General features: G+C 67.9%; 38 protein-coding genes (1 of these 38 running past the window's edge). 14 read left to right on the forward strand and 24 right to left on the reverse strand.

Translation table 11 applies throughout. The features are described from left to right. Positions 1-770: the 3' portion of an oxygenase MpaB family protein gene (locus tag BHE97_RS14030; protein WP_087624660.1), read on the forward strand. Its footprint begins 418 nt before the window's first position; only the last 770 of its 1,188 coding nucleotides appear in the window; the start codon falls outside the window, past its left edge; the stop codon is at positions 768-770. A gap of 91 nt (positions 771-861) precedes the next feature. Here BHE97_RS14030 and BHE97_RS14035 read toward each other — a convergent pair whose 3' ends face one another. The 6 genes from BHE97_RS14035 to dut all read right to left on the reverse strand — a co-directional run bounded on the left by BHE97_RS14035 (position 862) and on the right by dut (position 9,733). Continuing rightward, positions 862-3,675 (reverse strand): aconitate hydratase, encoded by a 2,814-nt coding sequence (locus BHE97_RS14035; RefSeq protein WP_087624714.1) that lies wholly within the window; start codon positions 3,673-3,675, stop codon positions 862-864. Positions 3,676-3,823: 148 nt separating this feature from the next. Then, positions 3,824-5,992, reverse strand: coding sequence for a hypothetical protein (locus tag BHE97_RS14040; RefSeq protein ID WP_087624661.1), 2,169 nt, complete (start codon positions 5,990-5,992; stop codon positions 3,824-3,826). A gap of 360 nt (positions 5,993-6,352) precedes the next feature. Continuing rightward, positions 6,353-7,561 carry a class I SAM-dependent RNA methyltransferase gene (locus BHE97_RS14045; RefSeq protein ID WP_087624662.1) on the reverse strand — a complete coding sequence of 403 codons (1,209 nt, stop codon included), beginning with the start codon at positions 7,559-7,561 and terminating at the stop codon, positions 6,353-6,355. 319 nt (positions 7,562-7,880) lie between these two features. Beyond that, the gene (locus tag BHE97_RS14055; protein ID WP_087624663.1) at positions 7,881-8,564 is read right to left on the reverse strand and encodes a DUF3159 domain-containing protein; all 684 of its coding nucleotides are present in this window, start codon (positions 8,562-8,564) and stop codon (positions 7,881-7,883) included. 36 nt (positions 8,565-8,600) lie between these two features. After that, positions 8,601-9,254 (reverse strand): DUF3710 domain-containing protein, encoded by a 654-nt coding sequence (locus tag BHE97_RS14060; RefSeq protein ID WP_087624664.1) that lies wholly within the window; start codon positions 9,252-9,254, stop codon positions 8,601-8,603. After that, a complete protein-coding gene (gene dut / locus BHE97_RS14065) occupies positions 9,254-9,733 on the reverse strand; it encodes a dUTP diphosphatase (RefSeq protein ID WP_087624665.1) in 480 nt (159 codons plus the stop codon). Before dut ends, BHE97_RS14060 begins: the two co-directional genes overlap by 1 nt. A 217-nt stretch (positions 9,734-9,950) precedes the next feature. On the opposite strand from dut, the gene BHE97_RS14070 reads away from it, so the two are divergent. Further along, on the forward strand, positions 9,951-10,406 hold the full coding sequence (locus tag BHE97_RS14070; protein ID WP_170931433.1) for a DUF3093 domain-containing protein: 456 nt from the start codon (positions 9,951-9,953) through the stop codon (positions 10,404-10,406). Positions 10,407-10,502: 96 nt separating this feature from the next. Then, on the forward strand, positions 10,503-10,862 hold the full coding sequence (locus tag BHE97_RS14075) for a DUF4235 domain-containing protein (RefSeq protein ID WP_087624667.1): 360 nt from the start codon (positions 10,503-10,505) through the stop codon (positions 10,860-10,862). Between the two features lie 250 nt (positions 10,863-11,112). On the opposite strand, the gene BHE97_RS14080 is transcribed toward BHE97_RS14075, so the two are convergent. The 3 genes from BHE97_RS14080 to BHE97_RS14090 all read right to left on the reverse strand — a co-directional run bounded on the left by BHE97_RS14080 (position 11,113) and on the right by BHE97_RS14090 (position 13,352). After that, complete coding sequence (locus BHE97_RS14080) at positions 11,113-11,412, reverse strand: DUF4193 domain-containing protein (RefSeq protein ID WP_087624668.1); 300 nt, start codon at positions 11,410-11,412, stop codon at positions 11,113-11,115. A 96-nt stretch (positions 11,413-11,508) separates the two neighbouring features. Next, positions 11,509-12,315, reverse strand: a complete 807-nt coding sequence (locus BHE97_RS14085) for an inositol monophosphatase family protein (protein ID WP_087624669.1) — start codon at positions 12,313-12,315, stop codon at positions 11,509-11,511. Further along, complete coding sequence (locus BHE97_RS14090) at positions 12,312-13,352, reverse strand: ferrochelatase (RefSeq protein ID WP_087624670.1); 1,041 nt, start codon at positions 13,350-13,352, stop codon at positions 12,312-12,314. Before BHE97_RS14090 ends, BHE97_RS14085 begins: the two co-directional genes overlap by 4 nt. 105 nt (positions 13,353-13,457) lie before the next feature. Between BHE97_RS14090 and BHE97_RS14095 the strand changes: the two genes are divergently transcribed. From BHE97_RS14095 to sepH, 3 genes are all read left to right on the forward strand, one after another. Further along, a complete protein-coding gene (locus tag BHE97_RS14095) occupies positions 13,458-14,204 on the forward strand; it encodes an ABC transporter ATP-binding protein (protein ID WP_201791447.1) in 747 nt (248 codons plus the stop codon). Then, positions 14,201-15,580, forward strand: coding sequence for an FtsX-like permease family protein (locus tag BHE97_RS14100; RefSeq protein ID WP_087624671.1), 1,380 nt, complete (start codon positions 14,201-14,203; stop codon positions 15,578-15,580). The genes BHE97_RS14095 and BHE97_RS14100 overlap by 4 nt, the downstream gene beginning before the upstream one ends. A gap of 105 nt (positions 15,581-15,685) precedes the next feature. Continuing rightward, entirely contained in the window at positions 15,686-16,603 is a 918-nt protein-coding gene (gene sepH, locus BHE97_RS14105) for a septation protein SepH (protein WP_087624672.1), read from the forward strand. Between the two features lie 58 nt (positions 16,604-16,661). Here sepH and BHE97_RS14110 read toward each other — a convergent pair whose 3' ends face one another. Genes BHE97_RS14110 through BHE97_RS14125 form a run of 4 tightly spaced genes read right to left on the reverse strand, consistent with a single transcriptional unit; the run spans position 16,662 to position 21,675 of the window. Further along, the gene (locus BHE97_RS14110; RefSeq protein ID WP_087624673.1) at positions 16,662-17,312 is read right to left on the reverse strand and encodes a thymidine kinase; all 651 of its coding nucleotides are present in this window, start codon (positions 17,310-17,312) and stop codon (positions 16,662-16,664) included. Between the two features lie 9 nt (positions 17,313-17,321). Beyond that, positions 17,322-18,407: a nucleotide pyrophosphatase/phosphodiesterase family protein gene (locus BHE97_RS14115; protein WP_087624674.1), complete on the reverse strand. Its 1,086-nt coding sequence runs from the start codon at positions 18,405-18,407 to the stop codon at positions 17,322-17,324. After that, a complete protein-coding gene (locus tag BHE97_RS14120; RefSeq protein WP_087624675.1) occupies positions 18,404-18,982 on the reverse strand; it encodes a DUF5998 family protein in 579 nt (192 codons plus the stop codon). Before BHE97_RS14120 ends, BHE97_RS14115 begins: the two co-directional genes overlap by 4 nt. Next, positions 18,979-21,675, reverse strand: a complete 2,697-nt coding sequence (locus BHE97_RS14125; protein ID WP_087624676.1) for a bifunctional GNAT family N-acetyltransferase/acetate--CoA ligase family protein — start codon at positions 21,673-21,675, stop codon at positions 18,979-18,981. Before BHE97_RS14125 ends, BHE97_RS14120 begins: the two co-directional genes overlap by 4 nt. A gap of 96 nt (positions 21,676-21,771) precedes the next feature. Between BHE97_RS14125 and BHE97_RS14130 the strand changes: the two genes are divergently transcribed. Genes BHE97_RS14130 through BHE97_RS14145 form a run of 4 tightly spaced genes read left to right on the forward strand, consistent with a single transcriptional unit; the run spans position 21,772 to position 27,190 of the window. Continuing rightward, positions 21,772-24,237 (forward strand): DNA topoisomerase IV subunit A, encoded by a 2,466-nt coding sequence (locus BHE97_RS14130; protein WP_087624677.1) that lies wholly within the window; start codon positions 21,772-21,774, stop codon positions 24,235-24,237. A gap of 4 nt (positions 24,238-24,241) precedes the next feature. Then, positions 24,242-24,943: an LppX_LprAFG lipoprotein gene (locus BHE97_RS14135; RefSeq protein ID WP_087624678.1), complete on the forward strand. Its 702-nt coding sequence runs from the start codon at positions 24,242-24,244 to the stop codon at positions 24,941-24,943. Then, a complete protein-coding gene (locus tag BHE97_RS14140) occupies positions 24,940-26,631 on the forward strand; it encodes an MFS transporter (protein WP_087624679.1) in 1,692 nt (563 codons plus the stop codon). The genes BHE97_RS14135 and BHE97_RS14140 overlap by 4 nt, the downstream gene beginning before the upstream one ends. A 55-nt stretch (positions 26,632-26,686) precedes the next feature. Beyond that, complete coding sequence (locus tag BHE97_RS14145) at positions 26,687-27,190, forward strand: carbonic anhydrase (RefSeq protein WP_087624680.1); 504 nt, start codon at positions 26,687-26,689, stop codon at positions 27,188-27,190. 205 nt (positions 27,191-27,395) lie between these two features. On the opposite strand, the gene BHE97_RS14150 is transcribed toward BHE97_RS14145, so the two are convergent. Beyond that, on the reverse strand, positions 27,396-29,489 hold the full coding sequence (locus BHE97_RS14150) for a DNA topoisomerase IV subunit B (protein ID WP_236757703.1): 2,094 nt from the start codon (positions 29,487-29,489) through the stop codon (positions 27,396-27,398). Positions 29,490-29,645: 156 nt separating this feature from the next. Here BHE97_RS14150 and BHE97_RS20735 point away from each other — a divergent pair, with 156 nt between their 5' ends. Beyond that, on the forward strand, positions 29,646-29,861 hold the full coding sequence (locus BHE97_RS20735) for a hypothetical protein (RefSeq protein WP_087624681.1): 216 nt from the start codon (positions 29,646-29,648) through the stop codon (positions 29,859-29,861). 54 nt (positions 29,862-29,915) lie between these two features. On the opposite strand, the gene BHE97_RS14160 is transcribed toward BHE97_RS20735, so the two are convergent. The 5 genes from BHE97_RS14160 to BHE97_RS14180 form a co-directional block, all read right to left on the reverse strand. Beyond that, positions 29,916-30,158, reverse strand: coding sequence for a hypothetical protein (locus tag BHE97_RS14160; protein ID WP_087624682.1), 243 nt, complete (start codon positions 30,156-30,158; stop codon positions 29,916-29,918). 23 nt (positions 30,159-30,181) lie between these two features. Continuing rightward, on the reverse strand, positions 30,182-30,385 hold the full coding sequence (locus BHE97_RS14165; RefSeq protein WP_087624683.1) for a cold-shock protein: 204 nt from the start codon (positions 30,383-30,385) through the stop codon (positions 30,182-30,184). A gap of 247 nt (positions 30,386-30,632) precedes the next feature. Continuing rightward, complete coding sequence (locus BHE97_RS14170; protein ID WP_236757699.1) at positions 30,633-31,877, reverse strand: RNA polymerase sigma factor; 1,245 nt, start codon at positions 31,875-31,877, stop codon at positions 30,633-30,635. Positions 31,878-31,997: 120 nt separating this feature from the next. After that, complete coding sequence (locus BHE97_RS14175) at positions 31,998-33,467, reverse strand: glutamate-cysteine ligase family protein (protein ID WP_087624684.1); 1,470 nt, start codon at positions 33,465-33,467, stop codon at positions 31,998-32,000. Positions 33,468-33,488: 21 nt separating this feature from the next. Continuing rightward, positions 33,489-34,472, reverse strand: coding sequence for a DUF4192 domain-containing protein (locus BHE97_RS14180; RefSeq protein WP_170931435.1), 984 nt, complete (start codon positions 34,470-34,472; stop codon positions 33,489-33,491). Positions 34,473-34,586: 114 nt separating this feature from the next. On the opposite strand from BHE97_RS14180, the gene BHE97_RS14185 reads away from it, so the two are divergent. Next, the gene (locus BHE97_RS14185; protein WP_087624686.1) at positions 34,587-35,906 is read left to right on the forward strand and encodes a DNA polymerase IV; all 1,320 of its coding nucleotides are present in this window, start codon (positions 34,587-34,589) and stop codon (positions 35,904-35,906) included. Next, positions 35,903-38,035 carry a S9 family peptidase gene (locus BHE97_RS14190; protein ID WP_087624687.1) on the forward strand — a complete coding sequence of 711 codons (2,133 nt, stop codon included), beginning with the start codon at positions 35,903-35,905 and terminating at the stop codon, positions 38,033-38,035. The genes BHE97_RS14185 and BHE97_RS14190 overlap by 4 nt, the downstream gene beginning before the upstream one ends. Before the next feature lie 51 nt (positions 38,036-38,086). Here BHE97_RS14190 and BHE97_RS14195 read toward each other — a convergent pair whose 3' ends face one another. Continuing rightward, on the reverse strand, positions 38,087-38,911 hold the full coding sequence (locus BHE97_RS14195) for a DUF4190 domain-containing protein (RefSeq protein ID WP_087624688.1): 825 nt from the start codon (positions 38,909-38,911) through the stop codon (positions 38,087-38,089). Positions 38,912-39,138: 227 nt separating this feature from the next. On the opposite strand from BHE97_RS14195, the gene BHE97_RS14200 reads away from it, so the two are divergent. After that, entirely contained in the window at positions 39,139-40,035 is an 897-nt protein-coding gene (locus tag BHE97_RS14200) for a sigma-70 family RNA polymerase sigma factor (RefSeq protein ID WP_087624717.1), read from the forward strand. Between the two features lie 138 nt (positions 40,036-40,173). Here BHE97_RS14200 and coaE read toward each other — a convergent pair whose 3' ends face one another. The 4 genes from coaE to BHE97_RS14220 form a co-directional block, all read right to left on the reverse strand. After that, positions 40,174-40,764, reverse strand: coding sequence for a dephospho-CoA kinase (gene coaE / locus BHE97_RS14205; protein WP_087624689.1), 591 nt, complete (start codon positions 40,762-40,764; stop codon positions 40,174-40,176). Continuing rightward, complete coding sequence (locus BHE97_RS14210) at positions 40,761-41,657, reverse strand: hypothetical protein (protein ID WP_087624690.1); 897 nt, start codon at positions 41,655-41,657, stop codon at positions 40,761-40,763. The genes coaE and BHE97_RS14210 overlap by 4 nt, the downstream gene beginning before the upstream one ends. Positions 41,658-41,804: 147 nt before the next feature. Continuing rightward, positions 41,805-43,286 carry a 30S ribosomal protein S1 gene (rpsA, locus tag BHE97_RS14215; protein ID WP_087624691.1) on the reverse strand — a complete coding sequence of 494 codons (1,482 nt, stop codon included), beginning with the start codon at positions 43,284-43,286 and terminating at the stop codon, positions 41,805-41,807. 195 nt (positions 43,287-43,481) lie between these two features. Continuing rightward, a complete protein-coding gene (locus tag BHE97_RS14220; RefSeq protein ID WP_087624692.1) occupies positions 43,482-44,738 on the reverse strand; it encodes a M18 family aminopeptidase in 1,257 nt (418 codons plus the stop codon). Between the last annotated feature and the right edge of the window lie 442 nt (positions 44,739-45,180).

The following is a 45,180-nucleotide window of genomic DNA, read 5'->3' on the forward strand; positions in this document are numbered from 1 at the left end:
CCACCGGCGGGCTGTCCGGCGACGGCACTCTGCGGCGTCTCGCCGAGACCCAGAAATGGACCATCTCGCTGTCGGCCCCGGGCGGGCTGCGTCCGGGAGGCGAGGCCTGGCGACTGACCGTGCACGTCCGCGTCATGCACGCCCTGGTGAATGCGTCCTTCGAACCACGCTGGGACAACGAACGCTGGGGTCTGCCGATCAATCAGACGGATCAGGCCGGCACGCTCGGCCTCTTCGACGGAGCGCTCATCATCGGCTGCCGCGCGCTCGGCGTGCGGATCAACGGGGCCGACGCGCGAGCCTTGATGCACCTGTGGAGGTGGGTGGGCCACCTGATGGGAGTCCCGGCCGATCTGCTCACCGATGACGAGTGGGAGCGTCACCGGATCAACTACCACGTGCTGCTCGCCCAGGCGGGGATCAGCGAGGCCGGGCCGAAGCTCGCTCAGGCGATCGTCGCGGCCCAGGACGACCGCGGCTACCCCGGATGGCCGCGGTCGCTCCGGCGAGTCAGGGCCAGCTACGAGCGAGAACGGCTCCTCAGCATGCTCACCACCTTCCTCGGTGTCCGGAGCATGCGCGAGCTCGGCTTGCCGATCCGGCCTCCCTGGGCCTTCGCCTATCTGATCCCGCTCAACACGATGCGGTACCACGTCCTCGGCCGCACGCGCGTCGGCTCGCGGCTGCTGGGCGCCTGGGGCGATCGGACCAGCCGTCGGATCCTCGACGCCTACTTCGGTGGTGAAGAGGAGTCGCTGGCCGAGCTGTAGTGAGCTGAGGAGCTCCCGTTGAGTGTGACGTTTGGACGGTGAAAGACCGAGATCCACCGTCCAAACGTCACACTCAGCGAGTACCCGGTGCTCAGTCGAGCAGCGAGCGGAGCACGTACGGCATGATGCCGCCGTTGCGGTAGTAGTTCGCCTCTCCAGGGGTGTCGATGCGCACGACCGCGTCGAACTCGACGGTGCCGTTCTCGCCCTCGGCTACGACCTTGACCGTGCGCGGGGTGGTCCCGTCGTTCAGCTCGGTGATACCGGAGACGCTGAAGGTCTCCTCACCGGTCAGGCCCAGCGACTCGGCATTCTCCCCCTCGGGGAACTGCAGCGGCAGGACGCCCATGCCGATGAGATTCGAGCGGTGGATGCGCTCGTAGCTCTCGGCGATGACCACCCGGACGCCCAGCAGAGCCGTGCCCTTGGCAGCCCAGTCGCGCGACGAGCCCGAGCCGTACTCCTTGCCGGCGAGCACGACGAGCGGGATCTCCTGCGCCGCATAGTTCTGCGCCGCGTCGAACACGGTCGTGACCTCGCCGCCCGCGGTGAAGTCGCGCGTGAAGCCACCCTCGGTACCCGGTGCGATCTGATTGCGCAGGCGGATATTGGCGAACGTGCCGCGGATCATGACCTCGTGATTGCCGCGCCGGGAACCGAGCGAGTTGAAGTCCCGCGGCTCGACACCGTGCTCCATCAGGTACTTGCCGGCCGGGCTGTCCTTCTTGATCGCACCGGCAGGGCTGATGTGGTCGGTGGTGACCGAGTCGCCGAGCTTCAGCAGCACCCGGGCTCCCTCGACATCGGTGACCGGCGAGGGCTCGCGCTCCATGCCGTCGAAGTACGGCGCCTTGCGGACGTAGGTCGACGCGGCGTCCCACTCGAAAGTGTCGCCCTCGGGCGTGGGCAGGTTCTGCCACCGCTCGTCACCGGCGAACACATCGGCGTACTCGGACTTGAAGGTGTCGGCGCTCATCGACGAGGCGATCACCTCCTCGACCTCCGAGGGGCTCGGCCAGATGTCCTTGAGGTAGACCTCGTTGCCATCGGTGTCGACGCCGAGCGGCTCGGTGGTGATGTCGACATCCATCGACCCTGCCAGCGCGTAGGCCACGACGAGCGGGGGCGACGCGAGGTAGTTCATCTTCACATCGGGGTTGATGCGGCCCTCGAAGTTGCGGTTGCCCGACAGCACCGAGACCACCGCGAGGTCGTTCTCGTTGACGGCCGCGCTGACCTCGGGGATCAGCGGACCGGAGTTGCCGATGCACGTGGTGCAGCCGTAACCGACCAGGTTGAATCCCAGCTTGTCCAGGTACGGCGTCAGACCGGCGCGCGCGTAGTAGTCCGAGACCACCTTGGAGCCCGGGGCCAGGGTGGTCTTGACCCACGGCTTGCGCTGCAGGCCCTTCTCGACCGCGTTCTTGGCCAACAGGGCTGCGCCGATCATGACCGACGGGTTCGAGGTGTTGGTGCAGGACGTGATCGCCGCGATCGTGACGGCACCGTGATCCAGCGTGAATGTCTGGCCGTCGATCGTCACCTCGATCGGGTTGCTGGGCCGCTTGCCGTCGGCCGGCACGCAGGAGAGGTAGTCACGGCGCGGGGTGGTGCCATGGGCCTCGGAGGCCGGCGGATCGGAGGCGGGGAAGGACTCCTCGAGAGCCTCGTCGTAGTCACCGGAGATCGTCTGCGCGTCGTTGTCGATGTAGGCGCTCAGTGCGCCCCGGAAGCCGTTCTTGGCATCGGAGAGGCTGACGCGGTCCTGGGGCCGCTTGGGACCGGCGATGGACGGCACGACATCGGCGAGGTCGAGCTCGAGGTACTCGGAGTAGCGCGGTTCGTGCTCGGGATCGTGCCACAGACCCTGGGCCTTGGCGTAGGCCTCGACGAGCGCGATCTCCTCGGGCGTGCGCCCGGTGAGCTCGAGGTACTTGGTGGTCTCCTCGTCCATCGGGAAGATGGCGACCGTGGAACCGTACTCGGGGCTCATATTGCCGATCGTGGCGCGGTTGGCCAGCGGGACCGCGCCGACGCCCGAGCCGTAGAACTCGACGAACTTGCCGACGACACCGTGCTCGCGCAGCTTCTCGGTGATGGTGAGGACGAGGTCGGTGGCGGTGGCGCCTTCGGGCAGCTCGCCGGAGAGCTTGAAGCCGACGACCCTCGGGATGAGCATGCTGATCGGCTGACCGAGCATCGCGGCCTCGGCCTCGATGCCGCCGACACCCCAGCCGACGACGCCCAGACCGTTGACCATCGTAGTGTGCGAGTCGGTGCCGACACAGGAATCGGGGTACGCGACGACCGAGCCATCGCTCTCACGGGTGAAGACGACGCGGGCCAGGTGCTCGATGTTGACCTGGTGGACGATGCCGGTGCCCGGCGGCACCACCTTGAAGTCACTGAAGGCACCCTGGCCCCAGCGCAAGAACTTGTAGCGCTCGCCGTTGCGCTCGTACTCGATCTCGACATTGCGCTCGAAGGCCTCCGGCGTGCCGAAGACATCGGCGATGACCGAGTGGTCGATGACCATCTCAGCCGGCGCGAGCGGATTGATCTTGCTGGGATCGCCGCCAAGGTCCGCCATCGCCTCGCGCATCGTGGCGAGATCGACGACACAGGGGACCCCGGTGAAGTCCTGCATGATCACGCGCGCGGGGGTGAACTGGATCTCCTTGCTCGGATCCGCCGACGGATCCCAGCCCGCGAGGGCCTTGATGTCATCGGCTGTGATGTTGGCTCCGTCCTCGGTGCGCAGCAGCGCCTCGAGGAGGATCTTGAGGCTGAACGGCAGGGAGGCGACATCGAGGCCGTCTCCCTCCACCGCGTCGAGCCGGTAGAAGTCGTAGGACGCATCACCGACTCGAAGGGTGTCCTTGGAGTGGAAACTGTCGACGCTCATGGTCTTCTCCTTCGCGTGGTCTTCATCCATCCTGCCGACCTTCCGCGCGGGCGCATCACTGAGGCCGACCTAATATCTTGACATCAAGATACCTTGCGACCACGGGGCTCTCAACGAAGGCGACCCTTACCCAGGCCGCGCACGACCGTCATCGCAATGCGCTGAGGGCACGTAGCACGGCGCGTCCCTGCCGCACCCGTGATTCCCAGGTGATGCCGATCGCCAGCAGCACGAGTCCGAGGATGCCGAAGAGGATCCAGCGCTGGACCGCCATCGCCACCGGCCACAGGTTGACGACGACCAGGACCGCGAGCACGACGGCGCCGACCACGAAGGGCGCACGCCACGAGCGCCACCATCCGATGCCGATCGCCACGACGGCCGCCGCTCCCAGCAACCAGGCCCGAAGGCTCGTCGGGTCGGCGACGGCCTGCGGCAGTGACGGCAGGAAGGCGACCGCCAGCCCGACCCCGAGCGCGGAGACCGTGCCCAGCGAGCTGTCACGCCACATGAACCAGCCGCCGATGCCCAAGGCGAGCACGGCGAGCGGCACCGTGAAGGCCTCGACCGCCCGAACATCCTGCCCGATCACCAGGAAGATCCACGCCAGTACAGCGAGGGTCGCGGCCGGGATCAGGCACCAGCGGCGGTCGGACACGTCGAAACCGGCGCCGAACAGGACGAGCGAGAGCAGGAGGAACAACAGAGCCATCCAGGTGGCGTCGTCGGCGCCGAGTCCGGTCGCCAGACCGTAGAGGGCGATCGAGGCCGCGGCCACTTCCAGGGTGAGCCGGACCGGCTGCTCCTCGACTCCCCACGTGGCGAGGGCGAAGCACACGATGGCGACCAGGACGAAGAACAGCGCCGCGATGGACCCATCGATGCGCTGCCATTCCACGAGACCGCTGCCGGAGGCCACGACCCCCAGGACGACGGCTGCGCTGCTCACGGCCACCGACGGGATCTCTCGGGTCAGCGCCGCGACGACGAGCGCAGCCAGGGCGACGATCCCGAAGGCCACGAAGACCATCTCGCTCGATGCCTCCGACGGGAACGCCATGCCCACCAGCACGATGACCGTGCCGATCTGGTCCGCGACGGGGCGCCGGACCGCCGCGCAGGCCACGACGGCCGCCGCGAGGACGCCGGCGACGACGAACCAGCCGAACGGCACACCGATAGCCGCGAGAGTGACCCCGAATCCGCAGGCGACCGCGGCCGCGAGCGCGGTGTAACGGATGACCGCCAGCAGGTCGGTGCTCCATCGCGCGCTCACGACCACGGCGATGATGACGGCCGCTGCCGCCGAGGCGTACGCGAGCACGCCCAGACCGAAGGGTTCGGGGAGCGAACCGTTCCAGGGGCCGTAGAAGCTTCGCGGCCACGCCTGCAGCCAGCCGAGACCGACGAGGCCCAGGCCGGCGACGGCCAGCACAGCGGCGGCCCACCTGCTCCCGAGTGCCCAGGTCCGGTGTCCACTCCCGAGCGAGGCGGTCAGCGCGCCGACCGCGGCCACCGTGGCGATCGCCGCCTCGGGGACGGTCGCACCGCCTACTCCAGTCGCCACGAGCAGCGTGAGGCCGAGCAGGGCCCCGCCAGCAGAGACGCTACGACCGCGCGGAGCCACGACGGCACCCGCGGCGAACACGATCGAGAGCAGGAGGAGCGGTATCCCGTGAGCCTCCAGCAGGAGCTGCCGCGGCTCCGGATGCGCGAGCGCATCGACGATCGAGGAGACCACGAGGAACGGCAGCACCACGACGAGGGGCGGAGCCACTCCCCAGCCGGCGACCGTTGCACGACCGCGCCAGGCGAGCACTGCCACGATGGCCGCAACGCCCATAGCGGCGAGACCGGCCCAGAACGGCCGCCAGCCGAGATCGAACCACAGGTAGAACAGGAGCGTGGGCACGGCGACCCAGGGGGTCAGCGCTGCTACCGCCTGCGGGACCACGAGAGACCGGCCGAATCGCGGACGGGTCACCACCACGATGACGATCGCGATGGTGGACACCACGACTGCCCAGGCGGCGACATAGAGACCGGGATCGACGGCCTCGAGGCCGAGCAGCCCTTGGGCGCGGGCCGCGAACCAATCGAGGGTCAGCAGGCCCAGCGTCACGCACCACAGCGCCTCGGCCGAACCGCGGAGGCGCCGACGCGAGAGCTCCACCGCCCCCGCCGCCGCCAGGGCGGTGGCTCCCAGCAGCACCATGGAGCGGCCAAAGAGGCCCAAGCGGTCCCAGGAGACGGTGATGAAGATCGTCGCGGCCACGAGCAGCAGCAAGGCGCCGAGGGCCAGGATGACCCCGCCCACATTCACTCCGCCGCGCCTTGTCGGCGCCGACCCGGTCGGCTGGGCCGGGAACTGCGGGAAACCGCCGTCCGCCACCGGCCCGGTCGAGATGCGAGGGGCCGCTGGTGGAGGGCCCGGTGCAGGTGCTACCGGAGACTGCGGCGCCGACGGCCGCGGCGCGGAGGTCTCCGCGCCGGGAGCCCGGGTCTCGTGACCCCGGGCGATCAGGCGATCGGCCTCCTGCAACCGCTCCCACAGCGTGGCAGCCGTGACACCACGCAGCGCGAATCCGCAGTGGGGGCATCTCGGCTGCCCTTCGATACGACCTCGGCAGGCAGGACAGGCGTGGGGATCCGCGTAGCGCACGAGGTCACCCTCTCGTCAAGGACGCACCGGTGCAAGCACAGCGACGCATTCGACATGGTGTGTCATCGGGAAGAGCGCGAACGCGCGCAGTGCGACCAGCTCGTACCCGAGGCGCCCGAAGGACGCCAGGTCCCGGGCCAGCGCGGCCGGGTCACAGGCCACGTAGACGATGCGCCGCGGTCCGAGGCCGGCGATCGGCGCGACCGCGGCCTTGGCCCCCGCACGCGGCGGATCGAGGACGACGACATCAGCGGCGATGCCCAGCCGCCGGGCCGCGAGCGCCTTCTCGACCGAGGCCCGCATCGTCGTCACGTTCGTCCGTCCGGCGAGATTCTCCCGGGCATCCTCGTGGCCCCCACGGGCACCCTCGACGCTGACCACCTCGCCCGTCGGGCCAGCGGCATCGGCCAGGAAGGCCGAGAACAGCCCTGCCCCGGCATAGAGGTCGAGGATCCTATCGCCGGCGCGGACATCCGCTCCGGCCATCACGGCATCCACGAGGGTTGCAGCGGCGCGCGGATGTACCTGCCAGAAGCCGGACCCGCTGACGCGGAAGGACCGCTCCCCCACGAACTCCGTGACGGATCCATCGCCACCACGCACTCGGCCGTCGACGCCCACGATGCCGTCAAGGGGGCCTAGACCCTCGGGAACCACATCATCGGTGACCACCACACGCTCTCCAGCCGACGAGACCACGGCCTCGACCGGCCCCTGACCCCAACGGACCGAGGGGACCTCCGGCGCGTCCGGATGGGCGATCAGGCATCGATCGACGGGCACCACCTCATGGCTGCGGTGCCGCCGCAGGCCGGCACGGCCCTCGTCGTCCACCGCGTAGCTCACCCGGGTACGCCAGCCGAGGTCATCAGGAGACACGGCCTCGACCTCCACCGCGCGATCGATACCCGCGAGTCGCTGAAGCTGCTCGCGGACCACGGAACCGAGGAGGCGCCGCTGTCCGGCCGGCGAGACATGCTGGAAATCGCATCCGCCACAGGTGCCCGCGTATCGGCAGGGCGGTGTCACACGATCCTCCGCGGCCTCCAGTATCTCCACGGCGTCGGCCCGTAGGAACCGTTTGGACCGCTCGGTGATCTCGATGCGCGCACGCTCCCCTGGTAGCGCATGCCGCACGAACACGACCTGACCGTCGAGCCGGGCGACGCAATGGCCACCATGTGCCACCGGCCCGATGTCCACGATCGGGCGCTCGGAACTCACCGAGGACCCCCGAAGCCTGGACGCAGGTCACCGGCAGCCGCTGCATCATCATGGGGAGTTCGGTCATGGGCCGAGGTGAGCTGGTAGGGAACGCTGACGGCGAGGACTCCGGGCATGAACAACAGTCTGCTCTTCAGACGCAAGGCGGTCTGATTGTGCAATAGCTGCTCCCACCACCGGCCGGCGACGTATTCGGGGCCCGTTTCAGGGCACCGGCGATGCTCACCGAGCGAGCGTATGCCTGTGCCGGAGGTGCGCCACCGACGTGGGCGATGATGTGGATCACATCTGAGCACCGGTGCGTGGAGGCGAGCGACGCTCAGGCCGAGGTGCCGTCGAGCGGCGTCCTATTACGGCTCAGCATCCACCCCATCGCGACGAGCGATGCGACCTGCAGGGGCCATCCCATCGCGATCTTCGCGGTGCCCAGCAGGGCGATCTGGTCGGCAAGATATAGGGGGTACTGGACCACGACACGCAGCACACAGGGCGCGACGAACAGCCACGTCATCTGGGTGCACAGTCTCCGCATACCGCGATCGGAACGCCAACCGGTGACATCCCCCACCACCGCGCCGACGAGGAATCCCACCGCCGGCCAGCCGATGAGGATCGTGAAGACGAAGATCACCGCGTAGGCACCGTTGTAGAGGATGCCCGGAAGGAAGACGTCACGGGCCTCCCCGGAACGCGACGCGAACAGCGCAGCGATCGCGATCCCCACCAAGGCGTTGAAGACGAACTGCGGATTGGACCGCTGCATGACACGGACGACCAGCAGCACCACCGCGACAGCGGCGCTCAGGATCAGGCTCTGGCGCAGTTCGTCGGTGACCAGGAAGCTCACCGTGAACACGATGGTGGGGATCGCGCTCTCCACGACTCCACGCCCACCGCCGAATGCCTCGGACAGCCGGCGACGGACGAGTTGCTCGACCGTGGTGATATCCGCACGACCCGTGTCGGCCTCCTCGTCGGCCGGTGATCCGTTCTGCTCAGCCATGGTGTCCCGTCACCCGTGCGCGCACGGTGCTCCTCACTAGCCGGCGTCGTCCGACGGCGGCTGCCCCTGGGGAGCGGCTCCGGGCGGCAGCTTCAACGGCAGGGGCTCCCGCACCATGCGCGGCTCGTCGCCCCGGACGACGATGACATCGCGCAGGATCTCCAGCAACGGCTCCGCAGCGGCCTCGTCTCCGGCTGCCGCACCCAGCAGAGTGGCGCGCAGCAGCCAACGGGGCCCCTCGACCGCGAGAATGCGCGAGTCCTGCGTGCCAGTGCGCCCGTCCTGAGTCTGCACCTGCACACGGAACCGCAGCTCATCGCCGAAGGGACCGTCGGTCTCCTTCCACTCGCCGTCTCGGCGGTCGACCTCGCGCTTGAGGTCCTGGAGCACGTCGCTCCATTCGCCACCGGAGCGGGACGCGGCGAAGATCCGCAGCTCCATGGCCGAGTTCGCCCCTTCGAGCACCACGAGCACCGAGGAGAGGGCGCCGTTCTCCTGGGGAAGCTGCAGACCCACTCCGTCGCGTCCCTTGATGCGCAGCGAACCGAGATCGACATAACCGGGGGCCTCGGGGTCCCGCTCGGAGGAGTCCCACGGCCCACCGGCACGTGGTCCCAGCTTCACGGGGTCGAACTCCGGCGCCTCCGGCATCTCCTGCTCGGGCGTCTGATTCTTGCGTCGGCCGAACATCAGTCTTCCTCTCCTACTTTCGGAGCCTGCGCCAATGAGGCGTGGCCACCCGATGAACCGTAGCCCCCTTCGCCCCGGTCCGACAGCGGGAGTGCCGAAGTTTCCGTGAATCGGACCTGCTCCACCCGCTGGATGACCAACTGGGCGATGCGATCGCCACGCGAGATGTGCACGGTGTCCCGCGGGTCCCCGTTCACGAGCAACACCGCGATCTCTCCACGATAACCGGCGTCGATCGTGCCGGGTGCATTGACGATGGAGAGCCCGTGGCGCAGAGCCAGTCCGGAGCGCGGGTGCACGAAGCCCGCGTAACCCGCCGGCAGCGCGAGCGCCACCCCAGTGGGCACGAGGACCCGCTCCCCCGGTGCGATCACGGCATCGACGCGGGCCACCAGGTCCGCTCCCGCGTCGAGATCGTGCGCATAGGACGGTACGGGCAGATCGGGGTCGAGCCGGCGCAGCAGCACCTCGGTCGTCATGAGGTCCGACCTTACCCAAGGCCGTGTCTGGTGATCTACGGCCGTTGCGAGCGGCGTATCCACGGGATGCCTCACCAGGCGCCGGAGCGACGCCATACGGGACATTGTCTTGCGAGCGACGGCAACGTGGTGAGGCGCCCGTGGGACGTCGCGCAGTAGGCCGGGGATCACCAGACGCGGCCTAAGGCCGTTGACGGCCATCAGGCACAGTAGTGATGTGCCACCCCCGACGACCGTCCACCGTGAACGTCTCACCGTCACCGCCCCCTGGTGGGTCGCCGTCGGGATCTTCGCGGTGATCATGGGCTGGCTGCTCTGGGTCGCGGCGACTCCCGTCATCGCCCTGGTGACAGCGGTCGGCACGCTCGTCGTCGCCGGTGCACTGGTCGCGTTCTACGGTTCGGTGAAGATCGAGGCCGACTCGGACGGGCTGCGCGCGGGACGCGCCTTCTTGGACGCCGCCCATATCGGCACGGTCGAGCCCCTGGACGCGGCCGCGTGGCGCCGGGCTGTCGGCCCCGAGGGGGACGTGCGCGCCTTCACCTTGTTGCGACCCTATGTGCGCACCGGCGTCCGGGTCACGGTCGACGATCCGGACGATCCGACGCCCTTCTGGCTGGTGTCGACCAGATTCCCCGGCTCCGTAGCGCGGGCGCTGCACGGGATTCCCTGACCCGAGCCGTTGCACGCGACCACGCCCTCGACACCCCTGGTCGGGCGGTCTGCGTCACAATGGTTCGGACATAACGAGCACGACGGAAGGGCACCGGTGGGCAAGCGCAAGAAGCAGCAGCGAGACGCCGCGACGACGAGTGTCGACGAGGCGAAGGCCCAACGCCGGCTCGGCCGTGGCACCTGGAAGGTGATGGACGCCGGCGCCACGATGGTGGGCGCCGTCCTCGCTCCCCGGGTCTCCAATGCCGCCTGGCGCGCGGTCACCGGACGCAAGCCTCCGTCGAGCTCTCGCCATCCCGAGCTCAGCACGGCTGAGGCCATCGCCTGGGCGGCAATCGGCGGAGCCGTGATCCAGATCGTCCGAACCGTCGTCCGACGGGGTGTGGCGACCTACTGGGTCAAGTCCACCGGGGATCTCCCCCCAGGCATGAAACACCTCGACCGGGACTCCTGAGCTCGTGTCAGCTCACGCACCCGGGACGAATGGTGATGCGTTGAGGCCGCTATAGCGACCCCAATGCATCGAGCTTCGAGCGGGTGTAGACCGACGATGACGCGTCCGGGCTGCTAGGACGACCGTGATGCATCGACATCGGTCCGCACCGCCGCGTCCTCCGCGGCGTCGCCGGCGCGGCGCCCGAACGAGACGAGGCCCGGACCCCCCGATGGGGTCCGGGCCTCGGTCGTATCGAGGACGGGCTGGATCAGTCCGCGCAGTCGCGGCAGATCGGCTGGCCATTCTTCTCGGTGGCCAGCTGGCTGCGGTGATGCACCAGGAAGCAGGACATGCAGGTGAACTCGTCCGACTGCTTCGGGACGACCTGCACCGCCAGTTCCTCGTGCGAGAGATCCGCTCCCGGCAATTCGAAGGATTCGGCCGCTTCGACCTCGTCCTCGTCGACCTTGCCGGAGTTCTGCTCGTGCCGACGCGCCTTCAGCTCCTCGATGCTGTCCTCTGACTGCTCTTCCTCAGTCTTGCGAGGTGCGTCGTAATCGGTGGCCATCTACTCTCCGTCCCGTGCGTGTCAACCGGCGCGATTCTGCCACATCCATCCAAGCGCGGCTGATCGAGATCGTGCTGTGGCGCCGAAAGACACGATCTACAGACCACAAGTGCGGACGAGTTCGGAATATTCCTCCCAGATATCGGGGCGCGCCACCATCGTCAGACGCTTGCCGGCGGGGCCTTCGAGGCCGCCCACGACGAGCCCGGCCTCCGCGGCGATCAGACCTCCCGCCGCCAGGTCCCACGGGTTGAGTCCCTGCTCCGCATAGGCATCCAGCTCCCCCGCCGCGACGGCGACCAGATCCAGCGCCGCCGATCCGATCCGCCGTATATCGCGTATTCGGGGCAGCAGCCGCGCGATCGCGGCGGCCTGTCGCTCTCGCGTCGGCGCGTCGTAGGCGAAGCCCGTCCCCACGAGCATCTGCGACAGCGGTGCCGAGGGCGGACCGTGAAGGGTCTCGCGCTCGTCGCCTCGCCAGCGCCACGCGCCGCCACCGGCGACGGCCCCGTACTCGCTGCCGGTGGCGATGTTCACCACATAGCCGACCGTGGCCGTAGGGTGCGTGGCATCGGTCCGCGCCGCGATGGAGACCGCGTAGGCGGGGATTCCATAGACGAAGTTCACGGTGCCGTCGATGGGGTCGACGATCCATTCGACACCGCTCGTACCGATCACGTCCTCGCCCTCCTCGCCGACGAAGCCATCGTCCGGCCTCGCCGAGAGGATCCGATCGCGGATGAGCCGCTCACTCGCGCGATCGATCTCGGTGACCGCGTCCGTGGGGCTGGACTTGGTGGCGACGACGCCGACACGGCCGGCTGGCCGGAGCCGTCGCACGAGCTCGGCGGCTTCGAGGCCGACCTCGCGGCCCAGTGCGAGGAGCTCGTTACGTTCCGTCATGCGAGGACCGGCAGCTCGGCACGGGCATTGAGACAGCATCCCACCGGGCAGCGATCGGGCCAGGGACCGTCCTGACCGCAGGCCGGCCTGTCCGGCTCCTCGCCGCGCTCGGCCGCCGCACGCTCGAGCACGAGCTCGCGGACCAGCGCGACGAAGCTCGGGTGGACCCCGGGGGTCGGCACCCGGACGAAGCCGAGTCCGAGGTCCTCGGCCGTCTGCGCCGCCTCGGTGTCGAGATCGTAGATGACCTCCATGTGATCGGAGATGAAGCCGATCGGCACGACCGCCACCGATGCCACTCCCTGGCCGGCCAGGTCGGCCAGATGGTCGTTGATGTCCGGCTCCAGCCACGGAGTGTGCGGGGAGCCGGACCGGGAGCAGAAGGCCAGACTCGTCGAGACCCCATCGAGCTCCGCGGCGATGAGTCCGGCGACCTGGCGGTGCTGGTGCAGATACGCGCCGACACCGGCACCTCCGCTGGCCTCGTTCATCGCATCGGGGATCGAGTGGGTGACGAAGACGACGTGCGTACCGGCGGGCATGTCGGCGAGCGCGGACCGCGTCTCCTCCACGAAGGGACCGACGAATCCCGGATGGTTGTAGTAGTGCCGGAGCTTGGCCAGCTCGAGCGGCAGGCCCTCTTGGGCTTCATAGAGGTTCTCGCGGTACTGGCGACATCCGGAGTACGACGAGTAGGCGCTCGTCACGAAACACACCGCGCGTCGTACGCCATCGGCCGCCATCCGCTCGGTCGTCTCGCGCAGATACGGATCCCAGTTGCGATTGCCCCAGTACACGGGCAGATCGATACCGTGCTCCGCGAGATCGGCCTCGACCGCTGCGATCAGCGCGCGATTCTGGTCGTTGATGGGGGACTTGCCACCAAAGCCGAAGTAGTGCTCACCGACCTCGACCAGCCGGTCGCGCGGGATGCCCCGCCCACGGGTCACATTCTCCAGGAACGGCACCACATCATCGGGTTTCTCCGGGCCGCCGAAGGAGACGAGAAGCAGGGCATCGAAGGGGCGAGCATCCATGTCAGCGATTCTCCCATCTGCTCGGTCGCGACCTTCCCCCGCACGACCGATACCGTCTCCGCCGACGGGATGACCCAGGCAGCGATCAGATCACCCTCAGAGCCGATGGATCCACGGCTCGAGGAGACGAGACTGCTGACCATGGACACCCACGACTCCCCCGCCCCCGTGCTCGTGGCCACGGACGTGACCAAGGCCTACGAATCGACAATCGCCCTCGCCGGCGCGTCCCTCTCGGTGAGCGCCGGCGAGTCTCTCGCCATCATGGGTGCCTCGGGCTCGGGCAAGACGACATTGCTGCACTGTCTGGCCGCCGTGATCCCACCGGACTCCGGCTCGATCCGCATGAGCGTTCCGGGCGCGCAACCGGTCGAGCTGGCCGGCTTGGACGAGGAGGCGCGATCGCAGCTGCGACGCACCCGCTGCGGATTCGTCTTCCAGGAAGGTCTGCTGCTGCCCGAGCTCTCCGCACTCGAGAATGTCGCGCTGCCGCTCATGCTGACCGGCCATCCTCGTCCCGAGGCGGAGCGCGCGGCGGCACCCTGGCTCCGCTCCCTCGGTCTCGCGGGTATGGAGGATCGCCGGATCGGCCAGCTGAGCGGTGGTCAGGCCCAGCGGGTGGCCATCGCCCGCGCACAGGTGACGGGAGCGCCGGTCGTCTTCGCCGACGAGCCCACCGGCGCACTCGACTCCGCGACCTCCTCCGATGTGATGGACGCACTGCTCTATGCCACGTCGGGCCAGGGTCGCAGCCTCGTCCTCGTCACGCACGACGCCGCCGTCGCGGCCCGATGTGATCGCACGCTGCACATGCGCGACGGGCGGATCGTGCGCGAGAAGGTCGCCCGATGAGCGGCTCGTCCTCGGGTCCACGCCGGGTACTCGGGCTGGTCGGACTGCTGACCCGGCCGAGCCGTCAGGGTCGCGCCGCGATCCTCCTGCCGTCGGTGGCCTTCACGGTCACCACCGCGATCTTGTTGACGGTCGTCTCCGGCACGTTGATGTTCATGCGCGACGACCGTCCCGGTGACGATTTCGCCCCGGGATACATGGTGCTGAGTCTCGCGGCATTACTCTTCCTCGCCGTCCCGACGGTCTCCCTCGGAGCCTCGGCGGCCCGGCTCTCGGCCCGCCGCCGCGACGACCGGCTGGCCACTCTGCGTCTCCTGGGCGCGAGCACGCGCGAGGTGAGTGCGTTCACCGTCATCGAGGCGACGATGATCGCCGCGGCCGGGAACCTCGCCGGGATCGTGCTCTTCGGCGTCCTCCTTCCGCTCGTGGCACAACTGCGGTTCTTCGGTGAGCGCATCGGTGTGGCGGCCCTGTGGCCTGGTTGGCCGGTGCTGGTGCTCGTTCCCTGCGCGGTGACCGTGCTCGCCGGGCTGAGCGCTGTGCTCGGCCTGCGGCGGGTGCGGCTGACGCCGCTCGGGGTGCGTCAGCGCACCGACCCGCAACGCCGCAGCCTGCGGCGCACCGCCACCGGGATCGCCGTCCTGGCGGCCCTCGTGCTCGTCCTGTCCCAGATCGGCATGTTCACCGCGGTCCTCGGGACGGCCGTGGTCATCACCATCGTGCTCGGCACGTTCGGGGCCGGCCTGGCCGTGCTCAATCTGGTCGGCCCACCTGTCATCGCCGCCCGCGGACGTGCCCTCGCCCGCAAGGCATCCACTCCCGCGCGGTTCCTCGCAGGCCGTCAGCTCGCCGACCATCCCGCCCCCGTCTGGCGGCGGGTGTCCGGACTGGCGATGATCTCCTTCGTCGCGGTCATCGGCGGCGTGGGCCTCGCCATGGCCGGGCAGCTCGATGAGAACGATGCCATGGCCGATCAGGTGATCTTCGCCGCCGATATGCGTACCGGCGTCCTGCTGACCCTCGCCATCGCCTTCGTGATGCTCTCGTGCTCCGTGGCCGTCACACAGGCCGCGGCGGTGTTGGACGACGCCGAGCTGATCATCGCACTCGACCGACTCGGGATGCCGGTGAGCACCTGGGAGCGGGCGCGCCGGACCACGGTGCTGCTGCCGATGCGGTGGGCCGCGCTCGGTGGAGCGGCCGGCGGATTCCTGCTCGGTCTCCCCCTGATGGGAGCGGCCGTGGTTCTGACGCCGACGGCCTTCCTGGTCGTGGCCGTGACCTTCGCGGCCGGATTCGCCCTCGTGCGACTGGCGCTCACGTCGACCCGCCCGGTCGTCACAGTGGTGCGTCGTGCCCCCGATCGGGTGTTCTGACCCGCATGCGCGGGAACCGCGGACCGACACACCTTCGGGCCTCCCCGGTCGCACCACGTGGCGACACTACGATGGCGGAAGTCGATAAGTGTCGGAGGCCCTAGCATGCGAGATCTCGCCCTCGTGGGCACTAGCGAGGATGGCCGCTACCTCGTCGCTCGCGATCCCGCATCCGGCGCACGTTTCCGCCTGCGGGTCGACGGCCGCCTCGCCGGCATGATCGACCGCGTGACCAGTGCCGGTCAGCGTTCCTCCGGCCAGTTGGAGATCCCGATGGAGAGTTCCCTCAGCCCGCGCGACATCCAGGCCCGCATCCGTCGCGGCGAGAGCATCGAGCAGGTCGCCGAGGCGGCGGGCACGTCGGTGGACCAGATCCGTGGCTTCGCAACCCCGGTCATCGCCGAGCGCGAGCACATGGTCGACCAGGCGCGTGCCACCTCGGTGCGCCGCAAACATGTCAGTGGCACCCCCGTCGCCCTCGGAGCGCTCGTCGACGGTGCCCTGTTGGAGCGTTCGGTCACCCCCGAGGACGTGGAGTGGGACGCCTGGCGGCGTGAGGATGGCCGTTGGACGGTCCAGCTGGTTCTGCCCGATGCGACCTCGGCGAGGTTCTGCTTCGATCACAAGAGCCGTTACGTGCTAGCCGATGACGAGACCGCACGCGATCTCGTGGGCGATCTGGCTTCCGAGGACTCCCTCGATATGGCGATCGCCGATGCGGTCCGCTCGACCGCCGATGTCGCCGAGTCGGCGGCTGACCGCGAGGACACCGAGCAGATCATCGACGACCACGCTCCCGTGCACTCGCTCAAGGAGGCGCGGGACCGACGCGCGATGGAGCAGCTGTCGCTCGACGACTCGCCCTCCGCCCCGCCGGCCACGCAGGAATCCGAGGACGCCGAGGAGTCGGGCTCGCACGACGAGCACGTCGCCGTCCCCGACACGCCCGCACCGCGCAAGAAGAACTCTCGTCGCAGCGTCCCCAGCTGGGACGAGATCATGTTCGGCGGCAAGCGCGACTGAAGCTGAGGCACGCTCGGCCCCAGCGGTAGATCAGCAACCTTTCCACGCTCGATAGCGTTCAGGTGAACGGCAGGACGTCCGGCGACAATGCCCCCGCGTGAGCCCGGGCAGCGGTCATGCGGCGTCGATGGTGGCGACGGCAGAGCACCTCGTAGCCGACCACCGCAGGCTCGGACTCCGGCTCCACGTCTCCGACGACGATCACCTCACCCTCCGTGACCATCTCGCCGTTCTCCGTGCGCGCATTGTGGGTCGCCCGCGCACCGCACCAGCACAGCGCCTCCACCTGGAGAGTCAGGACCCGGTCGGCGAGTTCGACCAGTCGTCGTGATCCATCGAACAGCATGGTGCGGAAGTCGGTGAGGATGCCGAAACAGAAGACATCGAGATCCAGTTCATCGGCGATCTTGGCGAGCTCGTCGATCTGCCAGGGTGCGTAGAACTGCGCTTCGTCGCAGACCAGGTAGTCGATCGGAGCGCCCTGGGTCAGCGCATCGACGACGTAGTGCCAGAAGTGCAGGTCGTCCGTGACCTCGACCGCGTCCGCTGACAGCCCCAGCCGGCTGGACAGGGTCGCCTCGCCGGCGCGATCGTGCGACGTGAAGATGACGCCCCGCCGCCCCCGGGCCCGGTGATTGTGATCGACCTGGAGCGCCAGCGTGCTCTTGCCGGAGTCCATCGTGCCGCAGTAGAAGACCAGTTCCGCCATCGCGATGCCTCAGTTCGCCACCAGGACGGGGATGCGGGTCTCGGCCGGGGTGATCGATCCGTGGAATCCGCGGAGACCGAGCTCGACCCGGAAATGCCGCGTGGAGAAGACGGCGAAGTCTCCCAGCGAGGCGACGACGACATCGCCGAATCGTCCCCGGACGGCGGGGTCGAGCGGACCGAACCATCGTTCGGCCGCCGCCTCGCGTTCGAGCACGACGGCCCGCTCACCCAAGCGATCCGCCCAGCGCGCCGCGACCTCGGACTCCACGCCGGTACTCGTGTAGAGATGCCGGAACCGGGCCTCCCCGGCGAACAACTGGACGCCGTCGAGCAGCTCGGGATGCTCCTCGACGTCGAAGCGGTCCTCAGTCGGCAGATCGATCATGCCGTGATCGGCCGTCACCACCAGTGTCACGTCCGCGGGCAGCGCATCCCTCAGCTCGGCCGCCTCGCGGTCGATCGTGGTGAGCAGATCGCGCCACTCCCGCGAATCGACGCCGTGGCCGTGCCCCGCATGGTCCAAGCGTCCTTCGTAGGCGTAGACGAGAGTGCGCCGCGGTCCCTGGCTGGCCTCCAGGATCGCCTCCAGGCGCTCCCAGGGGCGGTCGGCTCCCACGAAGGGCACGCCACGCTGACTGCACATCGTGAGCCCACTGTCGGCGAAACGGGATTCGTTCACGACGGTGACGGCGACGCCGTCGTCCTGCAGGCGGGCGGGCACCGTGCGATGCGGCTGCCACAGGAGAGGATCGACCTCGGCATTCCAGCTGAGGGTGTTCAGCACCTGTCGGGTGCCCGGCACCCGGCAGGAGTATCCCGCCATCCCGTGGACACCGGGACGCAGGCCCGTGCCGAGGGATGTCAGGCTGACGGAGGTCGTCGAGGGGATCGACGACGAGACGCCCTCGACCGACGGGAGGCGCGACAGCCACGGCGCCAGTTCGGCATGATCGCGCAACGGGATCTCACCCATGCCGTCGACCACGAGCACGACATAGCCGCGAGCCGGGGGCAATCCGATCGTCGTGGGGAACCCCTCGGCGCCGAGCGCCGTGCCCACCGAGCCGAGAAGATCGTGGATGCCCGCGCTCATCGTCCCGCCGGTGCCACGTGGGTCGTGGCCGCCGACAGCTGCCGCGCGAACTCGAGCAGCTGCTCGACGGCGGCGCCCCCGTCGGCGGCGCTGCTCAGTCGCAGGGTGAAGTCATCGCCGGTGACGCTCCCGGAGTAGCCGTGGTCGGCTTCGCAGCTGGGATCATCGCAGCGTGCGGGTTCCAGCTCCACCCGGGAGATCGCCCCCCAGGAGATCGTCATCACCGCCTCCTCGAGCTGCTGGCTGTGCGCGGCCACCATCCGGGTGACCAGCACCGAGCGGACCCGGGACAGTGCGACTGCCTCGGCCGTCGTCGACGTGTAGGGACGCGGCAGCAGATCGTCCCCCGGATGCTCGTCCGTGTGCGCCACGATCACGCGGCTGGGGGTCAGCACGAGGACGGTCATGTGCCGACGGATCTCCTCGCGGTCGAAGGTCGGCTCGTGGTGCACCACGAATGCATGCGTCTGCTCCCCCGCCACGGCATCACGGATACCCGCAGCGACGATCTCGGGGTAGTAACCCGCCCGCGAGATCTCGGCGAAAAGGTCATCGGATCGGTCCAGAGAACTCACCGCGTCAGCGTATCGTTCGATGTCACGGGCCTGCTCAGGCGACGCACATACCACTCACCGCGCCGGTCGCTCGAAGGCACCACCTTGACGCGCGCGCTGAGCGCCACGAAGCCGTTGGGCGTCGCCGACACCGGCTCCAGATCCAGCTCGGCGACCTCCGGGAGGTCGTCCTTGAGGGCTGCGATACGCAAGATGACATCTCGTAGCCCGTCGACGTCCACCGCCGGGGACCCTCGGTAGCCGAAGAGCATGGGGGCGGCGCGGACGCCGCGCACCATCTGCTCGGCATCGACATCGGTGAGCGGGGGAATGCCGTAGGTGCGGTCGTCGAGCAGTTCGCTGGGTGCCCCGGCCAGGCCGAAGGACACGAGCGGACCGAACAGCGGGTCCTCGACGGCTTTGAAGGACACCGGTACGCCCTCGGGGGCCGAGCGCTGGACGAAGAAGGTCGACTCATCGTCGACCCCGGCCCAGGTGGTCAAGCTGTCCCACGCCTCGGCCATGTCCTCGGCATCGTGGATCCCGCGCCACACGTGCGCGAGATCGGGCCGGGCGCGCAGGTGCTCGCTCCCGGCCTTGAGCACGACATCCCAGCCGAGATTCTCACCGGCCGCGACGGCCTCCTCCCGGGTGTGGACGATGATCCACGTCCACAGGTCGATTCCGTAGCACGACAGGAGGAAGTGGACCTGCTCGGTCGACAGCACCGCTCCGCGCGGGGCCATTTCCAGGACACTGCGGATCAGCGCCCGTGCGTCACCGGTCCGGTACTGCCCCGAATCGTGGTACTCGCCGTGATCGCGTGAGGCCCACTCGGCATAGTTCACGGCTCGCGCCAGGGCTCGGACCGCGGCCTCGGGCGAGGCATAGGAGGGCACCGATCCGCGTCCGGCGGACCCGCCCTGGACATCCGGGACGCGCAGCAGCACGGGAATGCCCTTGCTGGCGAGGAAGGTCGAGACGATCGGCTTGTCGGACTGCTCGCCGATCGCGGCCAGCACATTGGCGACGTCCTCTCCCCCGGTGTTGATGGGGGGTGTGTAGACGACCACGAGTGCGTCGACGTCGGTGCGAGCGAGGGCGGCCTCCAGCGCGATCTCGAATTCCTCGGCGCCGGCTCTGGCCCCCAGTGGAATCGGCGGTGCGACCTGCATCCCCTGCGCCTTGGCGGCATCGGAGACGATCAGCGCGACGGCATCGGAGTTGCCGACGACGGCGATCCGATTGCCACGCGGCAACGGCTGGTGGGCCAGCAGCTGCGCCACGTCGAACATCTCGTCGAGCGTGTCGACCTGGATGACGCCGGCCTGGCCGAACATGGCATCGACGGCCTTCTGCGGAGCTGAGGTGCGCTTGACGCGGTGCCCGACCGGGACACCCTGTGTCGAACGTCCGGACTTGACCGCCACGACGGGCTTGCGCTCACTCACCCGGCGCGCGAGCCGGGAGAACTTTCGCGGATTGCCGATGGACTCCAGGTAGAGCAGGACGACCTCGGTGGCATCGTCATTGGACCAGTACTGCAGCAGGTCATTGCCCGAGACATCCGCACGGTTGCCCGCGGACACGAAGGTCGATAGGCCGAGCCCGCGCCGCGACACCGTCTCCAGGATGGCCGTACCCAGCGCACCGGACTGGCAGAAGAAGCCGACCCGCCCTTGCGGCGGCATCGTCGGGGCCAGCGAAGCATTGAGCTGGACGCGGGGCACCGTGTTGATGATGCCAAGACAGTTCGGTCCGATGAGGCGCATGCCGTGTGAGCGACAGAGATGAAGCAACTCCTCCTGGCGCTCGCGTCCCTCGGGTCCGGCCTCCGCGAAGCCCGCCGAGATGACGATGAGTCCGTGCACGCCCTTCGCGGCACAGTCGAGAACGACGTCATTGACCGACTCGGCCGGCACCGCCACGATGGCGATCTCCACCTCACCGGGGATGTCCTGCACCGACGGATACGCCGGGAGTCCCGAGACGGCCTCGGCCTGGGAGTTAACGGCGTACACCGCCCCGCCGAAGTCGCCCAGCACCAGGTTGCGGACGATCATCTGGCCGATCGATGACTGCCGCCGGCTCGCTCCGACGACGGCGATGCTGCTCGCATCGAAGATCCGATGGATCGAGGCCGCTTCGGCACGCTGCTCGCGAGCACGCATGACCCCCAGCGCGGACTGGGTCGGATCGATGCGGAAACGCAGCTGCTGGACCCCGTCCTCCAACTGCCCGGAGACCGTGTAGCCCATCTCGCGGAAGACCTGCATCATCCGGATGTTCTCGGGGAGCACCTCAGCGGTGAACTCCGTGATGCCGCGCTCACGGCCGGCCTGGGCGAGATGCTCGAGCAGGAGCTGGCCGACACCACGACCCTGATGCGCGTCCTCGACGAGGAAGGCGACCTCCGCCTCGGTCGGACTGGTGGCGTCGTAACGGCCGACTGCGATGATGTCGTCCTGCTGTGTCACCACGAAGGCGACACGCTTGACGTGGTCGACCTCGGTGAAGCGCTTGACATCACGCTCCGACAACCGCGGATAGGGGGCGAAGAAGCGGAAGTACTTGGACTCCGCCGAGACCCGTGCGTAGAAGGCCACGAAGGCCTCCGCGTCCTCGGGGACGATCGGACGGATCTGCGCCACCCGGCCGTCCTTCAGCAGGACATCGGCCTCCCAGGACTCGACAGGGTGCAGCTTGCTGGTCACACGGTCCAACGTACCGTCTCGGTCGGCGTGGCGGTGCGAGCCTCGCCTGCCCGGCGAGCGACAATGGGATGTCGATCGCCCACGAGGAGAGGATGCATGGCCGCCCGCAAAGCCACCCCCGCGCCCGCGGAGGATTTCGAGGAACACATCGTCGACACGAATGTGAGCGACGAGATGCGGTCCAGCTTCCTGGAGTACGCGTACTCGGTCATCTACGCGCGGGCGCTGCCCGACGCGCGCGACGGACTCAAGCCCGTCCAGCGCCGCATCCTCTACACGATGCACGACATGGGCCTGCGCCATGACCGCGGCCACGTCAAGAGTGCTCGCCCCGTCGGAGACGTCATGGGCCGCTTCCACCCGCACGGTGACAGCGCCATCTACGACGCGCTCGTCCGCATGGTGCAGCCGTGGTCGATGCGCCTGCCGCTCCTCGATGGGCACGGCAATTTCGGCTCGGCCGATGATCCGCCCGCCGCGATGCGCTACACCGAGTGCCGGATGGACCTGCCGGCCGAGGCGATGACCGCCTCGATCGAGGAGGACACGGTCGACTTCCGGCCGAACTACGACGGCCGCGAGCTCGAGCCGGCGGTGCTGCCGGCCGCCTTCCCCAATCTGCTCGTCAACGGCGCTGCGGGCATCGCGGTAGGCATGGCGACCAATATCGCCCCGCACAATCTCGTGGAGGTCGTGCAAGCGCTACGGCACCTCATCGATCACCCGGACGCCTCCCTCGACGATCTCATGCGCTTCGTGCCCGGTCCCGATCTGCCGACCGGCGGCAAGATCGTCGGGCTCGACGGCGTCCGCGACGCCTACGAGACGGGCAATGGCTCCTTCAAGATGCGGGCCACCGCACGCATCGAGTCGGTCACCCCCCGCCGCAAGGGCATCGTGGTCACCGAGCTTCCCTACAATGTCGGCCCCGAGAAGGTCATCGAGGCGATCAAGAAGTATGTCCAGAACAAGAAGCTGCAAGGCATCTCGGACATCAAGAACCTGACGGACCGGCACAAGGGCCTGCACCTGGTCATCGAGCTGAAGAACGGTTTCGTGCCCGAGGCGATCCTCGAGCAGCTCTACAAGTTGACCCCGATGGAGACCTCCTTCGGCATCAATGCCGTGGCCCTCGTCGACGGCCAGCCGCGAACCCTGGGACTGCGCGAGCTGCTGCGGGTCTTCCTTGACCATCGCATCGACGTCGTCCGCCGGCGCAGTGCATTCCGTCGGCAGAAGGCAGCCGATCGGCTGCATCTCGTCGACGGTCTCCTCATCGCCATCGTCGACATCGATGAGGTCATCCAGCTGATCCGCTCCAGCGAGAACCGCGCCGAGGCCCGCGAACGGCTCCAGTCGGTCTTCGACCTCAGTGAGGCTCAGGCCGACTACATCCTCGACCTCCAACTCGGACGGCTCACCAAGTTCTCGCGACTGGAGCTGGAGAAAGAGGCCGAGGAGCTGCGTCGCCGCATCGAGGAGCTCGACCACATCCTCTCCGATGAGGTCGCGTTGCGCTCCCTCGTCGGTGAGGAACTCGCCGACGTCGCCGAGCGTTTCGGCACTCCGCGGCGCACCGTACTGCTCGCTTCGGCCGGCCAGCAGGTCAATGCCGCCAAACTCACGGTGGAGGTCGCCGACGACCCCTGTTGGGTGCTGCTCTCGGGTACCGGCCTGCTCGCTCGCACCGGTGACGACAGTGCCTTCGGCGAAGCCGGCAGGCGCGGCAAGCACGATGTGGTGGTCAGCGCGGTCGCCGCCACCGCCCGCGGCCAGGTCGGCCTCGTGTGCGATGACGGCACCGTGCATCGTCTCGACGTCCTCGATCTGCCGTTGCTGCCTCCCACCGCGGAGGCTCCAACCTTGCAGGGTGGCGTGCCGCTGTCGGAGCTGCTCCTCCTCGATGCCCGGCCTCTGGCATTGATGAGCTTGAGCGAGGACGGCCCGGGTATCGCCCTCGGCACCGAGCAGGGCGTCGTCAAGCGCGTCAAGCCCGATCACCTCGGCCGCGACAGCTGGGAGATCATCCGCCTCGAGGAGGGCGATCGACTGGTCGGCGCCGCCCAGCTCTCCTCGGGTGAGGAGGAGCTGGTCTTCATCACCTCGGATGCGCAGCTCCTGCACTTCTCCGCCTCGCTCGTGCGTCCCCAGGGCCGCACGGGCGGCGGCGTGGCAGGTGTCAAGCTCGGTGCGGGTGACCGCGTGGTGTCCTTCGGCGCGGTCCGCGACCCGGAGGGGGCCTACGTGCTCACGGTCGCCGGCCACGGTGATGCGCTGCCGGGAACGCAGAATGGCTCGGCCAAACTGAGTCCCTTCGCGATCTATCCCGCCAAGGGACGCGCGACGGGCGGCGTACGCTGCCAGCGTTTCCTGGCCGGCGAGGATCGGCTCATCGCGGCGTGGGCCGGTGACGGTGCGCCGATGGCGTGCAGCTCCAGCGGCACGCCGATCGAGCCTCCGGAGGTCTCCGAACGCCGCGACGGTTCCGGCCAGCCTCTCTCCCAGCCCGTGCACGCGACCGCGTCACCGCTCTCGGCCACCCCGGCCGGCGTGTCAGACTGAGCCCGTGCGTACCCCGTTGCGATTCCTCGCCGTCGTCATCACTGCTGTGCTGATGTCGGCGTGCACCTCCGACGACAGCTCACCGGGTGATCCCGAGGGTCGAGTGGATGCGGCGGTTGCCAGCCTGCGGGAGGCACCGGCGATCGACTTCTCGATCGCCACCGACGAGCTCCCCCGGGGTGTGACAGGACTGTTGTCGATCAAGGGGAAGGGCGACATGACGCCGGCATTCGAGGGCGAGGCGCGCGTCGCGGCCGGTGGTACGACCCTTCCTGCCGAGGTCATCGCCATGGACGGGGAGCTCTGGGTGAAGACCGGTCTTTCCTCGGAGTTCCTCAGCATCGACCCCACCCAGTTCGGAATTCCCGATCCCGCCCAGCTCGTCAGCGGAGAGGACGGAGCGCTCTCGCTGCTCACCTCGGCCACCGATCTCGAGGAGGGTGAGGATGTCCGCGATGGTCGCGACGTCCTCACCACCATCACCGGCACGATCGACGGCGCCAGGGTCGCGGCACTGCTGCCGACGGCCGATGAGAGCGGCACCTTCGAGGTCGAGTACCGGCTCAACCAAGATGACGAGCTCACCGATGCCGTCATCACCGGCCCTTTTTACACCGATAAGGACGATGTCGCCTACACCCTGAAGATCGCGGCCCTCGACGAGCCGGTCCAGATCACCGAACCGGCGCGCGACTCGGGTCGGTGACCGCCCCTCGCCTGCTGCTGGCCCTGGCGGCGGCAGCGATCGGCTTCGCTGCCGCGGACACCTATGTCGTCGTCCTGGCGCTCCCGGACATGATGACCTCTGCCGGGCTCGGGGTCGACGAGATCCAGCGTGCGGCCCCGATCGTGTCCGGCTTCCTGCTCGGGTACGTGGGCGTCCTCCCGCTCGTCGGCCGGCTGGCCGACCTGCGTGGCCGGGTGCCGGTGCTGCTCGGCTGTCTGATCGTCTTCACGATCGGGTCGATCGTGACCGCGGGCGCCTACGACCTCACCACCATCGTGATCGGGCGCTTCTTCCAGGGCGTCGGCGGTGGCGGGTTGATTCCACCGACCCTGGCATTGGTGGCCGATCGCTGGCCTCCTGAAAGGCGAGGTCTGCCGCTCGGCATCGTGGGAGCTGTGCAGGAGCTCGGCAGCGTCATCGGGCCTCTGTACGGGGCGGCGGTGCTCGCCTTCGGCACCTGGCACACGATCTTCTGGCTCAACGCAGCGGTGGGCCTCGTCATCGCCGCCGCGCTCTGGCCCCAACGTGGTGAGCGGCGACGGGTGCGGGATCTGACGGGTCTGTTTCTCCTCGCGATCAGCGCCGCGGCGGGACTCCTGGTGATGCTCCAGCCCTCGGCTCTCGTCACGGAGGTGACCTGGGGGCTCCCCTTCGTGCCGTTCACCGGTGAGAACCGTTGGTGGTCGACGCTGGGCCTCGTGGCCGGCGCAGCCTTCGTCCTCTTCGTGCTTCGCCAGGCGACGGCGAAACCGCCTTTGCTGGACTGGAGAGGCTGGCGGACGGCTGCCTCGCAGACCGATCTCACCGGTGCCCTGGCGATGTCGATCGCCCTCGGAGCGGTCATCGTCACCTTCGCATCGGTCGAGCCCGAATCGGGTGCCCTCGCTCCGGCCGCCCCTTGGCTACTCGCGGTCGGCGTGGTGGCGGCGGCGCTCTTCATCTGGAGACAGCGCACGGCTGCTGCACCGCTGATCCCACGTGGTGCTCTGGCCCATCGAGCCGCGAGGGGGGCCGTCGTCGTCTCATTCTTCGTGGGGGCGGCGCTCATCGCCGCCCTAGTGGACATCCCGTTCTTCGCGCGTCTCACGGTCGCGCGCGACTCCCAGTTCGACGCCGCCCTCGTCCTCATCCGCTTCCTGATCGCCCTGCCGATCGGTGCCGTCCTGGGCGGGTGGCTCTGTCGGCGGTTCTCGCCCGCCTTGCTCACGGCCACCGGGATGTCGGTCGCCGCCGCCGCCTTCACGCTGATGAGCCGCTGGGATGTGACGGCACTCGAGCGGCTCAGCAGCGACATCGTGCTGGTCGCAGCCGGCCTCGGCTTCGGCATCGCCATCGCTCCGGTCAACACGGCCTTGTTGAACCACACGGCCGATACGGTGCACGGGCTGGCCAGCGCTCTGCTGGTCGTCGCCAGGATGGTGGGCATGCTCGTGGGCATCTCCGCCTTGAGCGCACTCGGTCTACGTGCTTTCCGATCCGCGATGGCCGATCTGCCTCCGGTCGAGGAGCTGTGCGGGAGCGCCTCCGCCTGCCCGGCGTACAACGCCGCCGTGCTCGACGCCGGGATCACCCAGTTGCAGGCCGTGTTCGCCGGTGCCGCGGTCAGCGCGGCTATCGCGGCGTTGCTGGCCGCGGTGCTGCTGCGCCGGTCCCCCACTACGGCCTGAAGACACAGCGGCAGCCTCGATCTACGGTACTGAGCGTGAGCGATACGGTACGAATATGACGAGCGCCTTCGACGATCTACTCGCTGCTAACCGGACCTACGCGGACCATCACGCCCTCAAGGGTTTCGACGGCATCGCCCACGCGGGCGTCGCCATGGTCACCTGCATGGACTCGCGGATCGATCCCTTGCGGATGATCGGATTGGAGCCCGGCGACGCCAAGATCCTGCGCAACCCCGGCGGCCGCGCGACCGACCAGGTGCTCGTCGCGGTGGTGCTCGGGGTCACCCTGCTGAAGGTGCGCCGCGTCATGATCGTCCAGCACACCCGCTGTGCGATGGCGACGTCCACCGAGGACGAACTGCACGAACGGATCGCCGAGCGCACCGGCACCGATGCCACCTGGATGACCCTCGGGGCGATCGAGGATCAGGAGCGCACGATCCGCGAGGACGTGCATCGTGTGCGTAGTCACCCGCTCGTGCCCGAGGACATCAGCGTCGGCGGGTTCCTCTACGACGTGGACACCGGCCTGCTCTCCCCCGTCGCCGAGAGCTGACGCCACCGGTCAGCCGACTGGCAACCACCGCGTCTCGGTCAGCCGGCCACACAAGATGTGACTCCGTGGTCGCCGGAACGACCCCGATGTCACATCCTCCGTCGGGCATCCACGGAAGATGTGACTCTGTGGTTGCCCGGACGACCACGGAAGCGAATCCTTCTTTAGTCCACACGGACCGGACAGTACCCACCGCGGACGTGCGTCAGGCGTCGATGAGGTCGGCGTCGATCTCATAGGCCCCCTGGACGATGAAGTCCTTGCGCGGCGGGACCTCATTGCCCATCAGCAACTCGAAGACATCCGCGGCCTCCTCGGCGTCGTCGACCGTCAGGCGGCGCAGGGTGCGGTGGCGCGGGTCCATCGTGGTCTCCGCCAACTGTGAGGCGTCCATCTCGCCGAGTCCCTTGTAGCGCTGGATGGGGTCCTTCCAGCGCACGCCCTTACGCTGAAGCTCGGCAAGTTTACGCTGCAACTCCGGGTCGGAGTAGGTGTAGACGTACTTGTCCTGGTTCTTCTTGGTGTTGACGAGCTCGATGCGATGCAGCGGTGGCACGGCGGTGTAGACGCGTCCCTCCTCCACCAGCGGGCGCATGTAGCGGAAGAACAAGGTGGCGAGCAGACACCGAATGTGGGCGCCATCGGAGTCGGCATCGGCCATGAAGATGATGCGGCCGTAGCGGGCGGTGTCGAGGTCGAAGGTACGGCCGGAGCCGGCACCCACCACCTGGATGATCGAGGAGCACTCGGCGTTCTTGAGCATGTCGCCGACGCTGGCCTTCTGGACATTGAGGATCTTGCCTCGGATCGGCAGGAGCGCCTGGAACTCGGAGTCCCGTGCGCTCTTGGCCGTGCCGAGCGCCGAGTCGCCCTCGACGATGAACAGCTCGGATCGCTCGACGTCATTGCTACGGCAGTCAGCGAGTTTAGCCGGGAGCGCACTCGACTCGAGAGCATTCTTACGACGCTGGTTGTCACGTTGCTGCCGCGCCGCGACGCGCGTGCGCGCCGCCCCGACGACCTTCTCCATCACGGCACGAGCCTTGGCCTTGTCCGCGGCCTTGGAGGTGGTGAGGAAGTTCTTGAGCTCGCGACTGACGACCTGGTTGACGATGCGGGTGACCGGCGGTGTGCCCAGGACCTCCTTGGTCTGGCCCTCGAACTGCGGCTCGGCCAGCCGGACGGTGACGACCGCGGTCATGCCCTCCAAGATGTCGTCCTTGACGATATCGGGATCGCCGTTCTTCAACAGCCGGGTGTTCTTGAGCACCTCGTTGAAGGTCTTGGTGAGGCCACGCTCGAAGCCGTTGACGTGTGTGCCCCCCTTGGGAGTGGCGATGATATTGACGAAGGAGCGCAGGCGGGTGTCATAGTCATTGCCCCAGCACAACGCGATATCGATGCCGAGCGTGCGCTCGATGTCCTGGGGGGTCATATGCCCGGCGTCGTCGAGGATCGGCACCGTCTCGGTGAAGGTGTTCTCCCCCTGGAGGCGGAGCACATCGGTGACGGGATCCCCCGAGGCGAGATACTCGCAGAACTCCGAGATGCCACCCTCGTGGAAGAAGTCCTCCTCGTGGACCTCATCGCCGCGCTCGTCGCGGATGACGATCCGCAGCCCCGGCACGAGGAAGGAGGTCTGCCGAGCGCGGGCCACCAGATCGTCATAGGAGAAGGCCGCGGTCTTGATGAAGATCTGCGGGTCGGCCCAGTAGCGGACGCGGGTACCGGTGGTCTTCTTGGCGACCTTGCCGACCTTGTGCAGCGTGTCGTCAGCGCTGAAAGGGGCATCGGGGCCCTCGCCGTCGAAGACGCCCGGGGTGCCGCGACGGAAGGACATCGCCCAGGTGGCACCGCCCTTGTCCACCTCGACATCGAGTCGCTGCGAGAGGGCGTTGACGACCGAGGCGCCGACACCGTGCAGCCCTCCGGTGGCGTTGTAGGAGCCGCCACCGAACTTGCCACCCGCGTGGAGCTTGGTGAAGACCACCTCGACCCCGGACAGGCCGGTCTTGGGCTCCTTGTCGACAGGGATGCCGCGGCCGTTGTCCTGCACCTCGACCGAGCCGTCACGGTGCAGGACCACGAGGATGTGATCACAGAAACCGCCGAGTGCTTCGTCGACTGCGTTGTCGATGATCTCCCAGAGGCAGTGCATGAGACCCCGGGTGTCGGTAGAGCCGATGTACATACCGGGGCGCTTGCGCACGGCCTCGAGTCCTTCGAGGACGAGGAGATTGCGCGCGTCATAGCTGGAGATGATCGTGTCCTTCCGCTGGGATGTCAGCGATCTCAGGATAGTGAGAGGTACCGACAGCGGACGTGTCACCACGTCCTGCGGGCGTGTCGCCGACCCCTTTGGATCCCTGAGGGAGTATTCATGGCATAAGGTCGATATGCGCCGACCTGACAGGAATACTCCGGCCGGGGATCATGTTGACCAGAACGAGACCGCCTGAAGAAAGAGGACATCGTGACAGCTACCGCTGAACTCTCCGCCCTCACCGCTGGTGATCGTTGCGACCGCTGCGGCGCTCAGGCGTACGTTCGCGTCGAGTTCACCGCGGGTGCGGAGTTGTTGTTCTGCGCCCACCACGCTCGCCAGCATGAAGACAAACTGCGCGAGATCGCCATCGACATCCAAGACGAGAGCGGACGTCTGAGCGTCTGATCCGTCACCCCCGACGAAGGGGCTCCGGCCATGTGGGCCGGGGTCCCTTCGTCGTCACCAGCGTCCGCGGGGCAGCGCCGGGGCCAGCCAGCGATGAAGTGCCGCGGCGCCGACGAGGACCGTCAGCAGTACGACGGCCTCGAGTCGATGGGACAGTCCGAGGCTGGCCAGGGCGGCGATGGCCACCCCCAGGAGCACGAGCGTGTAGAGCGGGGCGAATCGACTGAACGTGATGGTGAGGAACTCCCTCTCGAGCGGTGTGATGGCGAACGCCCGCCGCGCTCTGCGTGAGAGCACGGCGGGCGTCCGAGAATTGTGCTTCAGCTGACGCGGATATTGGCCGCCTGCAGCCCCTTCGGACCACGCTCGACATCGAACTGGACCTTCTGGTTCTCGTCCAGCGAGCGGTAGCCGGAGGCGTTGATCGCCCGGAAGTGGGCGAAGACGTCCTCGCTGCCGTCATCGGGGGCGATGAAACCGAATCCCTTGTCAGCGTTGAACCATTTGACGGTGCCTGTAGCCATAAAAACCCTTTGGGGAACGTGCGCTCGCGCGGATCGCGGGCGACTGAAGTCGCGACGCGCATCAAACCGGAACTTCACGATGACCCTGCCGGGCCGACATCAAGGGGGTACAACCAACGCCTACAACACCTCCATCATAGCAGACATTCCAGATGTGGTCATTCTGCGAAGGTCCACGCAGGAAGTGACGAGAGACACGAAACGCCCGGCAGCGAGGGGCCGGGCGTTTCGTGTGAGGTGAGAGAGCTCAGTCCAGGTAGTCGCGCAGGACCTGCGAGCGTGACGGGTGGCGCAGCTTGCTCATCGTCTTGGACTCGATCTGGCGGATGCGCTCACGCGTCACGCCGTAGACCTTGCCGATCTCATCCAAGGTCTTGGGCTGCCCGTCGGTCAGACCGAAGCGCATCGAGACGACACCGGACTCGCGCTCGCTGAGCGTGTCGAGCACCGCGTGCAGCTGCTCCTGCAACAGCGTGAACGAGACCGCATCCGCCGGCACGATCGCCTCGGAGTCCTCGATGAGGTCGCCGAACTCGCTGTCGCCGTCCTCGCCGAGCGGCGTATGGAGGCTGATCGGCTCGCGACCGTATTTCTGGACCTCGACGACCTTCTCGGGCGTCATATCCAGCTCCTGCGCGAGCTCCTCCGGTGTGGGCTCACGACCCAGGTCCTGCAACATCTGCCGCTGGACACGGGCCAGCTTGTTGATGACCTCGACCATGTGCACCGGGATGCGGATCGTGCGTGCCTGGTCGGCCATCGCCCTGGTGATCGCCTGCCGGATCCACCAGGTGGCGTAGGTGGAGAACTTGAAGCCCTTGGTGTAGTCGAACTTCTCGACCGCGCGGATCAGACCGAGATTGCCCTCCTGGATGAGGTCCAGGAAGAGCATGCCGCGCCCGGTGTAGCGCTTGGCCAGCGAGACGACGAGACGCAGATTGGCCTCGAGGAGGTGGTTCTTGGCGCGACGCCCATCGACGACGATCCACTCGAGCTCTTCACGGGTCTTGGCCGACAGCCGACCGCCCTTGGCGAACTTCTCCTCGGCGAACAGACCAGCCTCGATGCGCTTGGCCAGCTCGACCTCCTCGCCTGCGGTCAGCAGGGACACCTTGCCGATCTGCTTGAGGTAGTCCTTGACGGGATCGGCGGTGGCGCCGGCGACCATCACCTGCTGCGCGGGCTCATCGGTGTCGTCGGATGTCGACAACGTGAAGGACGACTCCTCGTCCTCCTTCAGGGTCGGGTCGGTGGCCAGATCCTTCTCGAACTCGGCATCGGAGATGTCCGGGAGAACCTTCTTGCCGTTGGCATCGACTTTGGCCGCCTCGGGCACCTCGAGCGCCTCCGCGAGGTCGATGGTGCTCTCGAGCACCTCGGCGGTATCTGCCACGGACCCCTTCTTCGCCGTGGCCGACTTCTTGGCGGCCGTCTTCTTGGCGGGTGCCTTGGCTGCGGCCGTCTTCTTCGTCGAGCCAGCTGCTGGAGTCACCGGGACATCAACCTCGCATCATCGGTGGGAGGGCGCGACAAACAGCCCTGTGGTCAACCTCTGGGCACTAGTGTGCCACGCGGGTGCAATCATCCAAGCGGCCGATGTCGATTCACGTGGTCAGGACCACAGATGCACGGGCTCGCCACCGAGCATGTTCTGCTGATATTCCATGGTCAGATCGCGCATCGCGGCCGACCGGTCGGTATGCCGATCCGGGTGACGCTCGAAGGCCTCGATCATCCAGGTCGCGCCATTGCGTCCGCGCAGACAGCGCTGCTCGACGACGCCGAGCAACTCCTCGGCCACCGGACTCTCGACATCGCTGGACTCAAGGCCCGCCCACGCGAGCGGAAGGAGATGGCGCAGCACGAGCTCTCGGGCCGGCACCGTGCCTACTCCGGGCCAGTAGAGGTCCGTCTCGATCCCCGTCCGCGCCGCGGCGTGGAAGTTCTCCTCGGCGGCCTGGAAGGACAGCTGCGACCAGACCGGTCGATCGGCGACCGCCAGGGCTTTGACCAGGCCGTAGAAGAAGGCCCCGTTCGCGAGCGTGTCGATGACCGTCGGCCCGGCGGGGAGCAGCCGGTTCTCGATGCGCAGGTGGGGCCGTCCCCCGGCGACATCGTAGATCGGACGGTTCCACCGATAGATCGTGCCGTTGTGGAGCTTGAGCTCCCCCAGGGTCGGCACGCGTCCTGCGGTCAGCTCTTCCACCGGGTCCTCGTCCTCGACGACCGGGAGCAGTGCCGGGAAGTACTTGGAGTTCTCCTCGAAGAGGTCGAAGACCGAGGTGATCCACCGCTCGCCGAACCACACCCGGGGTCGCACGCCCTGGGTCTTGAGCTCCTCGCTCCGCGAGTCCGTCGCCTGCTCAAAGAGGGCGATCCGGGTCTCGTGCCACAGCTGCCGTCCGAGGAGGAACGGCGAGTTGGCGCCGACCGCGAGCTGAACTCCCGCCACAGCCTGGGCGGCATTCCACGCCGCCCCGAACTCGTCGGGCTCGACTTGGAGATGCAGCTGTGTGCTCGTACACGCCGCCTCGGCGATGATCGTGTCGGTCGTCGTGGCAAGGCGGTCCACTCCGTCGATCTCGATCTCGATGTCCTCGCCTCGGGCGGCGAGGATCTGCTCGGAGAGCAGGTGGTACCGAGGGTTGGCCGAGATGGCCTCCGCCGAGAAGTGATCGGCCGTCAGCGTCGGCAGGATCCCGATCATCATCAGATGCGCGTCGACCTCACCGGCCCGGCGCTCCGCATGGGTCAGATCGTCGCGCAGCGTATCGGCGATCGTGGCCAGCCCACGCCCAGCGATCGGGACCGGCGGCACGTTGACCTCGAGGTTGAAGAGTCCGAGCTCGGTCTGAAAGTCGTCATCGGCGATCTGATCCAGCGCCTCGGCATTGCGCAGGGCCGGCATCCCGAGCGCATCGACCAGATTGAACTCCACTTCGATGCCGATCTGCGGCTCGGCGACCGAGAAGTCGTGATCACTGAGCATCGAGGCGAACGCGTCGAGGCAGCGACGGACCTTACGGCGGTAGCGGGTACGGTCTTCGCGGCTGAACTCGCGAGGGTCGACATCCTGTCCCATAGCCGACAGCCTAGGGGCGTATCAGGCCGAACGTCGGTCGAAGAACCGCCGTACCCATCTCTCGGAGTCCAGCGTGTCCACGACACGAGGGTCGACCCCGCATTCGACCATCCGCCCTAGCAGCCCCGCGAGGGTGTACTCCGGGTTCAACATCCGTGCCCGGTCGAGCGCGTTGATGGCTCGCGCACCGTCGCTCGCCTGCCACCCCGCGAAGCCCGCCAGACACAGCATCGGTGTGGCCTCCACTCCCCCGACCAGCCGCGCGGCCGCCGCCCAGATGTCGTACATCCGTCGGGCATTGGAGGCATCGATCCGCGCCCAGGCCGTATCGCGTCCGGGAATCCACTGACACAGCACCGACATCACCAGCAGATCCCCGTCCTCGAACGATCCCCGGTCCAACAACCGGGCCATCTCCTGGGCGTGATCGTGCTCCCAGGAGGGGCCTACCGGGATCCACTCCGCGACGATGTCGGCGAAGGCCCGGTCCAGCCAGTCGCGTCGTGGGCGGGGCACCGGTTCCAGCTCGCGCCAGAGATCCTCGCGATCGTCGGCCACGACCACGCCTTCGGTCGCCGCTCGGACACGGACCTCATGTGTCGCGGAGAGTGTATAGGGCTCGCCATCGGGGGGACAGTCCGGCAGATCGCTCCACACCCGATCCGCGGTCGCCCAGAGTCCCAGCACCTCTGGAAGGTCCGGGGGCAGCAACTCGCGCACTCGGTGCACCATGTCCTCCGCAGCTCCCGGGTCGGCTGAGAGTGCCACGAGGATCGCGCCATCACCACCGTTTCGGCCCAAGTGGTACGCCACCGTGCGGGCGACGGCATCGGCATGGACCTCATCGGGCGGCAGATCCATCCGGGCGGTGAAGCCGAGGCGGTGACGCGGACCGCTGACACAGATCCCGATGATCGATTCGCGCGGCACGAAACCGCATCTGGTCGGGAGGGCGTTGAGCAGGTCCTCGAAGGTGCGGGCACGGTAGGGGGTCGTCTCGTCCATGCCAGGAGCCTGTTGCCGAAGGCTCGATCTGACCAGGGCCGGTGCCGCCGGCCTGTGGACATCCTCGGCTATGTGGACGACGAACCTGTCAGGGGTCCAGGTGACAATAGGATCATGCGTGCGACCGCATCGATCCTCCATCTGGACCTCGATGCCTTCTTCGCTGCCGTCGAGCAGCGTGACAAGCCGTCGCTACGCGGCAAACCGGTGATCGTCGGAGGCGTCGGTGGCCGTGGGGTGGTCTCCACAGCGTCCTATGAGGCCCGCCGTTTCGGTGTCCGCTCGGCGATGAGCATGGCCGAGGCGCGTAGCCGCTGTCCGCACGCCGCCGTCCTCGGTGGCCGCTTCGACGCCTACCGGGAGGCCTCGCGTATCGTGATGGATCGGCTCCGCGAGCTCTCCCCGCGTGTGCAGCCACTCTCCCTCGACGAGGCCTTCGTCGACCTGGCCGCGGCTGACGACTTCGATCCGGACTCGGTCGAGGAGACGGTCACCGACCTGCGCGCCGATATCGAGCGCCTGACCGACGGCCTGACCTGCTCGGTCGGTGTGGCCAGCTCCAAGTTCCTGGCCAAGATCGCCAGCGAGCTCAACAAGCCCGACGGGCACTTCATCGTGGCGCCCGGATCCGAGCAGCAGCTCCTGGCTCCGATGCGGGTCAGCGCGATTCCGGGCGTCGGACCGGCCACCACCGAACGCCTGCGGCGCCTCGGGGCCGAGACCATCGAACAGCTGCGCGCGCTCTCCCTGGACGAGCTCAGCGCCAGCCTGGGCAATGCCTCCGGCCGCTCGCTGTACCAGCTGGCACGAGGCCAGGATGACCGTGAGGTGGAGTCGCACCGTGAGGCCAAGTCGGTGAGCGTGGAGGACACCTTTCCCGCCGACATCGCCGACCGCGGTGAATTGGAGGGCGTCGCCGACGCGCTCGCCCGCACGGTCGCCCGGCGCCTGCGCGCCGCCGGCCAGTCCGGTCGCACCATCACGCTCAAGATCCGGCGGCACGATTTCGAGACACACACCCGATCGACCACACTCGCGGCGCCCACGGACCACCCGCGCACCATCACCGATGCCGCGCTCGCGCTGTTGAGGGCCGCCGATGTCACCGGCGGCCTGCGCCTCCTCGGCGTCGGCGTGTCCGGCCTGACCGACTGGGTGCAGGATGACCTGTTCACACCCGAGATCCCTGTCGAGGAGGATGCTCCTCCCCAGCGCCACTCCCTCCGCAGCCGAGCCGCGGCATCATGGTCGCCAGGCATGGACGTGCATCACACCGAGCACGGCGATGGCTGGGTGTGGGGTTCTGGTCTGGGCCGGGTCACGGTGCGCTTCGAGACACGTGAGACACCCGCCGGGCCGATCCTGACCTTCGCCGCCGACGATCCGGCACTGAGCCTCGCCGGCCCGGCGGCGGCCGGTACGGTCGACACATGACGAGCTCCCCCGGCCCCTCCTCGGCCACACAGTCCCCCGCGCCTCCCCAGGCCGAGCGACGCCCCACCACCCGGGTGCACCACGGCGACTCGGTGGTCGACGAGTACGAGTGGCTCCGGGACAAGGAGGATCCGGCGACGCTGGCCTATCTGGAGGCGGAGAACGCCTACACCGAACAGCAGACGGCACATCTGGAGCCCTTGCGCCGGCGGATCTTCGAGGAGATCACGGGGCGGGTCCAGGAGACCGATCTGTCCGTACCGGTACGACACGGCGACTGGTGGTACTACACCCGCGTCCAGGAAGGCCAGCAGTACGCCATCCGCTGCCGCTGCCCCATCGCGGACCCCGCCGACTGGACACCTCCCGTGCTCGACTCGGAAGCCGCCATCGACGGCGAGCAGATCCTCCTCGACGGCAATGTCGAGGCCGAGGGCCACGAGTTCTTCTCCCTCGGCGCCTTCAGCCTGAGCGACGACGACCGCTACCTCGCCTGGTCGGTCGACACCACCGGCGATGAGCGGTACACGATCCGCGTCAAGGATCTGCATACCGGCGCCATCCACGAGGACGTGATCGAGGACGCGTCGACCGGCGCCACCTGGTCGGCCGATGGCCACTATCTCTTCTACACCGTCGTCGACGACGCGTGGCGGCCCCATCAGGTCTGGCGGCACCGGGTGGGCAGTGACGAGGAAGACGTGCTCGTCTTCACCGAACCCGACGAACGCTATTTCGTGGGCGTCGGGCGGTCACAGTCCGAGAAGTACCTGGTGATCAGCCTCGCCTCCAAGATCACCAGCGAATCGCGCATCCTCCGTGCCGACGACCCCACCGGCGAGTTCTCCGTGGTCCTTCCACGGCGCGAAGGCGTCGAATACGGCATCGAGCACGTGATCCTCGACGGGCAGGACCGTTTCCTCCTGCTGCACAACGACGGTGCCCCCAACTTCGAGCTCGCGCTCATCGATCCCGCCGACCCGAGCGCCAGGACGATCGTGCTCGCCGCGGACGACACCACCCGGCTGGAGGATGTCGACGTCTTCGCCTCCTTCGTGGCGGTCAGCTATCGGCGGGAGGCACTGACCCGTATCGGCATCCTGCCGATCGAGGGCGCCGGATTCGGTACCCTGCGGGAGATCGAGTTCGACGAGCCTCTCTTCTCCTGCGGGGTGGGAGCCAATGCCGAATGGGACACTCCGCTGCTCCGTATCGGTTACACCTCGTTCATCACGCCGGGATCGGTCTACGACTACGAGGTGGGCACCGGGCGGATGCTGCTGCGGCGGCAGGTGCCCGTCCTGGGCGGCTACGATCCCGGCGACTACCGCCAGGAACGCCTCTGGGCTACCGCGGAGGACGGCACGCGGGTGCCGATCTCGCTGGTCTACCGGGCCGACATCGCGCGCGACGGCACCGCTCCCGCGCTGTTGTACGGCTACGGCTCATACGAGGCCTCGATGGACCCCGGCTTCTCCGTGCCCCGGCTGAGTCTGCTCGATCGAGGCTTCGTCTATGCCGTCGCCCACGTGCGCGGAGGAGGAGAGATGGGGCGCCGCTGGTACGAGGAAGGCAAACTGCTCGCGAAGCGCAACACCTTCACCGACTTCATCGCCTGCGCCCGCGCGCTCGTCGCCGACGGGTGGACCACGCCTGACCGTCTCGTCGCCGAGGGCGGCAGCGCCGGTGGCCTGTTGATGGGTGCCGTCGCCAATCTGGCCCCCGAGGATTTCGCTGGCATCCTCGCCGAGGTGCCCTTCGTCGATGCGCTCACATCGATCCTCGATCCCTCGCTCCCGCTCACCGTCATCGAATGGGACGAGTGGGGCGATCCGCTGCACGACCCCGAGGTCTACGAGTACATGAAGTCCTACTCGCCCTATGAGAACATCGGCCCGCACGCCTACCCGGCGATCTGCGCCGTCACGAGCCTGAATGACACGCGCGTGCTCTATGTCGAGCCGGCCAAATGGGTCGCCAAGCTGCGTTCGATCGCCGAGACCTCGCGCCCGATCCTGCTGAAGACCGAGATGAGCGCCGGCCACGGCGGTGTCAGCGGACGCTACGCCGCATGGAAGGAACGCGCCTGGGAGCTCGCCTGGATCATCGATACCGCCGGCGCTTCCTGACCGAGGCGATGACCCGGCCCGCACCTCGGTGCGGGCCGGGTCATATCCCGTTCATTGCACGGCGAAGAAGACCTTCTCGCTGAGCATGTCGGGCTGAACCGCAAGGACCCCGCCCTCCGCCCCTTCGCTGGGGATCTCGAAGGCCAGGTTGCCGGTCGTCGAGGCACCGTTGTAGAGAGTGCTGAGCTCATCGAACTGCTCGGGGACGACCGCCATGTGGTCATAACTGTTGACGCTGTTACCTGCTGACGTGACGTACTCCACGATGACCATCGGCATCTCTCCGGCAGGATCGTCGCCCACGTAGGTGGCGGTCAGGTTCACGATGACGAAGGTGTTGCCCTCAGCGGGGGGCTCGTTGAACGGATTCTCTGCTGCTATCACGTCGTTCCCGGCCAGGTTGACCGTGTTCACCGTCACCGCCCAATCGCCGCTGGCAACCTCTGTGCCGAGCGGATACGGGTTATCACGAGCGCCCACCTCACCCGCCTCCTCATCCACCGCATTCGAGCTGTCGGTACCGCCATCCTCCGTATCGGAGCTCGAGGCAGTCGTCTCCTGGGTGAAGGCATCGTCGAACGCGTCCGCGACAACCACCAGGAACACGACCACGCCCACCACGGTGCCGACGATCGACACGATCAGTCCGGCGATCGCCGCCCCATGCCGCTTCCTCTTCTGGAACAGTGCGACGAGCGACAGGATGAAGGCGATCGGCAGAAGTACCCAACCGACGATCAACGCTCCGGGAATACAGGCGAAGAGAAAGCCGAGGAGAGCCAGGACCAAAGCGATGGTCCCGAGAGTGTTCTTCGTCGGAGGCGGGGATTGCGGGCCCGGGGCGGAAGGTAGCGTAGGCGATTCAGCGGAACTCATGTCGGGAACGTACCAGCCAGTAACTTGTTCGCGGGCGAAAACGGAGAATGTGGTTCGACCAGCACCGCCATACGACCAGCAGGGCCGTTAGCCCGGACACATCATTGCCAAGAATCCCCTGAGAGCGGAATCCTCAGGTAGATCCCCGCGTTGTACCAGGTGCAACCAAGTGATGGGAGACCCCCGTGGACCACAGCACCGAGATCGAAGGCAAGGACAGCGTCGGCATGTACCTTGCCGAGATCGCTCGTACCCCCTTGCTCGACGCAGAGCGCGAGGTCGATCTCAGCAAGACCATCGAGGCCGGGTTGTTCGCACGTCACCTCCTGGACACCGGCCGGATCGGCCGTGCCAAGGGCGGCGCCCCCAAGCGCGCCACGCGTGAGGAGCTGGAGTGGATCGCCGATGAAGGCGAACGCGCCCTCCAGGAGTTCATCCAGGCCAATCTCCGCCTGGTCGTCTCGATCGCCCGCAAGTACGGCCGTGCCCAGATGCCGATGCTCGACCTGATCCAGGAGGGCAACACCGGCCTCATCCGGGCGGTCGAGAAGTTCGACTACGCCAAGGGCTTCAAGTTCTCCACCTACGCGACCTGGTGGGTGCGTCAGGCGATCACCCGCGGTGTGGCTCAGCAGGCCCGTGTGGTCCGGCTGCCCGTGCACGTCGTCGAGGAGCTCAACCAGGTGTCCGGCGCGCGCCGCAATCTTGAGCGCGAGCTCGGCTACGACCCCGAGCCCGGTGAGATCGCGGCCGAGCTCGGCATGGATGTCGACCGAGTCATCGATCTGCTGTCCTGGGGTCGCGACCACGTCAGCCTGGACTCGCCGGTCGACGACGAGGGCGACACCTCGCTCGGTGACCTGATCGCCCGCGATCCGATGCCCGGCCCCGACGCGGCCGCACTCGATCACGCCGCTCGCGATCAGTTGCTCACCCTCGTCGATCACCTCGACGAGCGTGAAGCCGATATCGTCAAGGCACGCTACGGCCTCATCGATGGTCGTCAGCAGAAGCTCGCCGATATCGGTCGCCGACACGGCATCTCCGCCGAGCGCGTGCGCCAGGTGGAGCGCCAGGCCCTCGCGAAGCTGCGCGCGATCGCCGACCCGGAACTGGCTGCGTAAGACCTCTCCCCACGACGAGTGCCCCACTGTCGCAGGACAGTGGGGCACTCGTCTGCCGCGGGTCTCCCGCCGGGAGTCCGATCCGAGATCGCATTTCTATCGTGGCCGGTGAGTTATCCCTCACTCACCGACCGGGGCTCAGGTCCTCGTGATCTCGCGCCAGATCGCGTCGACGGCGTCGCGCAGCTGATCCAGCGAGCCGCTGTTGTCGATCACATGATCGGCGTGCGTCAGCCGCTCCTCACGCGAGGCCTGCGCCGCGATACGTGCACGCGCATCGGCCTCCTCCATGCCTCGGGCACCGACGAGCCGGGCGATCTGCACCTCGGAGGGGACGTCCACGACCAGGACCGCATCGCAGTGCGCCGCGGCACCCATCTCGATCAGCAACGGATTGTCGTGCACGACGACGGCATCAGGACCCGCCTGGCGCTCCACCGACTCGGCTCGTTGCCGGATCGCCGGATGCGTGATCGCCTCCAGGTCCTTGCGAGCCGCGTCGTCGGCGAACACGACGGCACCCAGGGCCGGACGGTTCAACTCCCCCGCCGGCGTGAGCACCTCGTCACCGAAACGCTCGGCGATGGCGTCCAGTGCGGGTTCCCCGGGCTCGACGACCTCCCGCGCGAGCAGATCGTAGTCGACGATGACCGCTCCGTGCTCTTCCAGCAGGGCGCTCACCGTGCTCTTGCCTGATCCGATGCCTCCGGTGAGGCCGACACGGATCACCCGGTGCCCGCCGCGCCACGGGTGGTGACGTGGACGTGGTCGTAGTGATCGGCGGTGCCGCCGCCCCGGCTGCTCATCGGACGCCAGCCCTCCCCCGAACGGCCCACCGACCAGATCTTCTGCTCGTAGATGAGATAGTCGATACCGAGCTGCGAGGCATTGGCCTGCAGATACTCGGCGATGCGCCAACCGGTCTCGCCGGAGATCATGATGTCCAGCGCCTGACCGGTGGCGTGCTCGCCACGGCCCGCCACACCCCCGTAGGTGGTGACCTCGGGGAATGCGGCACACACCGCGCGATGGACGGCGATGGTGTCGGGCTGCAACCCGCTCTCGACGCTGGAACCGGTCGGGCACTCCCCCGTCGCCAGGCCTTCCGGCTGAGCGGCCTCCTCAGACACGGGCTCGGGTTCCGGCTCGGGAGCGGGCTCCGTCTCTGAGAGGAGGTCGACGGGCACCCACCGGGCGAGACCCTGATGGATCACCTGACGGAATCCGTTCTCTTCGGTCGCACCCACGGCCACCTTGGTGCCCTTGTCGAGGGCGGCCAGCACGGGCGCCTCCCCCGAGGCTGACGAGCGCACCTCAGCGTCCTCGACCACGAACATCTCACCGGCGGTCGCCTCCTGGGCTGCTGCGGCATCGGGCAGCGGCGCCCGGGCCGCACTCCGGCTCACTGGTGGAGCGTCACGGGTGGCGAGCGACTCCCCGATGACATCGGAGCGCATGCTCACGGCCTCGGGACCCGGCACGGGATGCTCGGCGACGGCGGTGAGGGTGGCGATGGCGGCGGCCGCGATGGCGGTCACCCCGACCGCGGGGAGAGCCGCGGTTCGCGTCAGGCCCGCACGCCGCGTGGCGCGACGGGACTTGCGGTGTCCTGCAGACGGCACAGAAGAATCCTCGTTCAGTCGATGGCAACGCGATCCACCATACGGGGAGGATGGTGAGGACCCAAGTCGCGTGTCCACATCACGACGCAGGAAGGGCCCCGGACGAACGAATCGTCCGGGGCCCTTCCTGCAGCAGTCAGTGACGGATCACTCGCCGCCGGTCAGCTTCTCGCGCAGCGCCTGCAGCGCCTCATCCGAGGCGAGCGCTCCACCGGTATCGGCGGGCGCCTCCGAGGAGTAGCCGCCGCCACCGCCGCCACCGGCAGGAGCCGCGACCTCGGGGGCCTCGGAGCCGGCCTTCTCGGCATCGGCGATCTGCTTCTTGTGGGCCTCCCAGCGTTCGTGCGCCTCGGCGTACTGCTTCTCCCAGGTGGCACGGGCTTCGTCGAAGCCCTCCTGCCACTCGCCGGTCTCCGGGTCGAAGCCGTCGGGGTAGATGTAGTTGCCCTGCTCGTCATAGGACGAGGCCATGCCGTAGAGGGTCGGGTCGAAGTCCTCGACGTCCTCGGCGACGGCGGTCTCGTTGGCCTGCTTGAGGGACAGCGAGATACGACGGCGCTCCAGGTCGATGTCGATGATCTTGACCATGACCTTATCGCCGATCTGCACGACCTGCTCGGGGATCTCGACGTGACGCTCGGCGAGCTCGGAGATGTGCACCAGGCCCTCGATGCCCTCCTCGACGCGGACGAAGGCGCCGAAGGGAACGAGCTTGGTGACGCGGCCGGGCACGATCTGGCCGATCTGGTGCGTACGGGCGAAGTGCTGCCAGGGATCTTCCTGGGTCGCCTTGAGCGACAGCGAGACGCGCTCGCGCTCCATGTCGACTTCCAGCACCTCGACGGTGACCTCGTCGCCGACCTGCACGACCTCGTTCGGGTGGTCGATGTGCTTCCAGGACAGCTCCGAGACGTGCACCAGGCCGTCGACGCCGCCCAGGTCCACGAAGGCACCGAAGTTGACGATCGAGCTGATGACGCCCTTGCGGACCTGGCCCTTCTTGAGCTCGGTCAGGAAGTTCTGGCGGACCGCGGACTGCGTCTCCTCCAGCCACGCACGGCGCGACAGGACGACATTGTTGCGGTTCTTGTCCAGCTCGATGATCTTGGCCTCGAGCTTCTGGCCGATGTACGGGTCGAGGTCGCGCACACGGCGCATCTCGACCAGCGAGGCGGGCAGGAAGCCGCGCAGGCCGATGTCCATGATGAGACCGCCCTTGACGACCTCGATCACGGTGCCCTCGACGACGCCCTCTTCGGCCTTGATCTTCTCGATGTCGCCCCAGGCTCGCTCGTACTGAGCACGCTTCTTGCTCAGGATGAGGCGGCCTTCCTTGTCCTCCTTCTGCAGGACGAGGGCCTCGACATTGTCGCCCACGGCGACGACCTCATTGGGGTCGATGTCGTGCTTGATCGACAGCTCACGCGAGGGGATGACGCCCTCGGTCTTGTAGCCGATGTCGAGGAGAACTTCATCGCGGTCGACCTTGACGATCGTGCCGTCCACGATGTCGCCGTCATTGAAGTACTTGATGGTCTTGTCGATCGCGGCGAGGAAGTCTTCTTCGCTGCCGATGTCGTTGACCGCAACCTGCGGGGCCGCAGAAGGAGTTGCGAGGCCAGAAGTCATAAGGGATGGGCTCCGATGGATGATGGATAGAGTTGTCGATGCACTCGTCGACCTTTGGATCGCGTCCGAGGCAGCACCTCGGGACAGCGAGTGGCGGATCTGCTCGGTCCGAGACACGCACAGGTCACCAGCGCAACTACCAGGATACGTCAGACCAGTAGCAGTGCATAACCCGGGGCGGCCCTGTGGTATTCGCTACCGTGACGGAACCGCGAACGCGCCCAGCGCGCGAGCGTAGAGCTCCACATCGCGCGCCGCCATCGTCTCGCGGGCGGCATGCATCGCCAGCTGGGGCGCGCCGACATCGATCGTCAGCATCCCCGTGCGCGCGGCCGACATCGGGCCGATCGTCGAACCGCAGGGAAGGTCGGCGCGGTGGATGTAGCGCTGCGGCGGGACCCCGGCCTGGTCGCAGGCGCGGGCGAACTCCGCGGCTCCCTCGGCATCGGTCGCGTAGCGGAGGTTCTGGTTGACCTTGAGGACGGGACCGCCGCCCATCGTGATGTGGTGCAGTGGCTCGTGCCGGTCGGCGTAGTTCGGGTGGGTGGCGTGGGCCATATCGCCAGAGGCGCAGATCGATGCGGCGACCGCCCGGTGGTAGTCGTCGCGCGCTCCCCCGGCGGCGATCACGATCCGTTCGAGCGTCGTGGCGAGCAGGTCTGAAGCCGCGCCCCGCTCGGAGGTGCTGCCGACCTCTTCGTGGTCGAATAGCGCCAGCACCGTGCGGTATGGTCCGGCGGGCCGCCCGGCATCGAGGAATCCGCGGAGTCCGGCGTAGCACGTGGCCAGGTTGTCGAGACGGGGCGCCGCCACGAACTCGTCGTCGGCACCATAGAGCGCGCTGGGTTGGGCATCGGCGGTCATGACCTCCCAGCCGAGGACATCGTCGGCGTCGACGCCGGCACGAGCGGCGAGCCATGGGAGGAAACCGCCCGGGTCGAGGGACCAGATGGCGTTGAGGTGCAGCTGGCGATCAATATCGCTGCCAGAGCGGTCGAGGTGGATCGCCAGGTGCGGGACCCGGAGCACGGCGTCCTCGCTGTCCACCAGCGCGGTGCTGCCGTCGCGCAGGGCCAGCCGTCCGGCCACCTTTAGATCGCGATCGAACCAGCTCTCGAGGATCGGGCCGCCATAGGGTTCGAGCGCGACCACGCCGATGCCCTCGAAGGTGCGATCATGCTGCTGCTTGATCCGCAGGTTCGGGCTGTCGGTGTGGGCGCCGATCACGCGGAATCCGGCGTGAACGGGTGTGTCGGGCGCCTCTCGCCAGGCGACGAGCGATCCACCTCGGACCACGTAGTAGTCACCGGGTGAGGTCGGCCAGGCAGCCTGCTCCCGCACCTGGGTGAATCCCGCCTCCGACAGCTCCTCCGCCACGGTGCGCACGGCATGGAACGGCGTGGGAGACGCGTCGACGAAACGGCACAGACCGACGGCGGAGGCGGTAACCATATCGTCACCCTAGGCCACGCCGCCCCGCCACCGCCGAGTGGTGCATCCGTCACCGCGAGTGGTGCAAATTCGCCCCAAATCCCCCCGAAACGGGACGAATTTGCACCACTCGTGGGCAAGAAAGCACCACTCGGTGAGTCCCGAGACGACGACTGACAGTGATGATGTGGGTGAGCCCCGCAGCGGTCGTCCTGACTCAGCGACTGACTGACTGAGGGTCTTCAACGGGATCTGTCGGTCGATCCGTTGCGGGGCTCGTCGCACTCACCAGCGAGGGGTTCGTGACCTCATAGGAGCCTGTGCCAGCAGGCACCCATCACTGTCTTGTCCGCTCACCTTTCGGCGGTGCGTGCCGCCCTACCGGTTGAGTGAAAGGACGGCGATGTCCACCATCGCACGAGAAGCAGAACGCGACCACCCCAGGCTGATCAAGGTCGCAGCC

Origin of the sequence: Aeromicrobium sp. PE09-221 (assembly GCF_002174305.1) — a bacterium.
Lineage (GTDB): Bacteria > Actinomycetota > Actinomycetes > Propionibacteriales > Nocardioidaceae > Aeromicrobium.

Bases quoted from the DNA above. Each gene is read 5' to 3' on its own strand.
- BHE97_RS14130 (WP_087624677.1), top strand. From the start codon at position 21,772: ATGGCCGCCCGCAAAGCCACCCCCGCGCCCGCGGAGGATTTCGAGGAA.
- dut (WP_087624665.1), bottom strand. From the start codon at position 9,733: ATGACGACCGAGGTGCTGCTGCGCCGGCTCGACCCCGATCTGCCCGTA.
- BHE97_RS14100 (WP_087624671.1), top strand. From the start codon at position 14,201: ATGAGCGGCTCGTCCTCGGGTCCACGCCGGGTACTCGGGCTGGTCGGA.
- BHE97_RS14080 (WP_087624668.1), bottom strand. From the start codon at position 11,412: ATGGCCACCGATTACGACGCACCTCGCAAGACTGAGGAAGAGCAGTCA.
- BHE97_RS14090 (WP_087624670.1), bottom strand. From the start codon at position 13,352: ATGGATGCTCGCCCCTTCGATGCCCTGCTTCTCGTCTCCTTCGGCGGC.
- sepH (WP_087624672.1), top strand. From the start codon at position 15,686: ATGCGAGATCTCGCCCTCGTGGGCACTAGCGAGGATGGCCGCTACCTC.
- rpsA (WP_087624691.1), bottom strand. From the start codon at position 43,286: ATGACTTCTGGCCTCGCAACTCCTTCTGCGGCCCCGCAGGTTGCGGTC.
- BHE97_RS14180 (WP_170931435.1), bottom strand. From the start codon at position 34,472: ATGGACGAGACGACCCCCTACCGTGCCCGCACCTTCGAGGACCTGCTC.
- BHE97_RS14085 (WP_087624669.1), bottom strand. From the start codon at position 12,315: ATGACGGAACGTAACGAGCTCCTCGCACTGGGCCGCGAGGTCGGCCTC.
- BHE97_RS14060 (WP_087624664.1), bottom strand. From the start codon at position 9,254: ATGTTCGGCCGACGCAAGAATCAGACGCCCGAGCAGGAGATGCCGGAG.
- BHE97_RS14175 (WP_087624684.1), bottom strand. From the start codon at position 33,467: ATGGGACAGGATGTCGACCCTCGCGAGTTCAGCCGCGAAGACCGTACC.
- BHE97_RS14055 (WP_087624663.1), bottom strand. From the start codon at position 8,564: ATGGCTGAGCAGAACGGATCACCGGCCGACGAGGAGGCCGACACGGGT.
- BHE97_RS14115 (WP_087624674.1), bottom strand. From the start codon at position 18,407: ATGAGCGCGGGCATCCACGATCTTCTCGGCTCGGTGGGCACGGCGCTC.
- BHE97_RS14220 (WP_087624692.1), bottom strand. From the start codon at position 44,738: ATGGTTACCGCCTCCGCCGTCGGTCTGTGCCGTTTCGTCGACGCGTCT.
- BHE97_RS14200 (WP_087624717.1), top strand. From the start codon at position 39,139: ATGTACCTTGCCGAGATCGCTCGTACCCCCTTGCTCGACGCAGAGCGC.
- BHE97_RS14195 (WP_087624688.1), bottom strand. From the start codon at position 38,911: ATGAGTTCCGCTGAATCGCCTACGCTACCTTCCGCCCCGGGCCCGCAA.
- BHE97_RS14095 (WP_201791447.1), top strand. From the start codon at position 13,458: ATGGATCCACGGCTCGAGGAGACGAGACTGCTGACCATGGACACCCAC.
- BHE97_RS14185 (WP_087624686.1), top strand. From the start codon at position 34,587: ATGCGTGCGACCGCATCGATCCTCCATCTGGACCTCGATGCCTTCTTC.
- BHE97_RS14190 (WP_087624687.1), top strand. From the start codon at position 35,903: ATGACGAGCTCCCCCGGCCCCTCCTCGGCCACACAGTCCCCCGCGCCT.
- BHE97_RS14035 (WP_087624714.1), bottom strand. From the start codon at position 3,675: ATGAGCGTCGACAGTTTCCACTCCAAGGACACCCTTCGAGTCGGTGAT.
- BHE97_RS14165 (WP_087624683.1), bottom strand. From the start codon at position 30,385: ATGGCTACAGGCACCGTCAAATGGTTCAACGCTGACAAGGGATTCGGT.
- BHE97_RS14110 (WP_087624673.1), bottom strand. From the start codon at position 17,312: ATGGCGGAACTGGTCTTCTACTGCGGCACGATGGACTCCGGCAAGAGC.
- BHE97_RS14145 (WP_087624680.1), top strand. From the start codon at position 26,687: ATGACGAGCGCCTTCGACGATCTACTCGCTGCTAACCGGACCTACGCG.